Source organism: Pseudarthrobacter sp. B4EP4b (genome assembly GCF_006680095.1).
Taxonomy (GTDB): domain Bacteria; phylum Actinomycetota; class Actinomycetes; order Actinomycetales; family Micrococcaceae; genus Arthrobacter.
This window is the reverse complement of the sequence record NZ_VHIJ01000033.1, coordinates 24,886-82,556: the sequence shown is the minus strand read 5'-3', so window position 1 is coordinate 82,556 and position 57,671 is coordinate 24,886. Positions and strand designations below refer to the sequence as shown.

At 62.1% G+C, this 57,671-nt stretch carries 50 protein-coding genes (1 of these 50 running past the window's edge); 20 read left to right on the top strand and 30 right to left on the bottom strand.

All coding sequences use genetic code 11. From position 1 onward, the window contains the following. The 9 genes from FNL14_RS12315 to FNL14_RS12275 form a co-directional block, all read right to left on the bottom strand. A protein-coding gene (locus tag FNL14_RS12315) for an aldehyde dehydrogenase (RefSeq protein ID WP_142060440.1) crosses the window boundary here: on the bottom strand, positions 1-538 show its 5' portion. It extends 956 nt beyond the left edge of the window; only the first 538 of its 1,494 coding nucleotides appear in the window; the start codon lies at positions 536-538; its stop codon lies off the left edge, out of view. Positions 539-676: 138 nt separating this feature from the next. Further along, the gene (locus FNL14_RS12310; RefSeq protein WP_220126172.1) at positions 677-1,735 is read right to left on the bottom strand and encodes a 2Fe-2S iron-sulfur cluster-binding protein; all 1,059 of its coding nucleotides are present in this window, start codon (positions 1,733-1,735) and stop codon (positions 677-679) included. 2 nt (positions 1,736-1,737) lie between these two features. Further along, positions 1,738-2,955, bottom strand: coding sequence for a cytochrome P450 (locus FNL14_RS12305; protein ID WP_142060438.1), 1,218 nt, complete (start codon positions 2,953-2,955; stop codon positions 1,738-1,740). Between the two features lie 1,378 nt (positions 2,956-4,333). After that, the gene (locus FNL14_RS12300) at positions 4,334-4,909 is read right to left on the bottom strand and encodes an adenylate kinase (RefSeq protein WP_181762618.1); all 576 of its coding nucleotides are present in this window, start codon (positions 4,907-4,909) and stop codon (positions 4,334-4,336) included. A gap of 243 nt (positions 4,910-5,152) precedes the next feature. Beyond that, complete coding sequence (locus FNL14_RS12295) at positions 5,153-6,196, bottom strand: alcohol dehydrogenase catalytic domain-containing protein (RefSeq protein WP_142060434.1); 1,044 nt, start codon at positions 6,194-6,196, stop codon at positions 5,153-5,155. A 345-nt stretch (positions 6,197-6,541) separates the two neighbouring features. Then, positions 6,542-7,468 carry a methylisocitrate lyase gene (gene prpB, locus FNL14_RS12290; RefSeq protein ID WP_142060432.1) on the bottom strand — a complete coding sequence of 309 codons (927 nt, stop codon included), beginning with the start codon at positions 7,466-7,468 and terminating at the stop codon, positions 6,542-6,544. Positions 7,469-7,650: 182 nt separating this feature from the next. Continuing rightward, the gene (locus FNL14_RS12285) at positions 7,651-8,577 is read right to left on the bottom strand and encodes a cytochrome b/b6 domain-containing protein (RefSeq protein WP_255470813.1); all 927 of its coding nucleotides are present in this window, start codon (positions 8,575-8,577) and stop codon (positions 7,651-7,653) included. Positions 8,578-8,610: 33 nt separating this feature from the next. Next, positions 8,611-9,582 (bottom strand): electron transfer flavoprotein subunit alpha/FixB family protein, encoded by a 972-nt coding sequence (locus FNL14_RS12280; protein ID WP_142060428.1) that lies wholly within the window; start codon positions 9,580-9,582, stop codon positions 8,611-8,613. 13 nt (positions 9,583-9,595) lie between these two features. After that, a complete protein-coding gene (locus tag FNL14_RS12275) occupies positions 9,596-10,372 on the bottom strand; it encodes an electron transfer flavoprotein subunit beta/FixA family protein (protein WP_142060426.1) in 777 nt (258 codons plus the stop codon). A gap of 197 nt (positions 10,373-10,569) precedes the next feature. Here FNL14_RS12275 and FNL14_RS12270 point away from each other — a divergent pair, with 197 nt between their 5' ends. Beyond that, positions 10,570-11,367 carry a FadR/GntR family transcriptional regulator gene (locus FNL14_RS12270; RefSeq protein ID WP_142060424.1) on the top strand — a complete coding sequence of 266 codons (798 nt, stop codon included), beginning with the start codon at positions 10,570-10,572 and terminating at the stop codon, positions 11,365-11,367. A gap of 313 nt (positions 11,368-11,680) precedes the next feature. On the opposite strand, the gene FNL14_RS12265 is transcribed toward FNL14_RS12270, so the two are convergent. Further along, positions 11,681-13,336, bottom strand: a complete 1,656-nt coding sequence (locus FNL14_RS12265) for an FAD-dependent monooxygenase (protein WP_142060422.1) — start codon at positions 13,334-13,336, stop codon at positions 11,681-11,683. Between the two features lie 257 nt (positions 13,337-13,593). Here FNL14_RS12265 and FNL14_RS12260 point away from each other — a divergent pair, with 257 nt between their 5' ends. From FNL14_RS12260 to FNL14_RS12250, 3 genes are all read left to right on the top strand, one after another. Beyond that, a complete protein-coding gene (locus FNL14_RS12260; RefSeq protein ID WP_142060420.1) occupies positions 13,594-14,664 on the top strand; it encodes a cupin domain-containing protein in 1,071 nt (356 codons plus the stop codon). Next, positions 14,661-15,542: a fumarylacetoacetate hydrolase family protein gene (locus FNL14_RS12255; protein WP_142060417.1), complete on the top strand. Its 882-nt coding sequence runs from the start codon at positions 14,661-14,663 to the stop codon at positions 15,540-15,542. Before FNL14_RS12260 ends, FNL14_RS12255 begins: the two co-directional genes overlap by 4 nt. Positions 15,543-15,605: 63 nt before the next feature. After that, positions 15,606-16,775: a 2-methylaconitate cis-trans isomerase PrpF family protein gene (locus FNL14_RS12250; RefSeq protein ID WP_142060415.1), complete on the top strand. Its 1,170-nt coding sequence runs from the start codon at positions 15,606-15,608 to the stop codon at positions 16,773-16,775. A 28-nt stretch (positions 16,776-16,803) separates the two neighbouring features. Here the strand turns inward: FNL14_RS12250 and FNL14_RS12245 are convergent, their stop codons facing one another. Next, positions 16,804-17,664, bottom strand: coding sequence for an enoyl-CoA hydratase-related protein (locus FNL14_RS12245; RefSeq protein WP_142060469.1), 861 nt, complete (start codon positions 17,662-17,664; stop codon positions 16,804-16,806). Positions 17,665-17,666: 2 nt separating this feature from the next. After that, positions 17,667-18,413, bottom strand: a complete 747-nt coding sequence (locus FNL14_RS12240) for a dienelactone hydrolase family protein (RefSeq protein ID WP_142060413.1) — start codon at positions 18,411-18,413, stop codon at positions 17,667-17,669. Between the two features lie 309 nt (positions 18,414-18,722). On the opposite strand from FNL14_RS12240, the gene FNL14_RS12235 reads away from it, so the two are divergent. The 4 genes from FNL14_RS12235 (at position 18,723) to FNL14_RS12220 (ending at position 23,696) form a co-directional block, all read left to right on the top strand. Further along, positions 18,723-20,324 (top strand): class I adenylate-forming enzyme family protein, encoded by a 1,602-nt coding sequence (locus FNL14_RS12235; protein WP_220126170.1) that lies wholly within the window; start codon positions 18,723-18,725, stop codon positions 20,322-20,324. Between the two features lie 170 nt (positions 20,325-20,494). Then, positions 20,495-21,742, top strand: coding sequence for an acyl-CoA dehydrogenase family protein (locus tag FNL14_RS12230; protein WP_142060411.1), 1,248 nt, complete (start codon positions 20,495-20,497; stop codon positions 21,740-21,742). An 8-nt stretch (positions 21,743-21,750) separates the two neighbouring features. Then, positions 21,751-22,551, top strand: a complete 801-nt coding sequence (locus FNL14_RS12225) for an alpha/beta fold hydrolase (protein ID WP_142060409.1) — start codon at positions 21,751-21,753, stop codon at positions 22,549-22,551. A gap of 92 nt (positions 22,552-22,643) precedes the next feature. Further along, positions 22,644-23,696 (top strand): alcohol dehydrogenase catalytic domain-containing protein, encoded by a 1,053-nt coding sequence (locus FNL14_RS12220; RefSeq protein WP_142060407.1) that lies wholly within the window; start codon positions 22,644-22,646, stop codon positions 23,694-23,696. Between the two features lie 201 nt (positions 23,697-23,897). On the opposite strand, the gene FNL14_RS12215 is transcribed toward FNL14_RS12220, so the two are convergent. Together FNL14_RS12215 and FNL14_RS12210 are read right to left on the bottom strand one after the other, a co-directional pair. Further along, positions 23,898-25,142 carry a cytochrome P450 gene (locus FNL14_RS12215; RefSeq protein WP_220126169.1) on the bottom strand — a complete coding sequence of 415 codons (1,245 nt, stop codon included), beginning with the start codon at positions 25,140-25,142 and terminating at the stop codon, positions 23,898-23,900. Between the two features lie 199 nt (positions 25,143-25,341). Further along, on the bottom strand, positions 25,342-26,109 hold the full coding sequence (locus FNL14_RS12210) for an IclR family transcriptional regulator (protein ID WP_142060403.1): 768 nt from the start codon (positions 26,107-26,109) through the stop codon (positions 25,342-25,344). A gap of 168 nt (positions 26,110-26,277) precedes the next feature. Between FNL14_RS12210 and FNL14_RS12205 the strand changes: the two genes are divergently transcribed. From FNL14_RS12205 to FNL14_RS12195, 3 genes are all read left to right on the top strand, one after another. After that, positions 26,278-27,519, top strand: coding sequence for an MFS transporter (locus FNL14_RS12205; RefSeq protein ID WP_142060401.1), 1,242 nt, complete (start codon positions 26,278-26,280; stop codon positions 27,517-27,519). 226 nt (positions 27,520-27,745) lie between these two features. Next, positions 27,746-29,104, top strand: a complete 1,359-nt coding sequence (locus tag FNL14_RS12200) for an MFS transporter (RefSeq protein ID WP_181762616.1) — start codon at positions 27,746-27,748, stop codon at positions 29,102-29,104. Positions 29,105-29,925: 821 nt separating this feature from the next. After that, positions 29,926-30,918: a DMT family transporter gene (locus FNL14_RS12195; RefSeq protein WP_142060396.1), complete on the top strand. Its 993-nt coding sequence runs from the start codon at positions 29,926-29,928 to the stop codon at positions 30,916-30,918. 693 nt (positions 30,919-31,611) lie between these two features. On the opposite strand, the gene FNL14_RS12190 is transcribed toward FNL14_RS12195, so the two are convergent. The 9 genes from FNL14_RS12190 to FNL14_RS12150 form a co-directional block, all read right to left on the bottom strand. Further along, a complete protein-coding gene (locus tag FNL14_RS12190) occupies positions 31,612-33,099 on the bottom strand; it encodes an NAD-dependent succinate-semialdehyde dehydrogenase (protein ID WP_142060394.1) in 1,488 nt (495 codons plus the stop codon). A gap of 47 nt (positions 33,100-33,146) precedes the next feature. Next, the gene (locus FNL14_RS12185; protein ID WP_142060392.1) at positions 33,147-33,971 is read right to left on the bottom strand and encodes an SDR family oxidoreductase; all 825 of its coding nucleotides are present in this window, start codon (positions 33,969-33,971) and stop codon (positions 33,147-33,149) included. A gap of 21 nt (positions 33,972-33,992) precedes the next feature. Beyond that, positions 33,993-34,877, bottom strand: a complete 885-nt coding sequence (locus FNL14_RS12180) for an enoyl-CoA hydratase/isomerase family protein (RefSeq protein ID WP_142060390.1) — start codon at positions 34,875-34,877, stop codon at positions 33,993-33,995. Further along, positions 34,874-36,025, bottom strand: coding sequence for a CoA transferase (locus FNL14_RS12175; RefSeq protein WP_181762615.1), 1,152 nt, complete (start codon positions 36,023-36,025; stop codon positions 34,874-34,876). Before FNL14_RS12175 ends, FNL14_RS12180 begins: the two co-directional genes overlap by 4 nt. Beyond that, positions 36,022-37,182: a CaiB/BaiF CoA-transferase family protein gene (locus tag FNL14_RS12170; protein ID WP_142060386.1), complete on the bottom strand. Its 1,161-nt coding sequence runs from the start codon at positions 37,180-37,182 to the stop codon at positions 36,022-36,024. The genes FNL14_RS12175 and FNL14_RS12170 overlap by 4 nt, the downstream gene beginning before the upstream one ends. Further along, positions 37,175-37,993, bottom strand: a complete 819-nt coding sequence (locus FNL14_RS12165) for an SDR family NAD(P)-dependent oxidoreductase (protein ID WP_142060384.1) — start codon at positions 37,991-37,993, stop codon at positions 37,175-37,177. Before FNL14_RS12165 ends, FNL14_RS12170 begins: the two co-directional genes overlap by 8 nt. 76 nt (positions 37,994-38,069) lie before the next feature. Beyond that, on the bottom strand, positions 38,070-38,408 hold the full coding sequence (locus tag FNL14_RS12160) for a 2Fe-2S iron-sulfur cluster-binding protein (RefSeq protein ID WP_142060382.1): 339 nt from the start codon (positions 38,406-38,408) through the stop codon (positions 38,070-38,072). Positions 38,409-38,420: 12 nt separating this feature from the next. Next, complete coding sequence (locus FNL14_RS12155) at positions 38,421-39,656, bottom strand: NAD(P)/FAD-dependent oxidoreductase (protein ID WP_142060380.1); 1,236 nt, start codon at positions 39,654-39,656, stop codon at positions 38,421-38,423. A gap of 201 nt (positions 39,657-39,857) precedes the next feature. After that, positions 39,858-40,517, bottom strand: coding sequence for a PaaI family thioesterase (locus tag FNL14_RS12150; protein WP_142060378.1), 660 nt, complete (start codon positions 40,515-40,517; stop codon positions 39,858-39,860). Positions 40,518-40,751: 234 nt separating this feature from the next. Here FNL14_RS12150 and FNL14_RS12145 point away from each other — a divergent pair, with 234 nt between their 5' ends. The 3 genes from FNL14_RS12145 (at position 40,752) to FNL14_RS12135 (ending at position 45,593) form a co-directional block, all read left to right on the top strand. Further along, positions 40,752-41,867: an acyl-CoA dehydrogenase family protein gene (locus FNL14_RS12145; protein ID WP_142060376.1), complete on the top strand. Its 1,116-nt coding sequence runs from the start codon at positions 40,752-40,754 to the stop codon at positions 41,865-41,867. 7 nt (positions 41,868-41,874) lie between these two features. Then, positions 41,875-42,930: an MBL fold metallo-hydrolase gene (locus FNL14_RS12140; protein WP_142060374.1), complete on the top strand. Its 1,056-nt coding sequence runs from the start codon at positions 41,875-41,877 to the stop codon at positions 42,928-42,930. Positions 42,931-43,442: 512 nt separating this feature from the next. Beyond that, positions 43,443-45,593: a glycogen debranching N-terminal domain-containing protein gene (locus tag FNL14_RS12135; protein WP_142060372.1), complete on the top strand. Its 2,151-nt coding sequence runs from the start codon at positions 43,443-43,445 to the stop codon at positions 45,591-45,593. A gap of 624 nt (positions 45,594-46,217) precedes the next feature. Here the strand turns inward: FNL14_RS12135 and FNL14_RS12130 are convergent. The 3 genes from FNL14_RS12130 to FNL14_RS12120 all read right to left on the bottom strand — a co-directional run bounded on the left by FNL14_RS12130 (position 46,218) and on the right by FNL14_RS12120 (position 47,372). Beyond that, complete coding sequence (locus tag FNL14_RS12130) at positions 46,218-46,490, bottom strand: hypothetical protein (protein ID WP_255470812.1); 273 nt, start codon at positions 46,488-46,490, stop codon at positions 46,218-46,220. A gap of 191 nt (positions 46,491-46,681) precedes the next feature. Continuing rightward, complete coding sequence (locus FNL14_RS12125; protein WP_142060370.1) at positions 46,682-47,101, bottom strand: hypothetical protein; 420 nt, start codon at positions 47,099-47,101, stop codon at positions 46,682-46,684. Continuing rightward, on the bottom strand, positions 47,073-47,372 hold the full coding sequence (locus FNL14_RS12120; RefSeq protein WP_142060368.1) for a DUF4193 domain-containing protein: 300 nt from the start codon (positions 47,370-47,372) through the stop codon (positions 47,073-47,075). Before FNL14_RS12120 ends, FNL14_RS12125 begins: the two co-directional genes overlap by 29 nt. Before the next feature lie 632 nt (positions 47,373-48,004). Here FNL14_RS12120 and FNL14_RS12115 point away from each other — a divergent pair. The 5 genes from FNL14_RS12115 (at position 48,005) to FNL14_RS12095 (ending at position 52,026) form a co-directional block, all read left to right on the top strand. Further along, positions 48,005-48,904, top strand: a complete 900-nt coding sequence (locus FNL14_RS12115; RefSeq protein WP_181762614.1) for a DUF1932 domain-containing protein — start codon at positions 48,005-48,007, stop codon at positions 48,902-48,904. Continuing rightward, positions 48,901-50,271, top strand: a complete 1,371-nt coding sequence (locus FNL14_RS12110) for an MFS transporter (RefSeq protein WP_142060364.1) — start codon at positions 48,901-48,903, stop codon at positions 50,269-50,271. Before FNL14_RS12115 ends, FNL14_RS12110 begins: the two co-directional genes overlap by 4 nt. Then, positions 50,271-50,903 (top strand): 4-carboxy-4-hydroxy-2-oxoadipate aldolase/oxaloacetate decarboxylase, encoded by a 633-nt coding sequence (locus FNL14_RS12105; protein ID WP_142060361.1) that lies wholly within the window; start codon positions 50,271-50,273, stop codon positions 50,901-50,903. The genes FNL14_RS12110 and FNL14_RS12105 overlap by 1 nt, the downstream gene beginning before the upstream one ends. Positions 50,904-50,970: 67 nt before the next feature. Beyond that, on the top strand, positions 50,971-51,609 hold the full coding sequence (locus tag FNL14_RS12100; RefSeq protein ID WP_142060359.1) for a GntR family transcriptional regulator: 639 nt from the start codon (positions 50,971-50,973) through the stop codon (positions 51,607-51,609). A 99-nt stretch (positions 51,610-51,708) separates the two neighbouring features. Further along, positions 51,709-52,026, top strand: a complete 318-nt coding sequence (locus FNL14_RS12095; RefSeq protein WP_142060356.1) for a hypothetical protein — start codon at positions 51,709-51,711, stop codon at positions 52,024-52,026. Between the two features lie 442 nt (positions 52,027-52,468). Here FNL14_RS12095 and FNL14_RS12090 read toward each other — a convergent pair whose 3' ends face one another. The 4 genes from FNL14_RS12090 to FNL14_RS12075 all read right to left on the bottom strand — a co-directional run bounded on the left by FNL14_RS12090 (position 52,469) and on the right by FNL14_RS12075 (position 56,040). Beyond that, on the bottom strand, positions 52,469-53,131 hold the full coding sequence (locus FNL14_RS12090) for a GntR family transcriptional regulator (protein WP_142060354.1): 663 nt from the start codon (positions 53,129-53,131) through the stop codon (positions 52,469-52,471). 184 nt (positions 53,132-53,315) lie between these two features. After that, positions 53,316-54,251 carry a dihydrodipicolinate synthase family protein gene (locus FNL14_RS12085; RefSeq protein ID WP_142060351.1) on the bottom strand — a complete coding sequence of 312 codons (936 nt, stop codon included), beginning with the start codon at positions 54,249-54,251 and terminating at the stop codon, positions 53,316-53,318. A gap of 72 nt (positions 54,252-54,323) precedes the next feature. After that, entirely contained in the window at positions 54,324-55,109 is a 786-nt protein-coding gene (locus FNL14_RS12080) for an SDR family oxidoreductase (protein WP_142060349.1), read from the bottom strand. A gap of 52 nt (positions 55,110-55,161) precedes the next feature. After that, a complete protein-coding gene (locus FNL14_RS12075) occupies positions 55,162-56,040 on the bottom strand; it encodes an NAD(P)-binding domain-containing protein (RefSeq protein WP_142060347.1) in 879 nt (292 codons plus the stop codon). Positions 56,041-56,258: 218 nt separating this feature from the next. Between FNL14_RS12075 and FNL14_RS12070 the strand changes: the two genes are divergently transcribed. Next, a complete protein-coding gene (locus tag FNL14_RS12070) occupies positions 56,259-57,605 on the top strand; it encodes an MFS transporter (protein WP_142060345.1) in 1,347 nt (448 codons plus the stop codon). Positions 57,606-57,671 lie beyond the last annotated feature (66 nt).

The window sequence follows — 57,671 nt, the reverse complement described above, 5'->3', positions numbered from 1 at the left end:
GAGCCGGGGCGATCTTGTAGGCCATGATGTTCATCGGAGCGTTCCAAGGAATGATCGCGCCCACGACGCCGACCGGTTCGCGTACGATCAGCGCCAGTTTCCCGCCTCCGGGCGGATTGTCGAACCGCTCCTCGAACGGGAACGTGTCGGCTAGGTCGGCGTAGTACTCGTATGCGCCGCCGATGGTGCCGGCAAAGGCGTGGGCCACCGCATGGGTGGTGCCCATTTCGCTGGGCCAAATCTGTGCTACGTCGTCGACGCGCTCATTGAGCTTCTCACCCATGGAACGCAGGTACTCGGCCCTCTCCGCATGACTCAGGCGGGGCCATGGGCCGTGGTCGAAGGCGGCGCGTGCAGCGGCGACCGCGCGATCGATGTCAGGTTCCGTGGCTTCGGCGACACTGACGTACACCTGCTCCGTTGCCGGATTTATGACGTCGATTCGTCCTCCGGTCGCGGGCTCAACCCACTTCCCGTCAATAAACAGACATTCCGGGCGCGCAATAGGCGCCGCAGAAGTCACCAGTCCTTGAATCATTCCCAGTCCTCTCTAATCGCTTAGCCCCCACTCGATGCGGCAACCAAGCCGTTTTAAAACCGCTTTGCAAAAATCCAGGGGTTCTTCCGCTAACGGGGGCGGTCCCCGCCACGTGCAGCGCGGAGACCTTCTCTGGCGCTAGGCCAAGGCTGCCACCGCCAGCCCTGCCGGTCGGGCCGCAGCCGCCGCCGGTGTGTACTTCTCCCGGTAGATCCTGCGCGGCGCCATGCGCCGACGCTTGAACGCCTTGATGCCCGCCTCCACCATGACCGGCGGCCCGCAGAGGTAACCCGAATAGTCCTTGCAGGAATCAAAGTCCTCCAGCATTACGTCCGTCACGTGGCCGGTCCGCCCATCCCAGTCCTCCATGTTGAGGGCCGGAACATAGTGGAGATTGGCGAATGTCTCGGCGTATCCTCGCAGCTTGTCAAAGTCGTAGAGGTCGGCCGTGGTGCGGGCGCCTTGGTACAAATGGATTTCACGGTCGGGATCCAGACTCAGGGCGTGCCTTAAGATCGACATCAGCGGAGCCAGCCCGGTGCCGCCCCCCACCAGTATCAGGGGGGCGCCGTCGACATCGGCATAGGTGAAATCGCCGTACGGTCCGGACAGCTCGATCGTGTCGCCCTCCTGCAGGGTAGTGAAGATCCACCCATCAGTCGCTTCGCCGTCCGGAACCCGGCGGATGTGGAATTCGAGTTCGGTGGGCGTGCTAGGGGCGCTGGCCATGGAATACTGCCGCTTAGCACCGGTGCGAGGCACCGTCATTTCCACGTATTGGCCGGCGCTGAACTCCATCGGCTTTTCTAGCGAGACCAGCAGCCGCCGGGTATCCTCAGCGATGTCTGCCAGACCTGTAACTGTTCCGAGGAAGTCCTGCAGCCGATGCCGGAGTCCGCCGGCGACGCTTTCGCCCACGGGCTGGATCTCAACGTCGGAACAAGGGGTCGCTTGGCAGGCCAAGGCCATGCCGCCGTCCCGTTCAGCCATGTTCAACGTGTCCAAGGGCGACTGGCGGTGATCCACTTGCCCGCGGAGGACCTGGACCTTGCAGGTTCCACAGGTTCCCTGGTTGCAGGAATTCGGGATCCAGATCTCATTGCGCAGCAGCGAGTCCAGGAGCGGCTGGTCCGGGCGGCAGCCGACCTCTTCGGAGGTCGAGGCCAGCTTCACGCCGTGAAGGGAGTTTTCAGTCACGGCTATACCTCCCACTTCGAATGTAGGGACTCGGGCCCGCGGAATGCCCAGCCCCAGAAGCCGATCCGGTCTTGATCGCTTTCCAGATTCGGAATTGCCTCAAACAGCTCCTCCAGTGCGATCCGGCACGCGGTGTTTGCGAAGTAGATGCCAGCGCAACCGTGCTTGCCCGCTCCGAAGGCCAGATGGGGCAGCGGAGGGCGCGTCAGGTCGTATTCCGACGGAGCATTGTACAGGCCGTGGTCATGGTTGGCTGAGCCGTAGGACAGCATCACCACCGACCCGGCCGGGAGATGCACACCGGCGACAGTCGTATCCTGGATATTCTCCCGGGCCGTCGCGGACCAGATCGGGGAGGTCCAGCGGATGCCCTCAGAGATGGCGCGCGGAATCAGTCCAGGTTCGTCGATGACAGCCTCGAGCTGTTCCGGGTTGGTGAACAGTCCGGCGAGAGTGGATGCCATAGCGTGGGCGGGCTCCTGCAAGGCACCAAGGAGCAGGGCGATGATCGTGGGGTAGATGTAGTTCCGGTCCCTGACCTGGCCTTCGGGCATTCCGTCATGGAGCCAGTGGGAAATAGCGCCGTCGTCGGGTTCAACAGTCCACTTGTCGAGAAGCGGTTCAACCACGGCCCTAATTTCTGCCTTGGCCTCATCCGCGGGCCTAAATCCCTCCGGATTGGCGAAATCGCCATTGCTGTCCACTGCCACATTGGCGAAGGACACGCTGAGCTTATGGAACCACTCTCGAAGCTTGTCCGAGCTGACATCCTTGAAACCGAGGAAATCACCGACGGCCCGAACGCTGACCGGCTCGCAGAACTGGGCAACCAGGTCGGCTTTGCCGTCGTTTTCGAACTGCTGGATGTAATGCCGGGCGATCGGACGGACCATGTCCTCGATATAAAGGTCCACTTGCTTGGGCTGTAGCCCCGGATCGATCATGGCGCGCAGGTCCTTGTGAAGGTCCCCGTTCGATCCGATGATGGCCGGGTGCCCGAAAATCCTGGCGCCGGTCTTGGGAATGAACCCCTGGAATTCCGGGCTGGTGGCGACCTGCCGGCAAACTTCGGCCGAGGAAGCGACGTAGGAGCCGAGCACCGGAATGTAAGCCAGCGGCGCCTCGTCGCGCAGCCGCTCGTAGATCGGATAGGGGTTGCGCTCCAGCTGCTCCATGGTGATCTCGTCGATCCAGCTGAGGGGTACCGATGTCGTCGTCATTTTTCTCCTGCTTCATCACAGTTGGTGGGATCTAGGCCGCGGTGCCTGTGCCGTTGGCGCCGGCAGCATGTTTTGAGTATGAGCAGGATCACACTGGTGCTCAATGGACAGACCGATAAACGTTTCGCAATCTGGATCGAACTGCGCAATCTGGATACGGCACTACCCCAGAGGATGCGGTTCCGGGTGACACCTCAGGTGAACGCGCAGTGGGTCACTGCCAGGTGTAGATCCGTCCGTCCGGGTATCTGCTGGCATAACGGTCCCCTTCCCCGGCTGCCCAAGCTGTCTAAAAGTTTGGAAGGCGGGGAATTTGATAACAGGGGAGGAAGTGCCTATAGCCAAATCGGCCAAGGAATATCCCCATTTGCAGCTGAACCCCTTTTCTCTACCGTTGCCACCACGGGGACGAGGGCCGTTTCGCAAAGGAGATCGGGAACCGGGCCGAGGCAGAGCAGCACGGCCTATCTGCGGTGTTTCATCTCCTTGTACAGGCCCACAGGACTGCAGGCAGCCGCCGGCGAATAGTCCGTAAGCTACGGGCGCCAGCGCGGTCAATGATCAATGGGCGAACGGGTACCTGGCGGCCCGCGCTTCAACTGGTGACATGTCCGCCGACGGCAATCACGGAGGCAGAGTGGGCATTTCCAGTCCGCAGCGGTCTGACTGGCAAACGTTGTGAGTAGGTGATGAAACGAATACGGTCGGGCGGGGAAGGATTTCTGCGGCTTTTTGCAGGGCGAGGCACCACTCTCACTTACTCACGCTGGAAGACTGGGTTCCTCATCGGAGGCGCCCGTGTGCACCTTCCTTGCCAGGCTTCGAGCTCTCTGAGGCTGCGTGGAATGTTTGGGAATGGGGGCCGGCTGTTGCTGCCAAGTACTTACCGTAACGGCGGTAGGGAGAACCGCCATGGACGCACCGGCCGCCTCCAGTTCACATCCTCGTGAATGCCCTGGAACGTGAAACTGTTGCTCTGCAGGCGCTGGAAGGAAACCCCTTCGTGTCTTCCCCTCAGCCAGAGCTGGTCCACCTAGCGTTCGGTTTCGGGAGATCCAAAGGCCTGTTGCCGGGGGGACCATGTCGCCGCTATGGATTCAGCTCAGCCCCGAGCTGTTCTCCCCACGACCATAAGTTCTTCGAACACAGAAATCGTAGGTGATGGCTAGCTCCCGGTGAACCTGATTCCGGATGCTGCGTGTCGCCACCGGGACGTCACGCGTTGTCAGGAGAACTGCGCTAGCCGCGGCGCACGTAGGTTCGGGAGCTTGGCTGCACCGGGGGCTGTGCGCGCGCCACATACATTACCCGTCGTGATGGTGTACCAGCGCAGGGCGAACGGTCACGCTTACTCAGCACCTAAAACGTGGGCGCCTGGTCATCGTACGGCTGACGCTACGTCCACGATGGCTGCCATCAGCAGGTCTGACACTACTTCGATTGCGCCGATGCCGTTGATCTGGGCGAGGACCCCGCGCTCGGCGTACCGTGCTGCCACGGCTTCGGTCTGCTTGTGGTAGAGGTCCAGGCGGTGGCGGATGATGGTTTCGTTGTCGTCGCTGCGGCCGGTTTCCTTGGCGCGGCCCAGCAGGCGGGAGACGAGTTCCTCGTCGTCGGCGGTGAGCTGCAGGACGAGGTCGAGCTTTTCTTCCCTTTTGGCGAGGATCCCGTCGAGGTAATCAACCTGCGCGGTGGTGCGAGGGTAGCCGTCCAGAAGGAAGCCGTTTTCGACGTCGTACTCGCTGAGCCGGTCGCGGACCATCTTGTTGGTCACGCTGTCAGGAACGAAGTCACCTGCGTCCAAGTACTTCTTGGCTTCGATGCCAAGGGGCGTTTCGCCCTTCACGTTGGCGCGGAAGATATCGCCGGTGGAGACTGTCACGACGCCGAGGCGTTCGGAGATACGTTGTGCTTGGGTTCCTTTGCCGGAACCAGGTGGTCCAATAATCAACATTTTCGTCATTGCGAGCCTTTTCAGGGGCTAGTAGGGAGTTGGGCGCAATTGTCGTTCCAAGTAGGGACGAGAGAGGCGGGACGCGGCCAGCGGGGGTCTATGAGTCTTTTGGCAGGCGTATGACTAAAGGCAGCATCTCAGGCAGCCGCAAGATTATCGCCCTTCTGTACTTCCCCTAGTTCCGATTGGCCGAAGACTACACGCGCCTGGCCCTGCCCGCGGCGGTGCGGTTGCATGTCATCCTTACTCCATGACGACCACGGCGCGGCCGGTGATCTTCCCGGCCTCGAGGTCGTCGAAAGCCCGCAGGGCGTTCTCGAAGGTGTAACGCTCCAGATTCACGTTGATCCTTCCGGTACGTGCCAGCGCCACGAGTTCGTGCAGGTCTTGGTGCGTGCCGCTGTACGGGCGGGTGAGGGAGACACCCCAGGGCAGGGAGGTGGAGGTCTGGGAGGTCTCGAATTCGAAAACGCCGTCGCTGAGACCGGGCACACGGATGGCGCCGTAGGGTGCCACGATGGAGCTGGCCAATTTTAAGGTTGCGTTGTTTCCCACCAGATCCAGCACGAAGTCCGCGCCGTGGCCGCCGGCTGAGTCCGTGACCTTGGACGCCACGTCCCGGTCGTCCGAGCGGAAGACGTGATCTACTCGGTCCTTGACCGCGGCCAGCGCCTCGTCCTTGATGTCCAGGGCGATGATGGTGGCCCCGGTCATGGCGCGCAACAGCTCCACTGCAAATTGTCCGAGACCACCGATGCCGATGACCACAGCGGCGGACCCGGGGCGCAGCTGGTCTTTGGCCGCGTTGATGGAGTGATAGGGAACCAGTCCGGCGTCAGGAAGGACTGCGGCGAAAGCTGGATCTAGCCCGTCAGCCGGGACCAGTGCAGAAACGGGAACGGTGACGAAGTCGGCCAAACCGCCGTCGATCGATACCCCAGGAGTAGCGGCGGGAAACATGCGACCGCCCGTATTGAGGCAGGCATTTTCGCGACCGGCAATGCATTGGCGGCACGCCCCGCAGGACCACACCGGGTGCACAATGACTTGGTCTCCTACCACAAAACCCTGCACGTCGGGGGCGCATTCGGCGATGATTCCAGCGATCTCGTGCCCGAGCACGATACCTCCAGGGATCATCTGCTCCCCGGACGCGCGGAAGTGGATGTCGGTTTGGCAGACGCCGGCCGCGGTGACCCGGAGCAGCACGTGCCCCGCAGCTACCGTCGGCCTTTCGACTTCTGTCGCGGCCACATCGCCTATGCCAAGGTACTGAATCGCACGCATTCTTCTTCATTCCTCCTTGACGCCGGCCGGGTGAACTGTTGCCCGGCCCGGACATTGACACTTGTATTAAGCCCTGCGCTTCATCAGACAGCGAATATAAGCCGCTGGGTGTGCTCTGGGAGCATGGCACCAGGAAAACCTGGACCAGTTGGAAACTTTCCGACGGACAGCTTGCGCGTCCATGGGCCCGCGAACCATGAACAGGAGCCACATAGAAGACCCGCACGGTCGATAAGGTGCGGTGAGGCACCGCGTTGCGATGGTTGATGATCCGGGTGATCATTAGGCGCCTCACCGCAGTCTGAAGGGCCGGCAGGTATTACCGGGGCAAGGATGTTTGGTCGGTTATCTGGTGACGCTCAAGGAACTCTGTTCGCCGGGGATTTGGAAGTTGAAGACAGACGTATCGAAATGGTTGTAAGCTTCGTAATCCACTAATTCGTACAGACGCGCACGGGTCAGCATGTTCTGCACCTCGCTTTCCTGGGTGCCGTGGTGCTTGATGGCCTCCAAGGTCCGCTCAGTGGCCCCCATCGCGATCCGGAGCAGCGTGACAGGGTAGATCACCATGTTTACGCCAACGGAGGCCAGTTGATCGGTGGTGAACAGGTCGCTCTTGCCGAACTCGGTCATATTGGCGAGGATCGGCACGTCCACTGCGTCCCTGATGGCTTGGAACTCGGTCAGGGTGCGCATCGCCTCGGGGAAGATGGCGTCGGCGCCTGCATCGACAAGCGCCCGGGCCCGGTCCTGCGCTGCGGCCAGACCGTCCACCGCCCGGATGTCGGTTCGCGCCATGATCAGGAAATTGGGATCGCGCCGGGAATCCGCGGCGGCTCTGATCCGCTTGGTGGCCGTGTTGATATCGACTACGTTCTTGCCGTCAAGGTGGCCGCAGCGTTTAGGGTTGAACTGGTCCTCGATGTGGCAGCCTGCCAGACCGGCGTTCTCCAGCTCCTGGATGGTGCGGGCAACGTTCATCGGCTCACCGAAGCCGGTGTCCGCGTCGACGATGGCCGGCAGATCGGTCATCCGCGCGATCTGCCCGGCGCGGGTCGCTACCTCGGTCAGCGTGGTCAGCCCGATGTCCGGTAAGCCCAGGTCATTGGCTAAGACGGCGCCGGAGATGTAGACGCCTTCGAAGCCCTTTTCCTCGATCAGCCTGGCCGAGAGTGGATTGAACGCGCCGGGGAACTGCTGGATCCGGCCGGAGGCCAGGCCTGCGCGCAGGGCCGAACGCTTGTGTTCGGGCGTCGTGGTGGAATACAGCATTTGATTTCTTCCTTCGATTTGCGGTGAGTTCGATACTGCCCTCGAGGCTGGTGGAAATGCGCGGTGGAAGGCTGCCCAGAGCCGAGCAGTCGCCGGCACCGATGCTTGCACTTCAGGGTTCCAGGTTCTCGGCCCGATCTTCGGATGCCTTCAGGAGGTGCTTGAAGGTATCCGCGCAACTCCTAGCGTGATGACACCTTGCCGAAGAGGCTGGCCATGGGCGTCAGGAAGAGCGGCCGGGCGAGCAGCCACGCCGCCGCCGTGGTCACAATGGAGCCAATGAATATCCAGAATCCCAGCCACCCGTCGGAGGACTGTGCGGCATACATGTGGTTCAGGTTCCTCAGCGCCCCAGTGGCGAAAACCAGGAAGACATGGACTATGACAAAGCCAACGAAATAGATCATGACGGGAAAGTGGATGGCACGAGCAGCCTCTACCGGATAGATCCGGTTGAGGCCCTGCGCGTTCTTTGGCCAAAGCTCGGACATCCTCGCGCCGGAAACGACTGCGAGCGGCGCGGCGATGAACACCGTGAGGAAGTACGCCAGAACTTGGAGTGAGTTGTAGTTAACCCAGCCGTCCTCGGTGGGCCAATCCAGGGATGCATACTGGAGTCCTGCTGAGACAGCGTTTGGGATGATTTCCCAACTGGTGGGCACAATGCGCATCCACTGGTTTGTGGCGAACAGCAGCACAATGAAAACGACTCCGTTGGCCAGCCAGAGGATGTCCAGGCTCTGGTGGAACCACAGGTCCAGGCTGATCTTCTTGGGCGGGTTCTTGCCACGTTTCTTGGGGGTCCAGAAAGCCTTGGGCCTTGCCGTGGTCCGCACGGCGATGCCGCTGCGGATGATCAGCACTATAAAGAAGGCGTTGAGGAAGTGCTGCCACCCCAGCCATGCGGGCAAGCCGGTCGGCGCATTATTCGGCAACTCCACATGGCCGGGATATGTGGACAGGAAATCATGAAGTGGCTCCAGAGTCCTCAGCCATTTGGCCAGGAGGACGAGGGCGACAATGGCCACCACGGCTGCGCCGGCGCGCACCCACGTCTTGGTTCCCGCCCTTTGAGGCCGCTTGGCTCCCCCAGGCGCCTTGTGTTCCATGGTGGCCATGGCCAGTCCTTTCCGGCAGGATGCCTAGTTGGAGCGCACTGCCAGCGCGTCGATCAGTTGGGGAACCACGTCGAAGATGTCTCCGACGACGCCGAAGTCGGCGACGTCGAAGATCGGTGCATCCGGGTCACTGTTGATCGCCACGATGGTACTCGCCGTCTGCATTCCGGCACGGTGCTGGATCGCGCCGGAGATGCCCAGGGCGATGTACAGCTTCGGCGCGACTGTGGCACCGGTTTGTCCTACCTGAGCTTCCTGGGCGGTGTAGCCTGCGTCCACCGCCGCGCGCGACGCACCCACGGCGGCACCCAGTGAATCGGCGAGCCGTTCCACCAATGCGAAATTCTCTCTGGACCCCAGGCCACGTCCGCCGGACACGACCGTGGCCGCCCCCTGCAAGGCAGGGCGCGTGGTGGCGACGCCGGTTGCACGTGAGCTGAGGACAAGCGTTGCAGGATGCTGACCGGCCTTCACCTCCAACGGCACCACGTTGGCCTGCGCGGCGGCTGCACGCAGTTCGAAAACTCCACGGCGTAGGGTGATGATTGGCAGTCCGCCGCGGACTTCTGACTCGACTGTGTATGAACCGCCGAACACAGACTGCGTAGCGATGAGACGTGAGTCCTCCATCCTCACCCCGGCTGCTTCGGCAATGATTCCGCCGTCGGTGCGGACGGCCAGGCGCGCCGCAACTTCTCTGGACGCGGTCGAGTCCCCGACGAGTACCGCTGCCGGATTGATGCTGGAGACGGCGGTAGTGACCGCATCAAGGGCAGCCCCCACCAGGCGCTGATCGCCGGGATCTTTGATGGCGACAAGCAGCAATTCAGCCCCCAGTCGGCCCAGCCCTGCGGCCACCGTTTCGACGTGCGCTTCCGCCGTCACGACCACTGCGCTCGGTGTTCCCAGCGCGGAAGCAGCTCCAAGCAGCTCAGCGGCGTTGTCCGGGATGCCCCCGGCAGGTGTGGTCTCAATAAATGCCAGCACGTATGTCATGTCGATTACGCCCTTATACCAGTTGTCGGGCGACGAGGAAGTCAGCCAGCTGTGCCCCGGCATCCCCGTCGTTTGCGATCTTTATTCCAGCGGTCTTCGCCGCGCGTTCAGTGACCTGGAGAACCCACGTGCGCCGTGTCTCTGTCGAAGGAGCGATTCCAAGATCAATGGCGCTGAGTGTTTCTATCGGCTTGCGCTTGGCGCCCATGATGCCCTTGAAGCTCGGGAACCTCGCTTCGCCGACACGCTCCGTAAGGGAAATGACGGCGGGAAGCGGGGCGCTGACTGTCAACGTCGCGGTCTCGGTGACGTGCTCTCCACGAACGTAGTCTTCATCGAGCTCGACCGTGTCCAAGGAGGAAAGCAAGGGCAGCCCAAGGTGCTCGGCCACCATGGCAGGCACGATGCCAGCGGCTCCGTCAGTGGACTGGTTGCCAGCCACCACCAGATCGAAGTCCAGCTGCTTCAGGGCAGACGCCAAGACTCTTGCCGTCATGCCTGCGTCCGCGCCCTCGAAGACCTCGTCCTCAATATGGACCGCAGAGTCGGCGCCCATCGACAGCGCCTTCCGCAGCGCCTCCCTGGTGTCGCTGGGGCCCATGCTCACTACGACCACTTCCGTTGCCTTCTTGTCAGCATCCTTGCGTCGGAGGGCCACCTCAAGGGCACGTTCGTTGATCTCGTCGAGGACGCGGTCGGACGCGTCACGATCCAGCCGACCCGTGATCGGATCCAGCCGACGAATCTCCTCAGTGTCGGGCACCTGTTTGATTAGCACCACAATCTTCATCTCTTGGTCCTTAACTCTCGGCCTCCGGCTGCTGGGGCGCCTGCGGAAATCAAAATCTAAATGGTTCTACCAATAAGTTACGCGACGCGTTCGGAAGCGTCAATGGGTAGCCAGAATGGTTAGACCTATCACTCTCGGCGCGTCTAGAATGGCAGGAACTCGAGAGACCGTTCTTGATCGACGAAACGGAGTACAGCATGGCACCCACTGTGGCGACGCAAGGTTCCACCGCTTCACACCCCTTCAGCGGGCCTGTGGACGGCGAGGCCGCGCTTTTCACCAAGGTCCGCCCGCGGCGTGGATTTGAGTACATCTCCGAGCAGATCAGGGAGGCTGTTGCTTCCGGCAAGTTGACCCCAGGTTCCCGACTTCCCGCCGAAAGGGACATGGCCGAGATCTTCGGGGTGAGCCGGCAGGGCGTGCGGGAGGCCCTACGCGGTCTCGAGATGAGCGGATTGATCGAATCGAAGCCAGGTGTCAGCGGTGGCGCCTTCATTCGGAGTGGCGATCCGGGGGTCGTAACGCGAGCGGTGAATGACCTGGCATCGCTCGGTGCACTGTCCTCAGAAAGTCTCCTGGAGGCCCGCATCCTGTTGACGTCTGACATCGTTCGGCTCGTCTGCGAGCGGGCAACGGAGAGCGACTTCGAAAAGCTCGAAGCCTACATCGACGCCTTTGAAGAACAGGACGCCCAAAGCGCGGCAGGCGCTGACAGGACACTGCGGGTGACGCATTTCTACTCGATTCTGGCGGAGGCCACTCATAACGAGGTTTTGGCTATGCTTATGAATTCGCTGACGGAAATCGTGCAGCGCCGCCTCAACAAAGTCGGACCTGAGCCTTTGACGAACGTCACGCAGATGCGCCGGAAGTTGGTGAAACACCTGCGCGCAGGCGATGCCGATAGTGCGGTGCAGGCAATGACAGAGCACCTAAAACGAGTCGAACACCGGCTGATCGAGAAGGAAGCGCCGCTGGCGGCGTCCAAGAAGTAGGTCTCAGCACCCGAAGCGGGCGGATCGTGCCCACGGAGGCCATTGCGCCACATCCCGGAACCGGGGGCTGACTGAAGGGCTGGGCGCGTTCCACCTAGGTCGGCTAGGTCCGGACGTCGCCCGCGGGGATACGAGGCGGGTAGCGGGAACTGGGCGGGCCGGGACGTAGTTGGTTATTACCAATTCGCACGGCCGCACTATAGAAGCCGGAGCCGCCCGTACACACTTGGGCCGCCATCAGCGTCCGGGCCCGTTTCGCGGGACGCTGATGGCGGCTTCCTCTCGCCTAGGTGTAGTTCCGTGGGAACTGCACCTAGGCGACGCCGGCGGGTACGGCTACAGCGTCCAGCACTGGCTGGCCGCTGATTCGGCGGACCAGTCCAATGGTGTCGTTCACCAGACGCTCCCCGCGCCAGGCGACTGTGCCGTCCGGCCGGACGATGACGAGCTGGGCGCCATAAGCGTGAGCAGCTTCGATGCTTTCGATATCGAGAACCCTTAAAGGGACACCGGCCACGGCCGCGGCCGCTTCCAGCTCGGCAACTTCGATCGCCGAATTGAAGCGCAGAGCGACGAATTCCTTGCCGAACTCATCTAGCGTGGAGTGGCCCTCCGAGAGCCAGACGTGGGGTGCGCGGTGTCCGGGCCGGCCGGTCTGCTCGTAGGTTTGTACCTTCAGCGCAGCAAGCGGTGTTCCGTCGGGGACTACAACCGGAGATCCCTCGTACACGTATCCGAGGTGGATGCCGATGCTGAACCACTCCCGTTTCATCGCCTCGGTGTAGGCCTCGCCGTATTCGCGGCGGGCAGTTTCGGTCGCCGGGCTATCGTCGTTAAACACCTCCGCCGGCGGCTGTGCCACGCGGGGGCCAAGCATCCGCCTCAGGTTGTCCCCCGCTTCCGTGACATTGCGAATCGCGACTGGGCGCTGTTCGTACTCGTAGCTGTCCAGCAGCAGGTCCCCACCCCAGCCCTGGAGTTTGGCGGCGAGCTTCCAGGAAAGATTGACGGCATCGAGCAAACCCGTATTCATCCCGAAACCCCCGGTCGGGGAGGTGAGGTGCGCGGCGTCACCGGCAAGGAAAACCCTACCTTTGCGGTAGGCATCGGCTACGAGCTGCCGGCGCACCCATGGAAGGATGGAGAGAATCTCGAAGTCGAACTCGCGTCCAACGGCACGGACGATTGCCGCGCGCATTTCCGCTTCATCTACGACGTGCTGTGAATCGTCGCCTATGAGGGAGAAGCGCCACTGATCGCGTCCATTGATGGCTACCAGGGTCGCCCAGGTCCCTTCGGGGCCGATGAAGATGTACCGGTAGGCGGGTTTCATGGAGTGCAATGACTCCAGGTCGTCGCACCGGAAGATGGCATTTGACGTGTAGGTCAGCGCTCCTTCACCGCTCATCTGGATACCCAGGTCCGTGCGGACCTTGCTGTCCCCACCGTCGCATCCGACGAGGTAATCTGCCTCAACTTGGTATTCGGTGCCGTCCTCGGCTGACCGCAGGGTGGCAGAGACATAGTCCCCGTGGTCTTCGAAGGACAACAACTCCGTGCGGTACCGAATGTCTGCATGACCGGAGCGGTTGGCGAAGCGTGCAAGGACGGGGTCGAAGAAGTTTTGCGGGCAGCGCTCTCGGTGCTGCGGGCTCTGCGGGGGGGTCTTCTCGTGGGCAGGCGGTGCGAATTCCTCGCGGCCGAACTCATAGCCGTTAAGATCTGTGACCCAGGCACAGTCCTGGATGTACTCGCGATTGTAGCCCGCGGAGTAGACATCCTCGACGATCCCCCACCGGCGGCAGAACTCCATGCTGCGGATGCCGATCATATCCATTTTTGGCTGGAACACTGTCGCGGTGCGTGCTTCCACCAGAACACTGTCAATGCCACGCCATCCGAGGTCGCCAGCCAGGGCCAGGCCCACGGGGCCGCCTCCGACGATCAATACTGGGATCCTGCTCGCCATCTTGTCCACCTTTCATGGTTCGTGCATGTGGGGCTCCCCGACTGGCCCATGGTGAGCGGCAGACAGGCTGCGTTGGCAGACGCGCTTCATGATGCCCCGCCGCTGCAATTGATCTTATGGTCAAACCATTTATATTGACAAGCCCCGACGGACGAAATTGCCGCTCCAAGGTTGACTCACTCGACGGGCGGGCATAACCTTTCAAATGGTTCTACCTTTTGACGACACAACCGACGCCTTAAAGCGAGGAGAGAGCAATGACTGTAACCCGAGTTCTCGACGATGATGCACGGATCCGTGCCGAGCTGCGCGAACGGCTGGGATCGGACGGCCTGAAAATCGCCCAGCCGGATGAGCCTCCGCTGTTCACCCGGACCCCGGAATCGCCTATGCAGCCGATGCACTGGAAATGGGCCGACCTGCACGCCTATTTGGAGGAACTCGGGCGGGTTCTTGACCTCAAGGCGGGCGGCGATCGCCGGACACTGCGTCTGGCCAACCCGGGTCTTGAGTACGGCACGACACCCACGTTTTGGGCGTCCATCCAATACATCAATCCCGGTGAAGTTGCTACGGCACACCGGCATTCCCCTGATGCCTTCCGCTTCGTCATGCACGGCAACGGGTGCAGCACCACCGTCGAAGGTGAGCAGTATGAGATGAATGAGGGGGACCTGGTCCTGACCCCGAACTGGATGTTCCATGACCACGTCCACAACGGCGACGAGCCCATGATCTGGCTCGACGTGCTGAACATCTCCCTGAGCCGAAAGCTTGAGAACATCTTCTTCGATCCCTACGAGGCCGGCGTTCAGCCCGTCAGCGACCAGCCCCAGAAGTCGTGGCGCGAGTTCGGATCCGGACTTATGCGACCGGCCGGCCCGGCGCCGAAGCTCGAACGCAACCCGCTACTGGTCTACACGAAGGCGCAGGCAGACGCCGCACTAACGCTTGCCAGAGGACTCGAACCGGATCCGGTGGACGACGTCATCCTCGAGTATCAAAACCCAGCCGGAGGCGGTCCCGCCCTTCCGTCGCTCTCTATGAAATCCCAAATCATCCGACCCGGTTTCCACGGCCTGATCCACCGTCACAGCGGCAGCAAAGCCTACTACGCTCACAAGGGCTCCGGCACCATGTTGGTCAACGACAAGCGCTTTGACTGGGGCAAGGGCGACTTCATCACCGTCCCCCCGTACGCCAAGGTGCAGCACATCAACAACGGCACTGAAGAAGGCGGTCTTTTCCGCGTCGACGACACGCCGATCTTCCGCTATCTCAACGCCTACTTCGAGGAGACCACGCCGGCAGATGGGCAAACCGCATGAAGCTCGCGGTCTATGACGACAACCGAATAGGGCTGGTCAGGAACGGGATCATCCATGACGTCTCGCACCTGGTACCCGCAGAGTTCGACGCGTGGCCCGAGCAGAGGATGAACTGGATCATCCGAAATTGGGCAGGGGTTTCGGGGCTCGTGGAGGACGCTGCGTCCAACAACGGCAAGGCTGTACAGGACGTCACCCTCCGCGCGATCAACCCTGCGGCGCCGCACGTGTTTGCCATTCCGGCGAACTACAGGGCCCACCTGGGTGAGATCGGCAAGCGCTCGATCACCAAGGGCGGCCGAACCGCCCGCGAGGTCGGGTTTTTCCTCAAGGCACCGGGTTCGCTCAGCGGAGCAGGAGAGCCGATCGAATTGCCGGCGGGATCGAAGCGCCGCTTTGACCACGAGTGTGAACTCGCCGTGGTCATAGGAAAGGCCGGACGAAACATCCGGCGTGAGGACGCGCTGGAGCACGTCTTCGGCTACTCCTGCCTGATCGACCTGACCATGCGGATCGAACCAGGGGAATTCGAGGAAGACAGGTCCCTTCGTAAGTCGTTCGCAACCTTCACCCCCGTCGGGCCGTGGCTCGTCACGGCGGATGAACTCGGCAGCACCGATGAACTGCGTTCCCGGCTCCTGGTCAATGGCAACGAACGTCAAGGCGCGCGGATCGGTGACATGATCGTGGGCATCGCCGAATCGATCGAGCTGATCTCCTCCGTCGTGCCCATTCAGCCAGGTGACATTATCGCCTCCGGTACACCCAAGGGCGTCGGGCCGCTGGTCCCCGGCGACGTCGTGGAGATCGGTATCGACGGGATCGGCAGCATGTCCCTCAACGTGCGCGAGGCTGCTGCCGCACCGCGCCCCTTCTGACAGCGGACACCCCAAAGCCCGGGCCACCACCAGAGGCCCGGGCCTCTGACCAGTAGGAGAAAAATGCAAAAGCTTCCGGCCGTCTTCATGCGAGGGGGCACCAGCAAGGCGCTGATCTTCCATACCCGAGACCTGCCCGAGGATCGCTCATTGTGGGACGCCATCTTCCTTGCATCCATGGGCAGCCCCGATCCCAACGGCCGCCAGCTCGATGGCCTGGGCGGCGGAATCTCGTCCCTCTCCAAGGTATGTATCGTCGGACCACCCACGCGGCCGGATGCCGACATCGACTATACGTTCGCCCAGGTCCAAGTCGATACGGCTGTGGTGGATTACGCCGGTAACTGCGGAAACATGTCCTCCGCTATCGGACCTTTTGCCGTGGACGAGGGACTGGTGCAAGTCAGCGACGGTAATGCATCCGTCCGCGTTCACAACACCAACACCAACAAGGTCATCGTGGCCTCGTTCGGCGTCGAAGGCGGAAAGGCGCTGGCAGCAGGTGACTACGCCATCGATGGAGTGGCTGGGACTGGCGCTCCCGTTCGCCTCGATTTCCTTGACCCGGGCGGAGCGGCGACGGGACGTCTCCTTCCGACCGGTCACGTCTCGGACACTCTGGAACTTTCGGATGGCACACCGGTGGAAGTGTCGATGGTGGACGCAGCAAATCCGTGCGTGTTCCTTCGCGCAACGGATCTCGGCCTTACCGGCACAGAGCTTCCGGAGGCCCTCGAAGCAGACCCCGGTCTTTCGGAGAAGCTGGAGCAGCTCCGCCGGTCCGCTTCGGTGGCGATGGGCATCGCTGATTCCGTTGACGCGGCAGCCCGCAACAGGCTGACTCCCTTCATTGCCCTGGTCGGCCCGCCACAGCCGTACTCCACCCTCTCGAAAGCCCTGGTCAGCCCTGGTCAGGTCGATGTGGTCGTCAGGTTCCTCTCCAGTGGGCGGCCGCACCGCGCGATCCCCGTGACGGGCGCCATGTGCACGGCCATTGCGTCCCAGATACCGGGAACGACCGTCCATTCCGCCCTCGGACAGCCGGACGACCCAAGCGAACGTCCCATCCGGCTGGGCACTCCGTCGGGAATACTTGATGTGAACGCCGCCGCCTCCGTAAGGGACTCCGACGGCGCGGACTTGCCACCCGCACAATACAGGGCTGAGTACGCCTCAACGTATCGGACCACCCGCAGGCTCTTCGAGGGCTTCGTCTATGCGCCTGTAGATTGACCGGCGATGCAAGGCCGGGCTCCGCCGGTCAGAGGCCGCGTGGGCCGATGACCGGCGGCGCGAATTCGGGCCGGCGCCGTTGCCTGAATGCTCTGATCCCTTCACGGAAGTCCGGCTGGCCCGTGAACTGGCGGATAAGCTCCTTTGACTCCTCCACAGCGAAACCGGGTCGTGAATGGAGGAGGTCTGCATAGAGTTGGCGCTTCGCGCTGGTCACGGACGCCGGTGACACCTCTTTGGCGATCATGCGCGCCGTTTCGTAGACCGTACTCAAGAAGTCCTCGCCGGCCGGGTGGACGCCGTTGAGGAATCCCATGTGCAGCAGTTCCTCCGCGGTGACCACGCGCCCGGTAAAGAGGATGTCTGCGGCGTGGGTCGTGCCGACGATACGCGGCAGGATCCAGGACAGCCCGTACTCCGAAGGAAGCCCAAGCCGCGGCGTCGAAGTCGTGAACTTCGCTCCTGCGGCCGCGAACCGCAGGTCGCAGAAGCTGACCAGGGCGGCGGCAATCCCGGCACAGGCGCCGTTTATGGCCGCGATCACCGGTACGCGCAGTCCCCACTGCCATACGAGATCCGCCTCGAACTCGGCGTTCACGCCGGATCCGGGTCGGGCATATTCCTCGGAGGTGCCGGTGCCGGTGTCGGCGTGGTTGTCCTCGCTGCCGGCGTGGAAGTCCAGTGCCTTGGCATCCGCCCCCACACAGAACTGTCTTCCAGTGCCCGTGACTACGATCACGCGGACGGATGAGTCGTTATCCAGCGTGTCCATAACCCACCGGTATTCGAAGTTCATCCGGTTGGTCCAGGAATTTCCCCGCCCCGGACGGTGCAGCCACACAGTGGCCACGCCTTCGTCGATCTGGTACTTCGTGACCTTAAGGTCCATGTTCACTCGGCCCCGGGACCCGGGTGGCCCGTCGTCGCCTTCATGAACTCCAGGGCCTGCGGCCACGACAAACGGTACGCGCTCTCGTTGACTGCTTCATTATGCCGGCGTTTGTCGCTGAAGCCGTGCTTGGCTTCCGGGTAGAGCTGGATGATACTGGGCGCCTGGTGTCGGGACTGAAGAGCCTGCTGGAGCGCAAGGAAGCTCTCCCGCGGAACGATCGAGTCTTTGCCCGGATAGGCCATAAAAACGGGCGCTTCGATCATGCCCGCGTGAGCCACGGCGTCAACCGCCTCCGCAGTCTCGCCCATGGTGACGGTCGGGTGGAAAGCTATGACGTTCACAAGGGACCTGTTTCGCCCACCGAGAATTAGTGCGTATCGTCCACCGAGGCACCAGCCGACGACGCCGATGCTAGTGAGTCCGAGTTCTTCGCGCATGTGCCGGAGCAGGCGGTCCTGCTCCTGGAGGGCAACGTCGTCCTCCAGCTGCTGGCTTAGGACCCGCAGATCGTCGAAACCTGTGTCGTCCGAGCTCCGGCCGTGCCATGTGTCCCAAGCCAAAGCCACGTTTCCCGTAGACCGGGCGATGGTGTCGGTCCATTCACGTACCTGCTCGCCAATGCCCGTCACCATGGGCAGGACCAGCATTCCAGTCGCCGGGCGGTCACCGGCTGCCGCCGTGGGCGAGGCCTTGTAGGCGCGTAGGCCGTCGATCTCGATATATCCAGTAATGATTTCACTAGGCAAAATTCGTCCTCCGTCACAGCGGGCCTTGCGGAAAGATTTCAATAGGAACATTCCCCAGAGAACCCCACAACCGAAATAAGGTCAAACCATTGAAGGAATTGCTACGTCGACGCCGACTCTGCATTGACAAGCAACACGTAACGCTGTCAAATGGTTAGACCATTATCGTAGCTGAGGGCCCATGATCTCCTTCAGGCGTGGCCGCCCCTAAGGGCTATTCGCACAGGGGAACCCTTGGACGCCGCCGCCGCCCGTCCGTCGATGACGCTGGACCCCAGTACAAGTCAGAATTCACATGAGGAGCACACAGTGGTTGAAGCTACCGCAGAGCGGACCGGTATCGTCTGGGGACGTGAAGTCGTCGAAGGGACCGTTCACGGGCGCCCTTCGCTCATGTACAAGGACCGACCCCAGTCGGTTAACCAGTTCTTACTGGAGGCCCGCCGGTGGCCTGACAGAGAGTTCCTGGTCCAGGGACAGCGCCGGTTGACATACAGCGACCACGAGGAAGCGGTTGCCCGCGTGGCCGCCCGCTTGGCGGCATACGGTATTTCGGCAGGCGACCGTGTCCTGCTCCTCGGATTCAACTCGATCGAGTGGTATGTGTCCTTCTGGGCCCTGCATAGCCTTGGCGCCGTTGCGGCGCTCGGCAACCCTTGGTGGAGCGACCACGAGATCACCGCACTTGTCGAGAAGATCCAGCCCAAACTGGCCATCACCGATGTCGATATTCGCGCTGTGTCACGGGTTCCCGTGGCGGAAATCCGGCGCCTTGTGGATTCCGGCGAACCAGCGGAGCTCCTCCTGGCCGAGGTCGAGGAGTCTGACGACTCCATCATCATGTTCAGTTCAGGGACGACGGGACTTCCCAAGGCAATCCTGGTCTCGCAGCGCTCTGTGATCGGTAACATGCACAACCTTCTGGCCATGACTAACCGACTCCCGAACGAACTGCCCGAGGATTTCCAGCCGACCACTTCCATGCAATCCGTGCCGCTCTTCCACCTGGCCGGCGTGCAGACCAGCATCGCGACCCTGCTGCAGGGCGGCAAGCTCGTGATGCTCGATGGAAAGTTCGATCCGGCCGAAGTGCTGCGCCTCATCGAGGTTGAAAAAGTCCGCTCCTGGGGCGCCATCCCTACGATGGTCTCGCGTGTGCTTGAGCACCCGGACCTCAAGATTCGGGACGTATCGACGCTGGCTTCGATACCTCTTGGAGGCTCGGCGGTACCCGGCGAACTGCGCGACCGCATTTCAGCTGCCTTCCCCGCTGTCAAGAAACGGATTGGCAGCCTATACGGACTGACCGAGACCGGCGGCCTGCTGGCCGCCGCGTCCGGTCGGGAAATTTCGGGTCACCCGGGACGAGTCGGAAAGCCGCTGGCCGTCGTCGAGGTCAAGATTGCCAACCCGGATGAGACCGGCGAAGGTGAAATTATGGGGCGCACCCCTAATGCTCCCGAGGCTGTCCTCGGCGAAGGGCCCCTGGAGGATGCAGAGGGCTGGATCTCATCCGGTGACCTCGGCCGCATTGACGAGGAGGGTTACCTCTACGTGACTGGACGCGCCAAAGAGATCATCATCCGCGGAGGCGAAAACATCGCAACGGCAAACATCGAGAACACGCTTCTGCGCCACCCAAACGTGGCCGATGCTGGCGTGGTGGCGCTGCCCGACCGGGACCTGGGCGAAAAAGTCGGCGCTGTCGTCGTCATCCGCCCCGAAGCCGATGCTCCTGATGCTAAGGCTCTTGCGGAGCTCTGCAGGGAGTATCTGGCACGCTATGAGATGCCCGACACCTGGTGGATCCGCCGTGAGCCGCTGCCCATGAACGCGATCGGAAAGATGAGCAAGAAGGAGCTCATCGCGCAGTGGACCAACCGGGGCGGGGAGTCGCTCTTTGAGGCCTAGCCCGCCAAAGAGAACTTCAGCAGGTTGAATCAGTCGGACCGTTGGGAAGCACTTCTCGAGTACCGAATGGCAGCACAGCGCCCGGCACCTGCCGACAAGTAGCAGTCCCTGACCGCCGCATCACACAGGTACTGGACAGATAAACAGACAGACAGGATATGAGGTAGGCAATGGTTAAGGTGACACTGGCGCAGGAAGCAGCCATCGGGGCCGAGGAGCCGGTTGAGGAGTTCGCGGCACGCGCCGCCGCGTTCCTGGAGGCAAACCTGCCGCCAAGGACCGCACGCGCCACCTTCGTCTGGGGCGAGGGAGAGGACACCGGTGTCAAACTCTGGGAAGAACCGGATTCCGACGAGGAGCGGACTAGGATGGCGGATTCCCGCGCCTGGCGCAGGAAACGGTTCGATGCAGGCTTCGGGTGGATTGATGGTCCGGTCGACCAAGGAGGCGCCGGGCTAACCAAGGAACATCTCCGTACCTATCGTCGGCTGGAAGCGCAGTATCAAACCCCGAGCGACACCTACTTCAAGCTCGACAAGATCCTCAGCCCGGTAATCCGGAAGTACGGCCAGGAAGCCATCGCCGACTCGATCCCCAGGGCTCTCTACCGTGGCGAACTCATGGCATGCGAGCTCTTCAGCGAACCTGATGCCGGGTCGGACCTCTTCTCGGCCCGAGCCAAGGCGGTGCCGACCGACGGCGGCTGGCTTCTCAATGGTCAGAAAGTATGGACTTCCGATGCGCACCTGGCCGACATCGGCGTTGTCTTCTGCCGTACCAGCAGCGTCCCCGGCAAGGAAGCCTTCTCCGCGTTCCTTCTGGACATGAAGCAGCCGGGCGTGACGGTGGTCCCGCTGCGCCAGATGACCGGCGGGGCAGCGTTCAACGAGGTGTACCTGGACGACGCATTCGTCCCCGACGCCAACCTGCTGGGCAAGGTTGGACAGGGATGGGAAGTCACCCGGGAGATCCTGGCACTCGAGCGCGCCGGCATTGGCGCCGGCCTCAACCGTTCTGGATCGGGCCTGGCCAACGGGACACGGCTGACCGCGCTCGTGAAGGCCATGCACGCCCAGGATGAGCCGCTTATCCGGCAGGAGTTGATCAAGACCATCAGCGCCTTCTGGGCCGCCAAGCAGCTGACAACGCGGGGGTCGGACAAAGTCGGCGCATCGGCCTACAAGTCAGACCCCACGCCGCTGATCAGCAAGCTTGCATTGAGCAACAACCTGCGTAGGGCATCCGATTTGGTCGGAAAAGTTCTTGGACCGAAGGCAACGGCCGACAACGGCGAATGGGGCACTTATAGCTGGAATTCACTGCTCCTGGGTGAGCCAGGCGTGCACATCTTTGCCGGCACTGACGAAATTGTCCGCAATTCCATAGCCGAAAAGGTCCTCGGCCTTCCGAGGGACTAGGAACCAACATGACGGTCATGCAGAATGACGCCGGCAAAAGGGTCGCCGGCCTGAATATCATGAGCCGGACGCCGGTTAACGGAGCAGGTCCCCGCGTCATCATGGTGCACGGCGCCATGGACACCGGAGCAAGCTTCTCGCGGCTCGCGGACAACCTGCCCGAGTTCGACGTCACCTACTATGACAGGCGGGGCTACGGCGGCTCGGCCTACCTCAAAGGCACCCCCTCAAGGTTGGAGGAACACATCGAGGACCTCCTCTCGCTCATCGGCGACGAGCCCTGCTACATTCTCGGTCACAGCCTGGGCGGCGCCATCGCGCTGGCAGCCGCCGAACGCGCTCCGGAACGCCTTCTGGGAGTCATGACCTATGAGGCGCCTTTGCCTTGGGAGCGATGGTGGCCGGCACCGCCGCTGCCGAAGGGGTCCACAACTGATCCCGCCAATGTCCGGCCAGCCGCGGAAGCTTTCCTGCGTCGCGCCATGGGTGATGCCGTGTGGAACGGCCTTTCGCAGCCAAAACGGGACAGGCTGCTCGGGTGGGGCCCGGCATGGGCGACAGAGCTGACCGACGCGCGCCAACTGGCGGTCTTCAGGCCCGAAAACCTGCACGTCCCTGTCTTAGCCACCCATGGAACGCGCACCGATGACCGGCACAGGCGCGGCACCCAGGAAATTGCCCGAAAGATCAGCGGTGCCCGGCTGGAGAACGTGGAGGGCGGGACCCACCTGGCCCACCGGAAGCATCCGGAGAAGTTGGCGGCACTGTTGCGCACCTTGGTGAGCAGAGACGGCGCCACGCAAGGATAGGAACCATGCGCCAATCGCTTCTGGCACCGGGGCCGGTTGTTCAGCCCGCGGTCACCCGACGAGTATGACGACCAAGGACGGCAGGACATTCCATGATGGCTCTGAAATACATGGGCATTGGCGATGTACGCTTCGGGGAAGTACCCGTTCCCATACCGGGTCCCGGCCAGGTTCGATTGAGGGTTCTGGCGTGCGGCGTGTGCCATACAGACGTCGCTTTCCGCGGGAACGCTGATCTGGCACTCGAACCTGGGTTGACGCTTGGCCACGAGATCGCCGGGACCGTTGACATGCTCGGTCCCGGCGTCCCCGGCCCTGCACCCGGCACCCGGTGTGTGGTTTATACCGTCTGGTCGTGTGGTGACTGCCGGCAATGCGTCGCGGGGCGGCAAAACGCATGCCTGGGCACGGGAGGTCGCTACACCTCACCCCAAGGCCCTGGTACCAGATTCGACGGAGGCATGGCCGAGTACGTCGTCGTACCGGGTTCCTCCTTGGTTCCTGCGTCCGGCCTCTCTCCCGCCGACGCGGCAGTCCTCCCTGATGCCGCTTTGGTGCCCTACCACAGCATCCGTGGTGCCTTGGATGTACTCGGCCCCGGCTCCTCGGCCCTGGTGATCGGGATCGGGGGCCTCGGTCAGTACGCCGTCTCAATCCTTCGAGCGGTTACCGCCAGCCGCATCATTGCCGTCGACGTTCGTGACGAAGCCCTGGCCACGGTCGAAGGTCTAGCCCACCACACCATCAATGCGTCCGCTCCGGATCTTACGGCACGGGTGCTGGAGGCGGCTGGAGGCCTTGGTCCCGACTTCGTTCTCGACATGGTTGGCACCGACGCAACGTTGGCACTGGCGACGTCGGTCGTGGCGGTTTACGGGGCCATACGCGTCCCCGGCCAGGGTAATGGTTCCTTCCGTTTCGAGACCATCCGCACGACCACCTCTATCCCCCGCGGGGTGACCATCAACCGCCCCTACAGCGGCACACGGCAGGATCTCGCAGATGTCGTTGCTCTCGCGCGCTCCGGAGACATTGGCATTCCGATCACCACCTACCCCTTCGGCCAAGCCCTGGAGGCCTTCGACGATTTGGCAGCGGGACAGATCCGAGGCCGTGCCGTCCTGCTAATGGATCAGCCAGCGTAGGGCTCTCAGACCGGGAGCAGAGGCTGGTCCCGCAGACCAGGTTTAGGAACGAGGCCCGACACGGAAGGCCCGGCTGATTCAGCCGGGCCTTCTGCATGCATGAAATGCCCTCCCTCACTGCACAGCAACTTCCGTCACTGCACAGTAAAGGGGAGCGCCAGCACGTGCGCTCCCCTTTACAGTGTCACGTTCTCCGGCCTACTAGGCCTGGCGCGCCTTCACCCGGAGGGTCAGCCGCTCCACCCCATTGGTTAGACTGTTCCCCTTCAGGAAAACCACGTCATTGTCCAGATCGAAGTCAACGGACTCGATGCGCTCAGCCAGCAGCCGGAACATCGTCTTGCTCTCAAGCCGTGCAAGAGGTGCGCCGAGGCATGCGTGAACGCCGTGTCCAAAGCCGAAGTGCCCCTCAGTTTCGCGGTCAATGTCGAATTTGTCCCCGTTCTCCCACCGGGTCTCGTCGCGGTTCGCGGATGCCAGCAGCAGGCGGACGATCGAGCCGGCCGGAATCCTCACCCCCGCAATCTCGACATCTTCAGACGTGCGCCTTGGCGCCTTGTGGACGGGGCCGCGAAAGCGAACCAACTCTTCAACGAAGGCTTCCACATCATCGGGGCGCTCATGCAGGCGGTCCAGCAGTTCCGGGTTGTCCCTGAAGACCAGGAAAGCGTTGGCCATCAGGCGTGTCGTCGTGTCGAATCCCGCGATGAAGATGAAGACGCACAGCTCGACAGCCTCCTGACGCGTTAAGATACCGTCGTCTTTCCATGCCCGGGCGATGTGCCCGGCGACAGACTCGCTCTTCTCCTCATGCAGCCGGTCCAAAATGCCACCCAAGTACTTGAACAGACCCTGCGCGTTCTCCTCGTCACCGGGCAGGCCAGGTGCCATCCTCGAAACCCGTGCGAACCATGCCCAGACGGACTCAGTCCACATATCGAACTCCTCGACTTCCTTGTAGTCGACCCCCAGGATGCCGCTGATGGTGGCCATGGTCAGTGGACGGTTCAGCTCATCGGTGACCTCGCCTCCGCCTTTGGCCACGAAGTCATTGACGAGGCCGGTGGCTACCTCAAGGACGCGGTCCGAAACCTGGTTGATTGCCTTGGGAATGAAGGCCGAGGCGACTACCTTGCGGATCTTCATATGCGCCGCCCCGTCCATCAGGGTCGGGAACGCAAATGGCGTCTCATCGTTGACCTGGTTCTTGTAAATTTTCGGTGCCCGCATGGCCTTGCGCACATCGTCGTACCTGGAAACGAAGTAAACATCTTCCTGTGGATGCTGGACCCGGAGAACCGGGTGGTGAGCCCGCATCCACTCAAAGTGGGCGTACGGCTCGCCCTGGGCGCCGGTCTCGTCGATGACGGTCCATGGCGCCAACCCCTCGGGCCACTCCAGTTCGTGGGAGTACGGGATCGGCCGCGTCTGTCCCTCGTTGGACATAACTGACATCATGGTCCTTTCTTCGCGGCTGCCTCGGCTGCTCGCCGTCAGCTAGCCACCTCGCTACGTCTTGTGATCTCCGGTGTGGCGGCGATTACCCGCCCGTGCCGCTTCCCATCAGCCTGCCACCAGTGACGCCCCACACACCCACTCATTTCACTCACCGAAATCGCATAAGCGCGGTGACAGCCCGGATGGATCACCTGCCCCGAGGCTTTGCCCCCAACGCCATCGATATGGCGAAAGCGGCGGCCTGAAGGGCGGGGATGGCCGTTGTCGGCTGTTCAGTGCCGCGGGCGTACACCACGTTGAGGGCGGCGACGGCAGAGCCGTCCTGTGCGAAGATCGGGACGGCCATGCCTGTCCATCCTCTGGTTCCTATGCCGGGAACAAGCGCGTACCGGCGCTGCCGGATGTCCGCAAGCATTTTGCGAAGGACGTCCGGGTCCGTGACCGTATCTTCCGTCATCCGCAGCAGCGGCCTTTTCAGGAATTGCTCCTGGTACTCGGTTGATGCGTAGGCCAGGAGGACCAAGCCCGACGACGCGCCATGGATCGGATGGCGTTGGGCCACGTGGGCACGCTCGAGCTTGAACCACTCCGGTGTGAGGCGCTCCAGGTACAAGACGGTCCCCCCGTCCAGAACCGCCAGAGTCACCAACTGGCCAAGGCTTTCGAAAAGATCCTCCATATAGGGGAGGGCGATGTCACGGACGGCCAGACGGTCGTTTCCCCGGGTGGAAAGCTCCCATAAGCGCATGCCGATTTGTATCTGCTTGTCGGGCCCCCGCTCCAACAGGCCGTGCCGGACAAGCTCCGTCACCAGACGGTAGGTCGTGGGAACGGGAAGATCGGCCCGTTCAGCCAGCACGGACAGAGGCATCGACCGGTTTTTTCGGTCGAAGGCGGAGAAGATCCGCGCCACGCGGCTGATTACGGACTCCCCGGGTTCGGCAGCGGCCGGCATCACAATCGGCCTCCTCTAAGCGCCCGGGGCCTAACGATATCGCCTGCACCCGGCACGAACGTTGACACTGTGTCTCACACCCCATACTAATGGTCCAACCACTGTTTAAGGCTCCGCGCCAAGGTGTGCAGCGGCGCGACCTTTAGCCGCTGCCACGGATGGGACATCATGATTTCCACGTTTAGCAGCTTCCCCAGGGGCGCGTTCGGGGCGGTAGCCGGCTCCGTGGCGCTGACCGCCGTTTCGGTTTCACCGGCGTTTCTCGTGGGCGCTGTCGCCGTGCAGATGCGCTCGGAACTGCAGTTTGACGCGGCCAGCATGGGCCTCGTTGCGGCCATCATGTTCGGCACCGGGGGGCTGCTGGCCCGGCCAGCCGGGGCCCTCGTACAGAAAATCGGGTCGCGATGGGGGACCATCGCTGCCGCCGGCACCTCCACGTTTGCCTTCCTGGGAATCGGCATGGTCCAGGACCGGTCCGGTCTTGCCATCTGTCTCACTGTCGCAGGCATCGGCAATGCACTCAGTCAGCCCTCGACAAATCTCCGGATCTCATTGGCGATAGCTCGGAGCAGCCTGGGGCTGGCCATGGGCATCAAACAGGCCTCCATCCCGCTGGCGAATCTTCTCGGGGGCCTAGCCATCCCCGGCATTGCACTGACCATGGGCTGGCGCTGGGCCTTCCTGCTCGCCGCGCCGCTGGCCTTGCTGGTTGCCTTGTTGGCACTCCTCTCCCCCGTCAGGCCGGTGCAGGAACCGGATGCCCGGGCATCCGAGGAAACCGGAACACCTCGCCTGCCACTCGTGATGCTCTCTGCAGGCGGTGGCCTGGCTGCCGGTGCCGCAACCTCGCTCGGCATCTTCTTTGTTGCCTCGTCGGTTTCGTCGGGAATCAACCCGGCGTCCGCCGGCTACCTCTTCGCATTACTGGGGCTGCTCGGACTGATGAGTCGGATCGGGTTGGGAGCACTGGCCGACAGGATGACACGCGTCGGACCATACTGGCTGGCCAGCTGGCTTATGCTTGCCGGCGCCGCGGGGTTCTTCCTTCTGGCGGCGGGCGAACCGCCTCTAATTATCATCGGCGCCGTCGTCGGATACTTCGCCGGATGGGCGTGGCCCGGCCTCCTCCACTACGGAGTGGTACGCGATAGCCGCCAATCCGCGGCCTTAGCCACGGGTGCGCTGCAGGTTGGTCTTTCGCTGGGAGCCGCCCTGGGACCGCTGAGCTTTGGCATGCTCGCTGCCGGCGATTCCTATGCGCTGGCCTGGACGGTTGCCGGATCGGTCCTGCTGAGCGCCTCTCTAATGGTCGGCTGCGCGGACCGCCTGATCATACGCCGCCGGGGCGCGTCGCGGGAGGCGCTTCCCAGAGACTTCCTCCCTGCCGATCACTGCGCAGATGGCCATTAGCGCCTTTCCGTCAAAACACAAGGCTCCTTTCATCCAGCAAAATATGTGAGAACGATCACGACACCAGAGCCTAGAATAAGTAAATGGTTCGACCGAGCGGAGCACCGCTGCGATTGCTAGATGCCGAAGACGACAATTCGAGCCGCAGTCGGGGCGCCGAGCGCCTCATACGATGCACCTGCCACCGGGCGAAACCCAACTTTTTTCGGTCCTCAAAGGAGTGAACATGAGTAATACGACAATGGTGTCGCCCCGACGCGCAGCAGCTGCGGGATTCTTTGGAGGGGCCATTGAATTCTATGACTTCTTCATCTATGGCACGGCGGCCGCCGTCGTGCTGAACGCGCTGTTCTTTTCTGGGCTGTCGCCGGCGGTTGGCACCTTGGCCGCTTTCGCGACGCTTGCCGTCGGGTACATCGTCCGGCCTCTGGGTGCGGTGGTATTCGGTCACATAGGCGACAAATACGGGCGCAAGAACGCCCTGATGGGCACCCTAATGACGATGGGCGGGGCGACAGTCCTGATTGGCATCCTGCCCACAACAGCTGTCATGGGTGACTGGGCGGCTGTCCTGCTCATTCTTCTGCGTGTGGTCCAGGGGCTGGGCCTCGGGGGCGAAATGGGCAATGCGGCAACCCTGTCCATGGAGAGCTCTCCCGAAAAGAAGCGCGGCTTCTATACGTCGTTCACATATGCGGGCGGGTTCGTTGGCATGGTCTTGGCCACCGCCGCTTTCGCATTGGTGACCATGCTCCCGAAAGCGGACTATATGGCTTGGGGATGGCGCCTGCCTTTCCTCTTCAGCGGAGTGCTGCTGGTGATCACCTACCTGGTTCGCCGCCAGATTCCTGAGACACCGGCTTCCGAACAGGTACGTGCCGAGGGCAGGATCGAAAAGTTCCCGATCATCCAGGTTGCCCGCAAGCACAAGAAGGACGTCCTGCTGGCGACCATCATCGCAACCGGACCCAACACCGTCTTCTACACAGTCGCTGTCTTCGGTATCTCTTTCGCGGTCTCCAAGTACGGAGTCGCCCAGACAACGATGCTTGCCCTGGTCTCTCTGTCCTCCGCCTTACTGGCCTTTTCTGTGCCCCTCTGGGGAAAGCTTTCGGACCGGATGGGCCGCCGGAAACTGATCATCATCGGACTGATCGCCGAGGCGCTGTTCACGTTCGTTTACTTTATGCTCCTGGGGACCTCCGATCCAGTGTTGATTCTGCTGGGTATGGTGCTGGTCCTCTGCTTCGGCCACGGCATTGTCAACGGAATTCAGGCCGCCCTTTTCACGGAGCTGTTTCCGATCGAGGTGCGGGCGAGTGCTGTCTCCCTCGGCCAACAGTTGGGTGGTGCAATCAGCGGATTCGGCCCTTTGGTGGCCGCGGCGATCATAGTCGCCAATCCGGACGGTTGGTACCTAGTTGCCCTGTACGCCGGCGGACTCTGCCTGCTTGGTGCCGTGGCAGCAGCCTTCACGGTGGCGAGGTGGGGCAAGCAGGAAGCCATTGCTTTCGAGGAAACCGTCAAAGCCGCACAATCCACCCCGCGGACTACTGAAAACGACGCTGCCGCTCCAATCCGCTAACAGCATCAGCCAGGCACTCGATTATCACCAGCTAGCGTGCGGGCAGGTCTTCGTTTAGGCCGGCCGAACAGCGCGCCCCGTAGTCACATGATCAACGCCCCTCGAACGACCGGTCGGATTTCAGCCGGTCGTTCGAGAAGCTGGTGGTTCGACTTCGAGCATCGATTCGAACAATTTCCCGGTCCCAGTGCCTGCCTCGCGTTACTGGTAGCGGACCAGGGGCGCCGTCTGCACCGCCGTCCTTTGGAACGCATTGATTTTCAGATCATATGCCCCCTTCCCGCGTTGCGTCAGGGGTGCACCGCAACGGTCAGGGCTCCCCGCACCGTGCGGCGAGACCCTGATTATGGCGGGAATTGCCGAGGCGGTCGGACGGCCCTCCGGAGAGCTGACTTTCGTCACCATGGAGCGCGTCTCGGGCGTCTCGTTGGAATCCCGCGGTCGACAGAATTACTTTTACCGCATCACCTGACGCCAGTGCCATCGTCTTCGCCCGTACAGCGACATTGGCGGCCAGTTTGAGAACAAGAACGTGAAGTATGAAGGGCGATAGGAGCAGACGGCGCGAAGCTTACGGTCGCCTGTGAGTGGACTCGAGACGCCGGCTTGAACTTGGAGGTTCCGGTTGTTCAGACGCCGATGACGTCGGTGGCCCGGGCGGAAAGGGCGACACTAATGATATGCACGCGGTCCCTCAGTGGCATGGCTGACTTTCGACCCGACCTTGCGCTTGTCACGGTCTTCCCTGCTGTCAACGCCGTTCGCCTTACCCCTGGGCCGACTATCGCGGCAAACAATGGTGTCGGCTTGGGCGGCTCCGGATGGTAGGGCGCACAGCCCTGATCATCCTTAGCCTGGCGGTCGGAACCCTGCTGGCCGCCCAGGCCCGAATCAATGCTTTCTTGGCTGCTGAGATGGGCGATGGGTTTGCAGCCGCCCTGGTGGTGTTTTCCCTAGGATTCACCACCACCGTAGCCCTCACGCTGGTTCACCCCAGGGCACGGGCTGCAGTGCGCCTCTTCCTGGGTCAGCTGCGCAGAGGTGAAATGGGCTGGTGGATATGCCTTGCTGGCCCTATGGCCATCGTGGGTATTCTGGCCCAGGCAGCAACGGTGAAAGTCATCGGTTTGGCATTGTTCTCGATATTTTTCATCTTCGGACAAATGGTCTCCAGCGCTTCGATTGATCACTTCGGCTGGGTTATGGGCCGTCGGCTTCGGCTCACACCGATCGGCTTGGCCGCAGTGGTTTTGGCCCTGGCAGGCGTGGTTGCCGCCTCACTTCCGCGGTTGGGGAACTCGTGGGCCTCCACGGGCGTGGTATTCGTATTCGTCTTCACCGCAGGATTGCTTATGTCGTGGCAAATGGTGCTGAGCGGCTCCGTCACTGCGGCCACCGGACGCCCGGAGCCGGCGGGGCTCGCCACTTACGTCTTCGGCATCACCGCACTGCTCATGGTTCTGGCGGCGATGCTGCTCGCAGGTTCCGGCACGGGCGTTATTCACGGCTTGGCCCAGGTGAAATGGTGGTATGTGGCCGCCGGTATCCTCGGCCCCGTCGTGGTATTGCTCGGCGCCGTCATTATCCGCACCGTCGGTGCACTGCTATTCTCCATGGGTCTGGTCACCGGACAGCTAGCCGGTTCAATGCTGCTGGACTTTGCCTGGCCATCCGCAGGCACCGATTTCTCATGGGGTACCCCAGTGGGCGGCGCCATGGCACTTGCGGCTATGATTGTGCTGAAGCTTTGGGGACATTATCCTCCGCCCGCAGCGACTGGACCGGACAAATCACACAAGGTCCATGCCGATTAGCACTTTGATCTGGGAGGGTGCTAGCTGCCCAGCCGGAGCAAGGCATCTGCCTCAGGACGAACGCGCCCTCTTCCGGGGTGTCGCCGGTCGGTGCCGGCAGTCCGGCAGCGCTTGAAAGCTTTTGATGGCGGACAAGTCCGTGATCAACACAGCCCTGTGCAGGGCAGCTCGCTGCCGGGTGCTGGTCCTGGCCGTACGCCTGCAGGTACGGCACAAACCATGATCGCCGCATAGAGAGTGCCCGCTGGAAGGCCACACCGCCGGCGACGCACGCGGAGTGAACACGCGTGACGCCCGTAGCCAGGCACACCAAACCCAATGCCGCCGATTCAGGGGTGTTAGCCGAACACTAAGTTGTGCAGGAGCCAACCCGACCACCGGCCGATAGGGCCGGGGGACGCACATCGCCGGCTCCAGGTTTGAAGTACCGATCCCTTAGAGCCGGGTGCCCCCGAGGTGTTCGTGCCGCTGCCTCCGGATACGGGCAACGCCGTCCCGGTCTTGGTAAGGAGTGCAACTACGCTGGAACTCCCATTCTCGGGAGCCCGTCTATCCAATCATTCGTTTTGTCACAGTCGGTACTGCGCTTACAACCACTGGTAAGCCCGGACGGCTCCGTCGCGGACCCACTGCAGAGGCGCCCGACTCCGCCGGGCGCCTCTGCAGAAAGCTAGTGAAGGTTTGGAAGACTGCTCAGAGCTGCAGTGCGATGAACTTGGTCTCCAGGAACTCGTCGAGGCCTTCCTTCGCCCCCTCACGTCCCAGACCGGATTTCTTGACGCCGCCGAACGGTGCCGCGGCGTAGGCAACCGTGCCACGGTTGAGGCCGACGTTTCCGGTCTCCAACGACTCCGACACGCGAATTGCCCGCCGAAGGTCCTCGGTGAATAGGTAGGAAACCAGCCCATAGTGGGTGTCGTTGGCCTTGGCCACCACTTCTTCCTCTGTCTCAAAGGAAATCAGGGGCGCCACGGGGCCGAAGATTTCCTCGCGGTTAAGTTCGGCGTCGGCTGATACATCACGCAGCACGGTCGGCTTGTAAAAGAAGCCGGGCCGGTCGACGCGTTCGCCGCCGAGCACCACCTTTGCGCCCTTGGCTACGGCGTCCTGGACCATTGATTCCACCGAAGCCAGCTGCCTCGCGTTGATGAGCGGACCGAGGTTTACGCCCTCGTCCTGCCCGCGGCCCTGAACGTAGGAGGACATACGCGAGACGAGCATTTCCTGGAACGTATCGATGAGGGAGGCATGGACGTAAATGCGGTTGGCCGAGGTGCAGGTCTGGCCCGTGTTCCACATTTTGTTAATCATCAACGCATCGATGGCTATCTGAAGATCGGCGTCCTCAAAGACAATGAACGGCGCGTTCCCGCCAAGTTCCATGGAGGCGCTTAAGACCTGCTCGGCCGCCTGCTCCAACAACTTCACCCCGACAGGTGTGGACCCGGTGAAGGACAACTTCCGGGCATCACCGGAGCGGATGAGAGGTTCCATGACGCCGTTGGAGTCACTGGTGGTGACCACATTAATAACGCCATCGGGCAGGCCGGCATCCTGGAAGGCTTCGGCGAAAGCCAGCAGGATAAGGGGCGTCTCCTTAGCAGGCTTAACCACGACGGTGCAACCAGCCGCGATGGCGGGCGCCAACTTACGGGCGGCCTGGGAGAAGGGAAAATTCCAGGGAGTGATCAGGATGGAGGGGCCGATCGGCTGCTTCACCACGATCATTCGTCCGCCGCTTACCGGATTAACCTGGTAGTTGCCCTCGGTCCGGACGGCTTCCTCAGCGAAGTGCTCGATGAAGTCGATGCCGCTGTTGATCTCGGCGCGAGCCTCAGCCAAGGGCTTGCCCGCTTCCATCGAGAGGATCCGTATGTTGGTCTCCATACGCTCGCGGAGGATGGTGACTACGCGTCTGAGAACGTCTGCGCGAAAACGCGGCGTCGTTGCAGCGAAGCTGGCTTGGGCGGAAACCGCCGCGTCGAGGGCGCGTCGCCCATCCGCCACGGAAGCGTCGGCAACTTGGGTGAATGCCAGCTCCGTTGCCGGGTCGAAGACGTCGAACACCTTGCCGCCCGTAGCGGGAACCCACTGGCCTGCGATGAAGAGATCACGCTTGGCTGATTTGATAATGGCAGCTTCGCCGGGCGCAGGCGCCTGGCGATCGATCTGAACGGTCATGTGATTGTGCTCCTTCTGGGAATGATCTTGGATTAATCCGGGCCCTGCTACTGGAGACCGTGCAGGCCCTTGACGGTAAAGGCATAGTCAACCTGGAGGTCCTGACCACTGACGTAGCTCGCCAGATCGCTGTTGAGAAAAAGCAGCGCCTTAGCCTGGTCGTCAGGAGTGGAGGCGGCACCAACGTTTGAGACATGGGAGCCGCGCAGACCGTTGGCATTTTTGCTGAAGTCCTCTGCCATGGGGGTGTCGGTGGCGGCGGGAGAGATCGAGTTGAGCCGGATGTGCTCACCGGACAAGGCAAACGCCCGGTGCTTCATCCACACGATAAGGGCCTCCTTCGACATCATGTAGGCGAAGTTCAGCCCGTTGAAGGTGGCTTCCAGCTCGTCACGGTGGTCCTTGTACCACTGCTGGCCTGCTTCGAAGCCATCGGTTTTCGCAAACTCCAGGTGGAGATTCTGGCGCAGCTGCCACTTCATGCCTCCCGTTGAAGCGATGACGGCTACCGATCCGTCCTCCGGGAGGCGCGGAATCAGTCCGTCCACCAGATAGCGGGTGCCGATGTAATTGATCGTCAGAACGTCCAACTCGCTGAAAGTGCGGCCGCCATAAATTGTTCCCGCAATGCCGGCACAACTGAAGACACGGTCGATCTTCTCCGGCAGCTCGGCCAGAGCAGCATCGATCGAGGCCTTGTCCCCCAAGTTGATCCGGACGTATTTTTCAACCGGCAAGGAGGGTTCGTTGATGTCCAGTGCATACACGCGTGCACCGAGTCCGTTCAGCAGCGCAACGGTGGACTTGCCCATGCCGGACGCTGCGCCCGTAACAACGCAGATCTTGCCTTCGTAGTTCAAAATATCGTTCATCAGTTGCTCCTTGTGCTTTTTCTAGGCGTCGGCGGTCGCCGGGTTTTCCTCATAGGCGGCGTCGCGGTTCTGGTAGGCGGCCTTGGTTCCTTTGTCCCGGCGTTCGCGGAAGAAGTTGAATTCCTCCTTTTCGAAGGACAGGAGGGTGCCGAGGGTGTGCCCCACGGCGCCTCGCATGAACTGCTGTGTGCCTCCAAGCGAGTCAATGGCCATGCTGTGGACTGCCTTGCCCGTGACTAACGCGTCCTTCGGGTTACGCGCGACGCGTTCGGCCCATTTCTCTGTGGTGCTTTCGAGTTCGCCGAGTGGTACCGAGGCGTTGGCGAGGCCGATGCGGACGGCGTCCTGCCCGTTAAATTCCGAACCGAGGAGCAACATTTCGCGAACTTTTTTCGGTCCGTAGGTGAGAATCTGCATGTTCAGGTGCCAGGTGTTGCCAGCGAATCCCAGCCGCTGTTCAGCGTGGCTGAAGCGGGCGTCGTCGGCGCAGACTACCAGGTCGACAAGTTCCGTAAGGTACATACCGAAGCCGACCGCAGCCCCCTGAACCTGGGCAATGACCGGCTTTTGGGAGTACTGGAATGCCATGTACTCATCAGCGAGACGGCGGTCAATGATAAGCCTGTCGCGGACGCTCATCTTGAACGGCCGACCATCCGGCCCCTTCTTATCTAACCCGTATGACTTGACCACATCATCGAAGTCATGGCCCGCGCAGAACGACCGGCCCTTTCCTTTGAGGATGATGACCTTGATGTCATCGTCCTCTTCCAGCTCGTGCAGGCAGCGCACCAGGTACTGCGCATCGTCGAAGGTCAGCGCATTGCTCTTGGCGGGGCGGTTGAAAACCAGCCGCCCGATGGGGCCACTTCGTTCAATCAGGACGGCGGGTTCTTCCGTGGTCATGACACCTCCAGGGTGAGTTGGTCTTCGGTCTGGGATGGACGGTGCGCTAGCTCATTGAGAGCATCCGCCAGCGGGGCCGCGTCACGGACGGCAATTCTGCGTTCGGGGGTAGCCCACGGCCGACCCGGCACGTGCAGTTCCTGCCCGTCCTTGGTGACGACGCGGTCGAAGAATTTGCGGAATTCGCGCAGCTGCGGATCCTTGGCCACTTCCTCGACGGTCTGCACCGGGGCGACCGGCACCGCGAACTCCTGGGCCAGAACGAGAAGTTCCGCGCGGGTGCGCTCGCGCAACCACGGATCGATCAGGGCGTCCACCTCGTCCGGGTATTCCATAGCGATTCCGTAGAGGTTCGAGTACCTGTCCTCCTTGGACCACTCCGGGTTGCCCATCATCTCCAACAGGCTTGCCCACTCCCGGTCAGAGCGGCAGATCATGGCGACGTAACCGTCCTTGCACTGGAACAGCCCGAATGGATAGCGTCCGCCGGAGCCTGGGGCGCGGCGTCCATCACGACGCAGCGGAATCTCGTAATAGTTCGCGACGGCCCCGTAGATGCGGACGTAGGATGCCAGCACGTCGACCCCGGAGATCTCAGCCAGTCCGCCCTTTCCACTGTTGGCTGCTTCATAGATCGCAGTGGCGCAGGCAGCAGCTCCGTGCAGGCCCAGTTGCAGGGAACCGATGCCGTAGGGAAGGGACAACGGTTCGCGGTCCGGATGTCCGACCATGTGCATGAGCCCACTCTGCGCCTGCATTGTCAGTTCGCCGGCACGTTCCCCTTCCGGGACATCCCATCCGACCGAAGTCAGGGCGACGTAGGCCAACCGTGGCGCGATGGCCCGCAGGGCGACCGCATCCAGTCCACGCGCTTCCAATTCCCAAGTCGGCAGGTCCGTTACGACGGCGTCGGCGTGGGCGATCAGTTCCTTAACCAGCAGGGCGTCGTCGTCAACGTTCCATGTCACGATGTCCTTGCCGGCATCCAGATAGATGCGCGCTGGCGTTCCCAGCTCCGTGAGACGTTGGTCGTCCTGGAGGACGACGACTTCACTGCCGGCATCCCGCAGTTGCTTTCCGGCGAATGCTGCTGCGCGCGTTCGGCCAATTTCGATGACGAGCTTTCCTTCAAGCAGTTCGTTACTCACTTGAGCACCCCTTCCGCTTCGAGTTCTTCGAGTTCTTGCTTTCCGGCGTACCGGCCCAGGACGCTGGCGTTGGACGAGCCGATCAACGGCGCGGCGGCAGTCACCCTGGGCACGATGCCATCCAGCCGCCAGGGGACACTAGTGATGGTCAACTGCCCAATCATGTGGTGCGGATGGACGACATTCTGAGTGAACCCCCGCGCGACGAACCGGCCGTCGCTGACAACCTGAAGCGGGGAGAGAACGGGCGACGTCTCCACGCCTTGGCTCCGGAGCCGGTCAAGCAGCTCGTGGCGGTTCGGGCGCCGGTTGTGGTTAGAGGTCACCAGGTGTTCGCCCCGCGATGCGACCCAGGAGTCTTCCTCGGCCGTAGGCTGCACCGTCCACGGCGTTCCGTCCGGTTCCCTGTTGCCAACTGGCCCCGGTTCTTTGAGGCCGAGCTGCTGCTCCACGAACGCTTCGCCGGCCATGACCGTTGCGGCCTCGATCTGTGACAGGTCAAGGTGCACACCCTCCCCGGAGGCCTGACGTCCCGCCAACGCCGCCATGACCAGGAATACGCCATTGAATGTACAGTTCAGGTCCGCCAAGGCCAGCGCGGAACAACCCATGACCTGACCGTCAGCGTAACCGATTAGTCCTTCTATTCCGGCAAGGGCGGTCATGACCGGGGCATAGGCGCGCTGAGTGCGCAGCGGGCCGGTTTGCCCGTATCCACTGGCGGATAGGATGATCAGCCGCGGGAACTTTTCCCGCAATACCTCAACAGGCAGTTCCAAGCGGTCCAACCACCCGGGAACAAAATTCTCAATGAACACATCTGCGTCACCAAGGATCTCCAGGAAAAGTTCCTTGCCCCGTTCCGTCTTGAGGTTGAGGGTCACGCTTTCCTTCCCCGCATTGGCCTCGTGAAGGAGCTGGAAAGCCTCGTGTGCAGGAAAACCCTTGGGGTCTGTCGGTCGGGGGACGCGTGCCCGGTTGACGTCAACCTTGGCCCGGGATTCGACCTTGATAACCTCGGCGCCCATTTCGCCCAGCACACGGCCGATGAGGGGCGCCGAGACCGCCGTGGTGATCTCTACGACCCGGATCCCCTTCAACCATGTAACTTCCCCGATGGTGGGCATGGATCCCTGTGCCGTACCTGCCTCAGACATGTGAACCCCTTGATCCGGCCGTCGCGCTCAGGCCGCTCGCTGCCACTAGTTGTGTTGATTCGTAAACCTTGCCGCTGTAGTCGGCAGGATCGCCAGTGCACAGAAGGACGGCCGCTTCGGCCATTACCTCCGGCTTCTCGGCTGCGGGGTCATCCACTTGCATCACCCCGTGGAAAACGATGCCCGGGGTCGGAACGACCCCACCGGGACGTAGTGCAGCGACCGAGATGCCGTCATTGAAGGTCTCTGCTGCCAGCCCGCTGGTGAGGCGTTCCAGTGCTGCTTTGCACATGCCGTAGACCGTCGTCGTCCCCTTTGCATTGAATCGGGAAGGCGGCACCGTCGGGTCATCGGATTCAAGAGAGGAAATGTTTAGGATCCACCCTTCGCCGCGGGCGCGCATGCCTGGGAGGACCAACTGGCTGAGGTGGAGCGGTGCGTGCACCTGGATGTCGAACATCAAGCTGGCCCTCTTAAGCGGCATTTCAGCCGCAGCGGAAAAATAGGTTACGGCAGCGTTATTAACGAGGACGTCGACCTTGCCGAATCGTTCCTCCGCCTGGCGGATGATCCGTTCCCGGTCGTCGGCGTCGGCCAGGTCGGCCGGAACGGCCAGTGCCTGCCCACCGAGCTCCTCTACGGCCAACACGGTTTCCTGCAATGTGCCGGCCAGCCGGCCAGGCTGGTCCGTGGTCGACCGGGCCGTTACCACGACGGCTGCGCCCTCCCGAGCCAGCGCCTTGGCAATCTCTGCCCCGATGCCTCGGCTGGCACCGGTGACCACCGCGACCTTGCCTTCAAGTACACCCATCGATATGCAACTCCTTTGTTGTGTTCTGCAGTGACGCCAGGGACCCGGCGGAAGCGCCTCGGCCCGGCTCGGTTTACTAGTCTTCTTCGGGTGCGATGACGACCCGGAGGTCGTCCAGCTTCACGTCGTGCCGGACCTGGCAGGAGAGCCGGGACCTGGTTTCGTCGTAGCACTCGGCGTCTTCCAGCAGCTCCAGTTCGTCCTCACTGCGCGGCTCCAAGTGGGGCATGACTTCCTTAGGCACGAAGACATGGCATGTGGCACACGATGCTGTCCCGCCGCAGGAGGCCAGAATCGGGAAGTCATTGTCCCGCAGTGTCTCCATCAGCGACTGCTCGGGTTCCCAATCGACACGGCGCTCACCGCCGTCGCGGTCGATGACATTGATCTTGGTAATGGTTTTGGTGGTGGTCATGGTTCTCGCCTCCTAGGCTTCGTACGTGACGAGGTCACGGACTGCATCGGTTAGTTTTGTTGTTGGATCGGCCGCTAGCACGGGGTCGAGGAGCGCCCCGGCCGCGATGAGTTTCTTGCCCGGAGTGAAGTCCTTTAGGGACCCGACAGTGTCGATCGAAGCTAGGCGGCCATCCCGGAGGTAAAGCACGGAGAAGGGCGCGACCCCGTCCAGTCCCCGGACAATGACGGTGTCGTCCGGGTGGCGAAGACCGGCGGTCTGCAGACGCACGCCGTGTTGGACGGTCCAGAACCAAGGAACCTCGCGCTTACCCGGCGGGACGCCCATGATGTGGTTGGCGGCACTAATGCCTTGGGCGACGGCGCTCTGGATGCTTTCCAATCGCCGGTTGATTCCGTCCGCCGCATCGATGTAGCGCGTGGCGTCGCCGGCGGCGTAGATGTGCGGGTCGGAGGTGCGGCTATCGCCGTCGACGATAATCCCGTCCGCCGTATCGAGGCCGGCCCCGGAAGCAAGCTCCTGGAGGGGGACGACACCAACTCCGGCCACTACGATGTTGGCGGGGTAGACAGAGCCGTCGGCTGTCCGAACCTCCTCGACCCTTCCCTTGCCACGAAGTTCTGTGACCGCCGCGCCGAAGACCAAGGCGGTTCCGTGATTGCTGTGAAGCTGCTCGAAAAAGTGTGAGACCGGCTCGGAGGTTACCCGGCTCATCACCCTGTCCTGGAACTCCAGGACCGTCGTTTCGCATCCCAGCGCTGCGGCCGCCGCCGCTACCTCGAGCCCGATGTATCCGGCTCCGATGACGACAACTCTGGCCCCCTGAATGAGTGCCTTCTTGAGTGCCCGGGCGTCCTCACGCGTCTTGAGCAGGTGGACGCCCGGAAGCTCGGCGCCGGGGACGGTGAGTTTACGGGCCTGTGAGCCTGGAGCAAGGACCAGTTTGTGGTAAGCGAGAGTTCGTCCATCGGCCAGCACAACCTGTGCCTCACGGGTCCGAATCTCTGTAACCAGCGCAGAAATCCTCTCGATGCCTTTGCTTTCGTAGTAGCCTGGACGCCGCAACGGGACCACCTCGTCCTCTGAAGCTTTAAGGAAGTCCTTGGAGAGCGGTGGCCGTTCGTACGGCTCGTCCGCGTCGGGAGCCACGATGACAATGCGGCCGGCCCATTCAAGTTCCCGCAAACGCACCGCGGTCTGCACGCCGGCGTGTCCGGCTCCGATGATAATGATTGCTTCCTCAGGCATGGCACTTTTCCTTAATGCAGGGTGTACCGCTCGCGCGGTTCAACGGTGGGGATCATCCGGCGCGGTCCCGCAATCGGTTTACTGGGGTTGTGGCTGGCTGCGGGTCCGGCCTCTGGGCTTGCACCAATGCTGGCAGATATGATGTGCACCACAGCCGCTTCTTTCGGTGAGTGAAAGCCCGAGGTTTCGCGGGAATTTTTTCTACTTACCCGTCTGAGGTTTCGGCGCGATCCACAACCCTGTGCCCCGAGCGCAAATCTCCCCGTCGGCAAGGATCTCTCCCTCGGCATAGGACTTGCGTCCGTCGACGGAGGTTACCCGTCCCGTGATGGTGATTTCTTTGAAGAGTGGAACGGGACGTTCGTAGCTGACGGTCAGTTCGCGGGTGAAGCTGATGCCAGCGACATTTTGCCGTACGGCGTACCAGAGCACCTCGTCGAGCAGGACGGCGAAATAGCCCCCATGCAGACTTCCGGGAGGCCCTTGGTACTGCAAGGGCAGGACTACCGTGAACGCGCACTCTTTCCCATCGCGCACGAGGCTCATTGGAGGGGCAATCGGATTCCGGTGACTTAAGACGGGATTCGTGTCGATGCGTATGCGTCCCTTCCGGTCATACTTGGGGGGATTGGCCGCTACTGTAGCCCCCTGCACGAGTGCTGGGTCCGCAATGGCCGCACGAAGAGCCTCCACCTCCTCGGACAAGCAACGCACCAGGTCATCACCGGTCTTCCCCACCAGAGCAGCTGACATACGGCGGTTTACCCCCGCTGCATATTCGGCGAGGACGCTGTGCGCCTCGGACTCCGGTGAACCGACTGGTGCGGCGGCAACATCACCGGTAACGGTTATATGGGTCATACCAACCTCCCTAGTATCAATGGTAGAACCAATTAACCATATCAGTGAACAGAAGGCCACCCCTCGAGGCCGCCGCAATCATCTGCTACCCGTGGGGGCAAGTCGCCGGTGCGTTGGTGCGCACCTAGCCTGCGCGGCATCTGACCCTTGACCGGCGGACGGCCGAGAAGTAGATTATGGTCAAACCATTACAAAAAAATGCACCGGACTTTTGCCCGGAGAAAGCAGGTCCCGATGGCGTCGGTCTTCAACGCGGAGCAGTCGGATCTCCGACGGATGGTTCGAAGGTTCTGTGAGGAAAACTTCGGGGAAGCCGCCATTCGACGCATGGCCGAGTCCGAGCTCGGCTACGACCCCGCGGTCTGGGAGAAGATGGCAACAGAACTCGGTCTGCAGGGCATTGCGATCCCCGATGAGTTCGAGGGATCTGGAGCCGGCCAGATCGAGCTGAATATCGTCATTGAAGAACTTGGCAGGGCGCTTGCCACCACGCCGTTTTTCTCCAGCATCGCCCTCGGCGCGAACCTGATCTTGGCAACCGACGACGCGGCCGCCAAGCAGCGCTATCTTCCCGGCATCGCCGAGGGAACCACTATCGCTACGGTTGCATTGCTGGAATCCTCGGCGTCCTTCGAACCCGAAGGAATTACGACGGAGGCGAACTTTGATGGCAACACGTGGAAACTGAGTGGCACGAAGCTACACGTCCTGGACGCCGTTTCCGCGACCATGGTCATTGTCGCAGCCCGGACCGCCGCCGGCATCTCCCTTTTCGCTGTTGATGCGACTGCAGACGGGCTCACTATCGAGGCGCAGGAGACGCTGGACATCACCCGGCGCCAGAGCCGTCTCATTCTTCAGGCTGCGCCGGGGACGCTACTCGGGGCGGAAGGAACCGGATGGGAAGCGTTGCAGAACATGCTCGTTCTGGTCTCGGTGGCACTCGCCTCGGAGAATGCCGGCGGGGCGCTGCGCATCGTGGAGGAATCGGCCGAATATGCCAGAACCCGTAAGCAGTTCGGGAAGGTCATTGGCAGCTACCAGGCCATCAAGCAAAAGATGGCGGACATGCTGCTCGAAGTTGAAATGGCCCGGGCCGCTGCCCACCGGGTGGCCCAGGCTGCTGATGAGGACCCAGGACAGCTGCCTTTCGAAGCTGCCATGGCCCACGCATTGACGGCCGATGCCTACGTCAAGGCAGCGTACGACAACATACAAATTCACGGCGGTATCGGCTTCACGTGGGAGCACACCGCTCACTTGTACTTCCGCCGCGCCAAGGCTAACGAGTTGCTTTTCGGCACTCCTGACTACCACCGTGAGCGGGCAGCGCAGCTCATGGGGCTCTAGGGCGGCCATGCAGACCGAGGGACTGGTGATCACCGGGACGGCGCAGCGCACCGCGTGGGTCAACAATGTTTATCCTCCGGTCGAGCACGTCGCGGAGGGTGTGCTCAGCGTGCCGGTAGTATTTCCCCGCCACCCCATGCGTTACACCCTGTCCTATATCCTGAGCGACGACAGCCAATGCGTCGTAGTGGACCCCGGCTTCGACAGTGACGAGGGACACCGCCAGCTTGTCAAGGCCTTGGCGTCATTGGGTATCGGTCCAAACGAGGTGACCGGCGTAATTGCCACGCACCACCACATTGACCACCTGGGGATGGCCCGTCGGGTGGCAGATCAAGCTGGCGCTTGGATCGCCCTCGGCGCTGACGAACGACGCTACATCTCGGCCTACAAGGACGAGCACAGCGAGGTCAGGCTTGATCAGGACCGGATGCGGGCGTGGGGCGTACCGGACGTTACGGTTCCGGAAGTGGCCATCACTGCACGCGGCCTCCGGCGCATGCGTAACCTGCCCGACCCGGATTACAGGCTAGCGGATGGTCAGGCCCTCCAATTGGCCGGCCGCGATATGCGAATCATGGCCACCCCCGGACACACACCAGGCCACATCTGCCTATGGGACGATGCCGCAGAGCTGGTCCTTTCTGGCGACCACGTCCTCCCACGGATCACGCCCAATGTATCCCTGGCCATTCGCGGCGAAACCGATCCACTGCGAAGGAATATTGACTCGCTGCGTAGGGTAGCCCTCAACGACCACTACGAGGTCTGCCCCGCTCACGAATACCGGTTTCGCGGTCTCGCCCAACGGGCGGAAGAATTAGAGCGGCATTCGCAGGAACGCACACGCGAGGTCCATACGGCGCTCGAATCCGGCGCGGCAAGCGTCTACGAGACGGCCCGCAAGTTGACCTGGTCCCGGGGGTGGGAGTCGCTCCAACACACTTCATTGCGACTCGCGTTGTCTGAGACTGCGGCCCATATCCAGTACCTCGTTACATCCGGAGCCCACGAAGGTGTCCCGGGGCTCCCGCCAGGAAAAGGCGACATTTCCTCCACCTAAAAGCCCAGTGGACGGCGGGAAGGCCTATCGGGGCAGCAGCTTCCGCATATGTCCAAGCAAGGACTGAGGAAATCCATCCTTTTATTGTTGGCTTTGACTTGCTCAATTCGCCCATAAGCGCTGGACGCGCCATAGCTGTGCAACGGCAAAATGCCTATCCCTGGAAGCCTGAAAGCGGGTCGTCGGCGGACTGCAGGAGAGCAGCGGCCGGACTGGAATGGATCTCCTTGCGGGGACGTGTATAGGCGGTAACCAAAATGTTGGGTCGTCAGTTTCGCCCAAGATCTGGCGGTTGGAAATGCGGGCCAGCGGTCCCTGACGCTGGCCCGCCTGGCGGTCCCTAAAAAAGGGGTTCTTTAGATGGTCGACGTCGCTCTTGCGCTTTAGGCCTTGAGGGGCGTCATCTAAGCGGCCTGTTCGCCAAAAGTCCACGTCCCCATATGGTGCCCGTTTGCGTGCGGGCGTAGATTCAGGTCAATAGAAGTTGGCGGGCGCTTGCAAAGGAGCCAGCGATGGCCGGATGGAATGCCGACAATGAGGCGGGCCCCGCAGGACAAGGTGCCATTACCCTCGTGGAAGGGTCGTCCTTCTGCATCTCGACTCAGAACGGGGACATTTCCCCTCAACTCCCTCACGGCGTCTTCCATCAGGACACCAGAGTTTTGTCGCGCTGGGGTCTCACAATCAACGGCCAGCCGCTGGAGCCTCTGGGCGCGTGGACGCCTTCGCCTTACCAAGGAATTTACGTTGGCCGGGCGGTGGGGGTCGAAAGCCGCGCGGATAGCCCACTGACTGTCGAGCGCAGACGTGAGTTGGGGGCCGGCATTCTGGAGTACATCACGATTTACAACTTCGCCCCACAGCCCGTGACGTGCAATGTTGAGCTTTCCGTGGACGCCGACTTCGCCGATCTCTTCGAAGTCAAGGACGGACGATACCAACGGCGGTGGGAACAGGCACGGCGCTCGGAGGGCGACGGAGTGCACATCGAGGCCATCTGGCAGGATCTACGGAAGGGTGTCTCTGTGCGCGCGCCGGGTGGCATAGTCACCGCCGAAGGACTCCGCTTTACAGCGATCGTATCCGCGCATGGCGAGTGGAGCGTCCGGCTAGCCGTAGTCCCGGACCTGGACAACGGGGAGGTAGCACCGATCCTTTTCGCTTCTCCCACACCCTCAGCACAGGACCAGCGACAAAAGGCCTGGGTAGCCCAGATCCCTGCTCTACGCATCGGCAATCCCTCTATTGAACGGACTGTCCTGCGCAGTCACGACGACATGGGGGCCCTCCGCATCGTGGACCCTCAGCATCCGGATCGCATGGTCGTTGCAGCAGGTGCGCCCTGGTTCATGGCTCTTTTTGGGCGGGACTCACTCCTAGCTTCCTTCATGATCGCGCCCATCGACGCGTCATTGGCATTGGGTACACTGCAGACCTTGGCAGAGAGGCAGGGCTCGGCGGTGGATCTGCTGACAGAGGAACAGCCTGGGCGCATCCTCCACGAAGTGCGGCTCGGCGTAGGCACCGGTTTGATGCTCGGCGGAAAGTCCGCCTACTACGGCACCGCCGATGCCACCCCCCTCTTCGTGACCCTGCTCGGCGAAGTCACCCGGTGGGGAATGCCCACCGAGGAAATTGCCGCACTGCTGCCGCATGCGGACCGTGCTCTGGACTGGATCCGGGACTATGGCGACCGCGACGGTGACGGGTTTGTCGAGTACGAACGCCTCAACGACCAAGGCCTCATCAACCAGGGCTGGAAGGACTCCTGGGATGGAATCAACTTTGCCGACGGCAGTATCGCTGAGGCCCCTATCGCATTATGTGAAGTGCAGGGCTACGTCTACAGCGCATACATTGCCCGCGCATCGATTGCCAAAGCCGCTGGCGATAGGGCATTGGCAGCTGAACTGCTTGACCGCGCAGATCTGTTGAAGAGGAAATTCAACGAGGTGTTCTGGCTACCGGACCGCGGCTACTATGCCGTTGCACTCGACCGGGACAAACGGCCCGTCGACGCCTGCGCCTCGAACATGGGGCACTGCCTGTGGTCCGGCATAGTGGATCAGGACAAAGCACAACTGGTCGCCGACCGACTCCTTTCCCCGGAAATGTTCAGCGGCTGGGGCGTCCGCACCTTGGCAACTGACATGGGAGCGTACAACCCGGTCAGCTACCACAACGGCTCCGTCTGGCCACATGACAATGCACTCATCGTCGCTGGCCTGATGCGCTACGGCTTCGTAAAGGAAGCCCAGACCCTCTCATCGGCACTAATGGAGGCCGCCGAGTATACGGATAACAGGCTTCCCGAATTGTTTTGCGGGTTCAGCCGTTCTGTCTATCCCCGGCCGCTCCCCTACCCAACTGCATGCTCACCCCAGGCCTGGGCTTCAGCGACCCCAGTCATGCTTCTCCGGAGCCTACTTCGCTACGACGCGGACGTCTCCCTAGGCGGACTCTGGGTCGATCCCGCTCTGCCAGAAACATGGGGAAACCTCCGTGCCACGAACACCCCACTGGCCGAGGCGCGGCTAACCGTGGACGTATCCCCAGCCGGTGTCACAGTTGAGGGCTTGCCAGAAGGAATGGTGCTCCACAGGGAAGCCCGGCCCTCGCTTGCCGATCCCGTGGAACGGAAACATCTGCGCCGCGCAGAGTAGCTGGACCGTGCATCCGATCCGGCCCTTATAGCCGATATCCAATCAGCACTACCCGCCGGACAAAGGACCCACACAAGGCAACCCCGGGCACGCGCGAAAGCCGTGAAGCAGTTGGTATTATCCCCTTCGGGGCGTAAACCTCCAAACTGATCCACAGCATTCCGCTTTAGGGCTCACTCAAAGCCTGGGGACGCGGGGGGAGCACTCGGCCTCTTACAGATTCGACATTGAGTTTGTGAAGTTGAAGCACACCCCAACCTGACGTAAAGGCGGTCTCGCAAGGGAGGATTCACCTGCCGGTGGGGCTTCGGTCTTGTTCTCAGCCACCTGTAGAGCCGCAAGAGGGGAATTCGTCAGCTCCTGCTGCAAGCGAGTCTCATCGAGTCCCGATTCTTTAGCCTATTTTGATGGTTCTCGGGCTACCGCACCTCGGTTTCCTGCCATTCGACTGTCAGGGTGGGATTTGAGAACATCATGAGCGACTGTCAATAGAGCGGTAATTCCGCCCTATTCTGACGCCACGCCGATTGTTGCTCCTTTGGCCTTCCTTTGGCTTGACCGGACTCGTGACTATAGCGGGCACAGGAAAAGCCCCGGACCGTGGTCCGGGACCTTTCGGGCCGGCTATCGCTCGATCGTGACGCTGAGGTCCAGATGGATGTCAACAGTGGCGAGACGGTCCTGGAGGAAGCGTGCAAGGCTCGCATCAGTCGCGGTGTGTGCGCCCTTCGGCACGGCACCGCGGAAAACAGCCTGGGTATTCGTGGACCTGAGCACGTCAAGGGGCGCCCAGTGCCGGTGTCCGGCGCTCAGTCGTTCAATGTCAGTGCGGAAGGTGCCGCGGTGGTCATGACGGGCTGACGCGCGCATGGTGAAGGGAATGAAAGCTGTGGGCAAGAGGGTCCTTTCGAATGAGGCAGCCAAAGGTCAGCGGCCCCATCAGCCACAAGGCGCTGGAAGGCTCCCCTATTCCTTTTTCGCTCCAAGAGAGTCGAGCCTCACGTGGCACTGCTGAAGATCAGAACCCAAAACCAGGTGAAGACCCTTGAATCCTGCACACCTGGCCAAGGACAGTAGCCATCAAGGCGTCAACGGCGTTTGGCGACCGGGCGGTGCCTGTCAACGAAAGCAGCGAGGGAGCTCTGGAGCAGCGTCATGCTGTCCAGCATGTCCACGGGTCTGGAGCACGCCCCGGCTGACAGCGGGCTGACCATCCACGCGGCGAACACGTTGTGCGGGACCTTCAGCGCCATGGCGTGGTCTAAGAGCCGCAGTACGGGCTCGTGGAGAACCCCGTCTTTGAGTTGGAAGCCCGGGCAGAAGGTTTCCTCGCCGATAAACACCCGGACGGCCCGGCCCATCCCTTCGGGCTCGCCGAGAGACCGGAAGTGGGCCTCCATCTCTGCCGCGGTTGGCAGGGTGAATTCTTCGCGGAGGCTGTCCCAGAGCCGCTCCGCGACAGCCGGCCAGTAGCGGGGCTCAGCCCTCACATTCGACACAGTAGGCATGGCCGTCCTTCTCGCGCGCCTTCTGGGAACGGTGGCGGACCAGGAAACACGAGTAGCAGGTGAACTCATCCTCAGCCTGCGGAATGACCTGCACAACGAGCTCTTCGGCTATGAACTCGCCGCCTGGGGTCAGGCCGTCGAGGGTGTCAGCCTCGTCGAGCTCCTGAACCACAGACTTCGCATCCGGCGCTTTGGCGGACTTCAGGGCCTCCAGCGAATTTTCCTGCGACTCCTTAACGTCGGTGCGCAGTTCGTCGTAATCGGTTGCCACGGGGGTGCATCTCTTCTCTGTTGGGGTGGGTTACCGGTCCTGCAACGTACAGTACATGCGAAGAATTCCCCAAAAAGCGGTGCTGTTCCTCCCCCTCTAACAAACCCGTGGCAATGGCAAAGTTCAACGCTGTCGATGCATCTTGGCTGGCTCCAACGGCACGTCCAGTGCGCTGCGGGCGCCGGCCGCGGCAAGGCTTTTGGGGTACCTTTGCCAGCGGCCGTCTGTGCCGGCATCCGGCAGCAGTGCCGGCTGGAGTGCTCAAGGCGCCAGCCGTAACCCAAGAATTGTCCCAGCCGCCCGTCGAGCACGATGGCCATGGCGCTGCTTTCGCCATTTGTTGCCCTGTTCTCCGACGCTGCAGGGTAACGGCACACTCAAAACAGGATCCTGTCGCGCGGCGAAGGTAGCCGCAACGTACCTGGCCATGTGGCCCCACTGAGAGGGACCCGGGGCCTGTGGTTCAACGTGCCGGACCCCCGAATCTTGCTCACGGGCCCGATCCAAGAAGAGCCATAAAAGTACCATCACGGCAAGTACCCGCACTAACGGCGCAGCACTTGCTAAGATGGTACATAAATTGTACTGTGTACTGCATCACATCACCGAGACATGCGACGAAGGAGTCTGTCTTGAAAACCACAATCATTGGTTCTGGCCAGGTTGGCCTGTGCTGGGCTGAGGCGCTTACGGGGAACGCCGACCAGACTGTTTCCCTCTCGGACCCGCAGCCTCCTGCTGCGGCCGTGAGTTGGTCCGAAAGCTCCGGGATCCCCGTCCGCTCCGAGGTTTCGGAATGGATTGCAGATCAGGAGCTAGTCCTGGTCTGCGTTCCGGGTTCGGTTCTGCCGTTCGTGATTGCCCCGCTGGTGCAGCACTTGGGCGCCGGTGCGACAATCGTGGATATGACGACCGCTGCGGCGCAGGCCAAGCGGGAAGCTGCCGCCAAGGCAGCCGCTGCCGGTTTGGGTTACGTCGACATCGCCATCACCGGCGCGGTTGCCTTGAGCGGGGCTCGCACGCCACTGCTGTATGCCGGGCCGCGCATCGCCGCCGTTGAAGAGCTCCTTGCCTCTGCCGGGGCGCCCGTGCGTGTCCTTCCGGACAGTGCTCCGGGTGATGCCGTGACGGTGAAGCTGCTGCGCTCAGTCATCATGAAGGGACTGGAAGCTCTCGCCATCGAGGCGTTGCCCGCAGCCCGGTCCTACGGTGTCCTGGATCAGCTGTACACAGTGCTCAGCGACGTGGACCAGTCACCGTTTACCGACCTGCTCAAGAGCATGGTCGCAACCCACCCAGCCCATGCGGTCCGTCGGCACGCCGAAGTGCTGGAAGCCGCTGCCCAGCTGGACCGGGCGGGTTACCCGTCGGAGCTGACCCGCCACGTCGCGGAGAAGTACGTGGCAACCGCCCAGAATGTTGACAGTACTGGCGGCCCGGACAGCTCCACCTTTGACGCTTCGCTCGAGTGGCTCGACACACTCGCATTGCAATCCACTTCTGCATCTACCCCCCAGGAGGTGTCGGCATGAGCGCCGCCGCAATCCGCCCCCGCACCGGGGACGCAACTGTCCGCAAGATCAAATTCCGGATCCTGCCCCTCTTGGTGGTCCTTTACATCATCGCTTTCATCGACCGCGCCAACGTCGGCTTCGTCGCGAAAGAGATGAACGCGGACCTGGGCATAACCACAGCTCAGTTCGGTCTCGCAGCAGGGCTCTTCTCCATCGGCTACTTCCTGTTCGAAGTACCCAGCAACATCCTCATGCGCAAGGTCGGCGCCCGAAAATGGATCGCCCGCATCCTCGTCTCATGGGGCATCGTGGCCGTGATCTGCGGCTTCGTACAGGACTTCACCCAACTCGCCATCATCCGAACACTGCTGGGCGTCGCCGAAGCCGGCTTCTTCCCCTGCGTGATCCTCTACCTGTCCTACTGGTTCCCGGAACGAGAACGCGCCCGCGTCGTCGCGCTCTTCATGATCGCACTGCCCCTGGCCACCGTCATCGCAGCACCCCTGTCCGGACTCATCCTCGACAACGTGCACTGGGCCGGCCTGGAGAGCTGGCGCTGGGTCTTCATCCTCCAGGGCGCGCCGGCCATCATCCTGGCGGCAGTCACCCTATTCGTCCTCGTGGACTCCCCCGCAAAGGCCAAATGGCTCACCACGGAGGAGAAGACCTGGCTGGAAACAACCCTTCAAGCCGAGCGCGACGCCAAGGTACAGCGGCACGGCCACGTCTCGTTCTGGCGCAGCCTTGCCGGCGGCCGCGTCCTGGCACTGTCCCTGATCTACTACAGCAAGTCCGTGGCAATCTACGTCCTTGCGTTCTTCACCCCGCAGATCATCGCCGCCGCCTCCACCCAGCTCAGCAACACCGCCGTCGGATACATCAACGCCGTCCCCTACGGCGTCGCCGCAATCTTCATGGTCTACTGGGCCCGCCACTCAGACAAGAAGCGCGAACGCCGCTGGCACGTCGGCATCCCGCTGATCGCCGCCGGCCTCGGCCTGGCACTGATGCCGTTCGCCGTGAACAACCTGCTGCTCTCCATCGTCCTGCTGACCGTCATCACCGTCGCCGTCTACGCCACCTACGGCCCGTTCTGGTCCCTGCCCTCCCTGTTCCTCACCGGACAATCAGCAGCCGTCGGACTCGCAGCCATCAACTCCCTGGCCAACCTCGGTGGATTCATCGGGCCCTTCGCGTTCGGCGCCCTCAAGGACTCCACCGGCAACAACAACTGGGGCCTGGCCATGGTCAGCGTCACCTGCCTGATCGCCGCAGCCATGGTTGTCGGCCTGAAATTCGTCAAGCAGGCAGAAGCAACCGCACGCATCGCCGAAGAAGAAGCCGACGCACAGGCACAACTCGTCACCACAGGAGACAACAAGTAATGACCGCCATCACCCAATTGACAGATCCACGCATGGCACGGCTGGCAGCACTCGGAGCCGCCACCGTGTACGAGGCCAACGGCCAGCGAGACGCCATCGACCCGGCCATCAAGCCCTTGGATCCGACCTCACGAATCGCCGGCCGGGTAGTGACCGTGGACCTGGAACCGGCAGACAACTGGTTCATCCACGTCGCCCTGCTCGAAGCCGGCGAAGGCGACATCCTCGTCGTCGACGCCAAGGGCTACACCCAGGCCGGACCCTGGGGCGACGTCCTCACCCTCGCCGCACAGGAACGCGGCCTCGCCGGACTCGTCATCGACGGAGCCGTCCGCGACAGCCAGGAAATCATCTCATCCGGTTTCCCCGTCTTCACCCGCGGCGTCTGCATCCGCAAAACCACCAAGGTCCAAAAGGGCAAGGTCAACGTCCCCGTCGCCATCGGCGGCGTGGTGGTATACCCCGGCGACATCCTCGTTGGCGACGCAGACGGCCTGGTCCGTGTCGCAGCAGCCGACATCGACGCCGCCCTGACCTCCTCGGAGCACCGCGAACTCAAGGAAGAACAGATGAGGACACGGATCCGGGAAGGCGCAACAACCCTGGACCTGCTCGGGCTCACCCGGCCCTGAGACTAGGCTGGAAAATAGCATCTAGCATCGTGGTCGGTTGAGATCATGACAGGTCTCGGGAGGATGATTGGTCACGCAGCGGCAGGACGTTCTGGAGGATTTGCGCGGAAGAATCACCACCGGCAAACTCCCTCCCGGAAGCCATCTGACCGAACGCGGACTATGCACTGAATACGAAATCAGCCGCACCCCAATCCGGGCAGTCCTGCGTGAGCTCGCCGACGAAGGACTTGTCGTTGTCTCCCCTAACCGGGGCGTCTTCGTCGCCGAATGGACCAACACCGACGCTGCCGAGGTCATGTCCATTCGGGCACTGCTCGAAGCCCACGCTGCAGGCCTTGCGGCACACAGCCGGTCAGACTCTCAAATTGAGGAGCTGAACCGGCTGTGTGACCGCATGGACGAGATCGCCCGCAACCAGCAAGATGGATACAGGGCAGAGATCGCCGAACTCAACCACGAACTCCATCTGCTCATCCTCGAATCAGCAGCATCACCCCGACTGTTCAACATTGCCAAAGACCTCGCCCTCGCCCCGCTCATGTCCGGCTCCTTCCAGTACTACTCCCCCGACGAACTCCACCGCAGCCTCCAGGACCACCGCCTCATCGTCGACGCCATCACCCAACGGGATGAACACCGCGCCAGGGCCCTCATGGAAGGCCACCTCCGGACCTCCTACGCCGCCCTCACCCGCAGACGCTGAGCGCAGCGGCCGGGCCCAGTACGTCCCGGCCCACAAACAGGAACGGCACCCGGCCGGGCGGGAGCCCTCGTTTCCTGCCATGACCCCGAAAGCACAGAGATGACTTTGAAGCGTGCAACGCTCCACAAACACGAGGAATGGAGCCTGCTGCTCAACACCTTCGTGGAAATACGCCTTCACGCCAAGGTGATCAGGACAGGGTTCGTTGAAGACGCAATGACTGACTCCTCCGCGCTCTGGATCGCCGCTGACGGACATGGGCCGCGGCAGATGTTCGAAGCCGGCGAAGGCCACCAGGTCTGGGTCAAACCGCAGGAACTGTCCGGGGCACTCAGCTACCGCATGACAACAAAGCAGATATTCGAAAAAACACCCGCAGGCGTGAATAATTCCTACGCCCGGGACGCATACTCCTGAAGGCTTCCAGGAGGCAGGGGAGCCCAGCAGGGTTGTGTATCCGTCCGTTCGATGGAAGAGCCTGTGCCCAGCGTCGTTGTCCTGGACCAGCCAGAGGTAAGCCGTCAGTGATCATCCGCCTCGCCGCCGAAGAGGTCGCGCAGGCCCTGCCAGCAGGGCTCCGTTCCGTCACTGATGTGTCGGCGACGCAGATGCTGTTCGCTGCGAGTTGCTTCCGCCGCCGCTTTCACCCGCCGCAGCCACACGGTGACCGGCCCCCGGCCAGGCGGTCCAGGCAGCACCGGCTTCGTCTAGGTTGCCAATACCTGCGGCCTCGGGCTATTGCGGACGGCAAACCGGATGCGCTGAAGGCTTCCTGCCGGGCACCTACGCATTTTTTGGGATCCAAGGGCTAGGGAGACCGGTTATCAAACCTTTTCGATGCCCGCGGGGGCCGGAAGGGTCATGCGCTCTGCTCATCATTGCCGAAGCGGCTCGTTTCGAAGGCGGTGTGTGCCAGGCAAAGGTGGGCGGCCATCAGTGCTTCGGCGGCTGCAGAGTTCCGGCTTGCTATCGCGTTGGCTAGGTCCCGGTGGAAGTGGACGCTGCGGTCGATGTCCTCGTCTGAATAGTAGAAGTACGTGCCCAGGGTCAGGGAAGTGTCGGTGAGGGTCCTGACGAACTGGAACAGCCGCGGTGATCTGGCAGCGGAAACGATGAGCAGGTGGAAGGCTTGGTTGTTGTGGTGGAGGTCGTCACGGTATCCCTCGGCCCGGCGTTTTGCCAGTTCCGCCATTTCATCCACGAGTGACTTTAGACGCGCGATTTCCTCTGGTGTTGCCGATTGTGCGGCAAGAGATGCTGCCCGGGATTCGAGCATTTGCCGCAGATCAAAGACTTCGTTGATGTCGCTGCGGGTCCACTGGGCTACGAAAGAGCCCCGGTTCGATTCGGTGGTTACCAGGCTCTCCTGGGTCAGTCGCTTGAGCGCCATTCGCACCGGGGACCTGCTGACATTGAGTTCCTGGCTGATTTCGGTCTCGACCAGATGCTGTCCTGGCGCGTAGGTGCCGGACATGATTCGGCTCCGGATCAGGTCATAGACTTTTGTGCTCGGCTGAGCCATACCTCGCCCCTTTTTTAGGAAGTGTCATCAGCGCCCAGCGCGCCGTGCTCGGATGGAAGTAGCATCCAGGGAAGCTACGTCCACTCTAATATCCGTCCGGGCTGTGCGGCGTGATGGGCCGGGACGGTCTGAAGCGCCGGTGGTAGGACTTCACACCGGCGCTTCAGGGCTTCACCGTCCGGGTTTAGGCGTCGAGTTTGGCTCGTGGGTCGTGCCTTGCTACCCGGCTGAGGAGGTATTCGACTTCTGCCTTGGCGGTTTCGGTCAGTTTCCCGCCGGGGCTGCGCTGGGCGTCGGAGGTCAGAACGCCGCGCCTTTTAAGGACGTATTTGCGCACGGCGAGGCCGGCGGCGCCGGGTTGCTGTTCGTAACGGATCAGCGGGAGGTGGGCGTCGAAGAGGTCGTGCGCGAGGTCACGGTCTCCTTCGGCCGACATGCGGACCACGTCAACGAGCATTTCGGGGAAGCAGTATCCGGTCATGGCGCCGTTTGCGCCGCGTTCGACTTCGAAGTCCAGGAAGGCTCCGCCGAAGCCGCAGAGGATGGACAGGTGGGGGATCTTGCCGCCTTCTTCCAGCGCACGGAGCTGGCTGATTTTTTCCAGTCCGGGCCAGTCCTCGTGCTTGAGCATGACGGCGTTTTCGTTCTCGACAGCGATCCGGCGGATGACGTCGGTTGCCATGATGACCGAGAAGGTCAGCGGGAAGTCCTGGATCACGAACGGGGTGTCCTTGCCGATGGCTTCGGCGGCCCCGCGGTAGTAGTTCACGATCTGGTCATCGGTGCGGAGCGAGGCTGGCGGGGCGATCATCACGCCGGCTGCGCCGAGGGACATCACCTTCGCGGAGAGGGCTCCCATGGCGGCGTAGCCGGGTGCGGAGACGCCGACGATGACAGGGAGGTCGGAGCGGTTGATGAAGCGTTCGGCGACGGCTTCTGCTTCCTCGGTGGTGAGTTTGGGTGCTTCGCCCAGGGCTCCGAGGACGGTGATTCCGTTGACGCCGGCGTCTTTGTAGAAATCGACGAGCCGGTCAATGGAGGGAAAATCGATTTCTCCGTTGTCCGAGAAAGGCGTCGGGGCGATCGCGTAGACGCCCTTTTCCGTGCGGTTGAGTTTCATGGTGTGGCTTTCCTTCTCGGGTGGTGGCCGGCGTGTGCCGGCCACCAGGTGAAAGGACCGGGACGGTCCCGGTTAGACGCTGGGGATCAGGCCGCCATCGATCCGGACGACCGAACCGGTGATGTAGGAGGCACCGGTTCCGGCGAGGAACGTGACGGTCTGGCCGTATTCGTCCGGGTTGCCGTAGCGCTGGACGGGGATGGAGGCGGTGCTTTCGGCCGTGACGTCTGCGACGGGGCGGTTCTCGCGCTGGGCTTTTGCCTCGTCCAGGGCGGTGATGCGGCCGGTTGCGATGCGCCCCGGAAGGACGATGTTGGACGTGATCCCGAAGGGGCCGACTTCCCGGGCGAGGGTCTTGGACCAGCCGACCAGGGTTGACCGCAGGGAGTTGGACAGGCCCAGGTTAGCGATCGGGGCGATGACTCCGGAGCTGGTGCTGGTGATGATCCGGCCCCAGCCGCGTTCCTTCATGCCCGGAAGCACGCGGTCGGTCAGCGCGATGACGGGCAGGACCATGGACTGGAAGTAGGAGTTCCAGGTCTCGGTGGGCTGGCCGTGGACCAGCGTGGGGGGCGGGCCGCCGGTGTTGTTGACCAGAATATCGATCGGCCCCAGCTCCGCCTCGATTTCTGCGACCTTCTGATCGATGGCACTGACGTCGGCAAGGTCCCACGCGAAGGACTTGGCGGTGCCACCGGCAGCGTTGATGGCAGCGGTGGTGACATCTGCGTACTTTGATTCGATGTCCGCGACAGCGACCTTGGCGCCTTCAGCGGCGAGGGAGCGGGCAATAGCGCCGCCCAGGCCTCCGCCGGCGCCCAGTACGAGGGCGACCTTGTCTTTAATTCCCAGATCCATTGTTTTTCCTTACGTTTTCTCGTGCCCGGCGGGGCGCGAATGTGGTGCTGCTTTAGGCGATGGCCTTGGCAGCTTGTGAGGATTCGAGCAGCCATGAGACTGCCGAGTCGATGTTTTCTGCTGTGCCCGGCGCTGGGGCCGAGTCCTTCAGTGCCTGGACTGTTTGTTCATAGCGCTCACGCGTTCCGGCGAGCACTGATGAGGGCAGTCCTGCTTCGTCCAGCTGTGCGATGGCACGGTCAACTTCGTGGGACCGGCGCTCGGCGTGGAGGACGTGGGTGCGGACGACGGCGTTAAGGAAGTTTGTGAACCCCTCGGTGTCGATGTCCTCCAGCACCCGGTAGAGCTCGGCGCGGACGCCTTGGCTTTCGGCAGCGATCAACGCCTCGACGCCCAGCGCCTCGAGCCCCTTGGTCAGGACTGTCCTCAGCAGCTTAAGCGCGATGGCGTCACCGGCGGTGGCGTTTTCCAGGGCCCTTGCAGGGGCACCAAGGTGGCCGAAGTCGGTGACTGCTGAGGCGGCGTCCGTGCCGGCTGCGAGAAGATTTGTCCTTACTTCGGTCAGCCCGACGGCACCCATGATGGCGATGTCCACGTATCCGGCTGACTTTGCTTCCAACAGCTCAGCTGCTTTTCGCTTGTCGGCGGAGTTCGCGGTGCTCAGGTCGGCGTAAAGCGCTCCTGCACTGATGTGGCCAGAAGCCTGCTCGGCGACGGCGACTGCAACATCACCGGTCACGCAGGCCCACACACGGTCCATATCAGCGAGCCAGGGGCCGATGGAGCTTTTGAGTTCCACGCCCAGTTGTTCTGCCAGCTCCTGCGCGGCTGCCGATGGGTAGGCATCGCACAGGACCAGTTCGAAGTGGGGGGCAGCGGCCGCGGCATAGAGCCGTCCCACTTCCCCGCATCCAATGATTGCAAGCTTCATTACTCGCTCCCTTCCGCTTTCAAAAGTACAATCGAAACACAATCTTGGCAAGAACCCGCTAAAAGTCGGGGAAGCATTGACGGTGTTTGATTAAGATAGTACTTTATGTGTACAACTGGTGATCTGGATCATATGGTCCCGGAAGGTGCGGTTCCCCCGATCAAGGGCACAAGGTAATCGCAATACCTCCCCAATCGACGAAGCTTGGAGCAACACTCATGACTGCTACAACCCATCCGCCTCAGGTGGATCCGCGGACTATCAAAATCATCAAGTGGCGGCTGCTGCCGTTCCTGATGATCTTGTACATTGCCGCGTTCATTGACAGGGCAAACATTGGCTTCACCGCCAAGCACCTTGAAGCTGACCTGGGCATCACCCCGGCAGTCTTCGGCATCCTCAGCGGCGCGTTTTTCATCGGCTACTTCGTCTTCGAAGTACCGAGCAACCTGCTGCTGCAGAAGTTCGGAGCCCGGAAGTGGATCACCCGCATCGTTCTCTCCTGGGGCATCCTGGCCGCCGCAACGGCCTTCGTGGATTCCGGACAGACACTGCTCATCGTGCGCATTCTGCTTGGCATCGCCGAGGCAGGATTCTTCCCCGGCATCATCCTGTTCCTTACCTACTGGTTCCCGGAAAAGGAACGCGCCCGCACGGTAGCCATGTTCATGGTCGCTCTCCCGGTGGCCACTGTCATCGCCGGCCCGGTCTCGGGGCTGATCCTGGACAACATCCATTGGCTGGGCTGGGAAAGCTGGCGCTGGATGTTCCTGCTCGAAGGCGGCTTCGCCGTGCTCCTGGCGCCGTTCGCCCTGAAGCTCCTGGTCGACAGCCCCGCCAAGGCGAAGTGGCTGACCCAGGGACAGAAGGATGAACTCGAAGCACGCCTGGAATTTGAACGTGCACGCAAGGTCGCCTCGCACGGAAACTTCTCCAAGTGGAAGGTCCTCATCAACGCCCGCGTCCTGGCGATGGCAGTAATCTACTTCGCCAAATCAAACGGCATCTACGCGCTTGTCTTCTTCACCCCCTCGATCATGGCCTCGATCTCCAAGAGCACAAGTGCCACCACCGTGGGACTGCTCACTGCACTGCCCTACGTCCTGGCAACAATCGCAATGATCTTCTGGGCACGACACTCGGACAAGACCGGGGAACGCCGCTTCCACGTCGCAGGCCCCTATCTCCTTGGCGCCGCCGCCCTGATCATCCTCGGCTTCTTCCACACCGACATCATCTTGTCCGTGGCACTGATCTCCCTGATCACCGTGTGCATGTACGTCCCGTACGGACCCTTCTGGTCACTGCCGAGCATGTTCCTCACCGGGGCCGCCGCAGCAAGCGGACTGGCCTGGATCAACGCCCTGGCCAACCTCGGCGGCTTCTTCGGACCCTTCGCGCTCGGAGCGGCCAATGAAGCCACCGGCTCGGTCTACGTCGGCCTGTTCTTCGTCGCCGGCCTGCTCGTCATCGCCGCCGTCACGGTCCTGCGCCTAAAGGTCGTCACCCCCATCGACGAACCGCAGGCCACGGACACCCGCACAGCAAAAACCGCAACCAACTAACCCGGTCCGGAAAGCCTTCCAACAGGAACACAACATGTGAAGTGCCGCCGGCCGCCCGCCGGCGGC

Coding starts and splice junctions, on each gene's coding strand:
- FNL14_RS12305 (WP_142060438.1), bottom strand. CDS start 2,955: ATGACGACGACATCGGTACCCCTCAGCTGGATCGACGAGATCACCATG.
- FNL14_RS12085 (WP_142060351.1), bottom strand. CDS start 54,251: ATGAAACTCAACCGCACGGAAAAGGGCGTCTACGCGATCGCCCCGACG.
- FNL14_RS12095 (WP_142060356.1), top strand. CDS start 51,709: ATGACTTTGAAGCGTGCAACGCTCCACAAACACGAGGAATGGAGCCTG.
- FNL14_RS12260 (WP_142060420.1), top strand. CDS start 13,594: ATGACTGTAACCCGAGTTCTCGACGATGATGCACGGATCCGTGCCGAG.
- FNL14_RS12170 (WP_142060386.1), bottom strand. CDS start 37,182: ATGTCTGAGGCAGGTACGGCACAGGGATCCATGCCCACCATCGGGGAA.
- FNL14_RS12070 (WP_142060345.1), top strand. CDS start 56,259: ATGACTGCTACAACCCATCCGCCTCAGGTGGATCCGCGGACTATCAAA.
- FNL14_RS12160 (WP_142060382.1), bottom strand. CDS start 38,408: ATGACCACCACCAAAACCATTACCAAGATCAATGTCATCGACCGCGAC.
- FNL14_RS12080 (WP_142060349.1), bottom strand. CDS start 55,109: ATGGATCTGGGAATTAAAGACAAGGTCGCCCTCGTACTGGGCGCCGGC.
- FNL14_RS12135 (WP_142060372.1), top strand. CDS start 43,443: ATGGCCGGATGGAATGCCGACAATGAGGCGGGCCCCGCAGGACAAGGT.
- FNL14_RS12090 (WP_142060354.1), bottom strand. CDS start 53,131: ATGGCTCAGCCGAGCACAAAAGTCTATGACCTGATCCGGAGCCGAATC.
- FNL14_RS12285 (WP_255470813.1), bottom strand. CDS start 8,577: ATGGAACACAAGGCGCCTGGGGGAGCCAAGCGGCCTCAAAGGGCGGGA.
- FNL14_RS12155 (WP_142060380.1), bottom strand. CDS start 39,656: ATGCCTGAGGAAGCAATCATTATCATCGGAGCCGGACACGCCGGCGTG.
- FNL14_RS12230 (WP_142060411.1), top strand. CDS start 20,495: ATGGTTAAGGTGACACTGGCGCAGGAAGCAGCCATCGGGGCCGAGGAG.
- FNL14_RS12265 (WP_142060422.1), bottom strand. CDS start 13,336: ATGGCGAGCAGGATCCCAGTATTGATCGTCGGAGGCGGCCCCGTGGGC.
- FNL14_RS12215 (WP_220126169.1), bottom strand. CDS start 25,142: ATGTCCAACGAGGGACAGACGCGGCCGATCCCGTACTCCCACGAACTG.
- FNL14_RS12125 (WP_142060370.1), bottom strand. CDS start 47,101: ATGCCTACTGTGTCGAATGTGAGGGCTGAGCCCCGCTACTGGCCGGCT.
- FNL14_RS12165 (WP_142060384.1), bottom strand. CDS start 37,993: ATGGGTGTACTTGAAGGCAAGGTCGCGGTGGTCACCGGTGCCAGCCGA.
- FNL14_RS12145 (WP_142060376.1), top strand. CDS start 40,752: ATGGCGTCGGTCTTCAACGCGGAGCAGTCGGATCTCCGACGGATGGTT.
- FNL14_RS12210 (WP_142060403.1), bottom strand. CDS start 26,109: ATGCCGGCCGCTGCCGAACCCGGGGAGTCCGTAATCAGCCGCGTGGCG.
- FNL14_RS12185 (WP_142060392.1), bottom strand. CDS start 33,971: ATGAACGATATTTTGAACTACGAAGGCAAGATCTGCGTTGTTACGGGC.
- FNL14_RS12205 (WP_142060401.1), top strand. CDS start 26,278: ATGATTTCCACGTTTAGCAGCTTCCCCAGGGGCGCGTTCGGGGCGGTA.
- FNL14_RS12220 (WP_142060407.1), top strand. CDS start 22,644: ATGATGGCTCTGAAATACATGGGCATTGGCGATGTACGCTTCGGGGAA.
- FNL14_RS12150 (WP_142060378.1), bottom strand. CDS start 40,517: ATGACCCATATAACCGTTACCGGTGATGTTGCCGCCGCACCAGTCGGT.
- prpB (WP_142060432.1), bottom strand. CDS start 7,468: ATGCTGTATTCCACCACGACGCCCGAACACAAGCGTTCGGCCCTGCGC.
- FNL14_RS12075 (WP_142060347.1), bottom strand. CDS start 56,040: ATGAAGCTTGCAATCATTGGATGCGGGGAAGTGGGACGGCTCTATGCC.
- FNL14_RS12275 (WP_142060426.1), bottom strand. CDS start 10,372: ATGAAGATTGTGGTGCTAATCAAACAGGTGCCCGACACTGAGGAGATT.
- FNL14_RS12190 (WP_142060394.1), bottom strand. CDS start 33,099: ATGACCGTTCAGATCGATCGCCAGGCGCCTGCGCCCGGCGAAGCTGCC.
- FNL14_RS12280 (WP_142060428.1), bottom strand. CDS start 9,582: ATGACATACGTGCTGGCATTTATTGAGACCACACCTGCCGGGGGCATC.
- FNL14_RS12110 (WP_142060364.1), top strand. CDS start 48,901: ATGAGCGCCGCCGCAATCCGCCCCCGCACCGGGGACGCAACTGTCCGC.
- FNL14_RS12270 (WP_142060424.1), top strand. CDS start 10,570: ATGGCACCCACTGTGGCGACGCAAGGTTCCACCGCTTCACACCCCTTC.
- FNL14_RS12140 (WP_142060374.1), top strand. CDS start 41,875: ATGCAGACCGAGGGACTGGTGATCACCGGGACGGCGCAGCGCACCGCG.
- FNL14_RS12195 (WP_142060396.1), top strand. CDS start 29,926: ATGGTAGGGCGCACAGCCCTGATCATCCTTAGCCTGGCGGTCGGAACC.
- FNL14_RS12255 (WP_142060417.1), top strand. CDS start 14,661: ATGAAGCTCGCGGTCTATGACGACAACCGAATAGGGCTGGTCAGGAAC.
- FNL14_RS12245 (WP_142060469.1), bottom strand. CDS start 17,664: ATGGACCTTAAGGTCACGAAGTACCAGATCGACGAAGGCGTGGCCACT.
- FNL14_RS12295 (WP_142060434.1), bottom strand. CDS start 6,196: ATGCGTGCGATTCAGTACCTTGGCATAGGCGATGTGGCCGCGACAGAA.
- FNL14_RS12225 (WP_142060409.1), top strand. CDS start 21,751: ATGACGGTCATGCAGAATGACGCCGGCAAAAGGGTCGCCGGCCTGAAT.
- FNL14_RS12200 (WP_181762616.1), top strand. CDS start 27,746: ATGAGTAATACGACAATGGTGTCGCCCCGACGCGCAGCAGCTGCGGGA.
- FNL14_RS12105 (WP_142060361.1), top strand. CDS start 50,271: ATGACCGCCATCACCCAATTGACAGATCCACGCATGGCACGGCTGGCA.
- FNL14_RS12300 (WP_181762618.1), bottom strand. CDS start 4,909: ATGTTGATTATTGGACCACCTGGTTCCGGCAAAGGAACCCAAGCACAA.
- FNL14_RS12180 (WP_142060390.1), bottom strand. CDS start 34,877: ATGACCACGGAAGAACCCGCCGTCCTGATTGAACGAAGTGGCCCCATC.
- FNL14_RS12250 (WP_142060415.1), top strand. CDS start 15,606: ATGCAAAAGCTTCCGGCCGTCTTCATGCGAGGGGGCACCAGCAAGGCG.